We start from the raw sequence: 56541 nt of genomic DNA, 5'->3' as shown, positions 1-56541 counted from the left end.
TGAACCATGTCCGCCTTTTTCGCCGAACGTGCACTGCTGCCTGATGGCTGGGCCAACCATGTACGCCTTGAAGTCAGCGCTAACGGCCAACTGACACAGATCCAGGCCAACGCCAGCGCAGACGGCGCGGAACGGCTCAAGGGCCCGCTGCTGCCGGGCATGCCCAACCTGCACTCCCATGCATTCCAGCGGGCCATGGCCGGGCTGGCGGAAGTGGCCGGCAACCCCAATGACAGCTTCTGGACCTGGCGCGACCTGATGTACCGCCTGGTGGGCAAGATCAATCCCGAGCAGTTGGAAGTCATCGCCCGGCAGCTGTATATCGAAATGCTCAAGGCCGGCTACACCTCGGTAGCTGAATTCCACTACGTGCATCACGACAGCGACGGCAAGCCCTACGCCGACCCCACCGAACTGTCCCGACGCATCAGCCAGGCCGCCGCCGGCAGCGGTATCGGCCTGACCCTGCTGCCAGTGCTCTACAGCCACGCAGGCTTTGGTGGCCAGGCACCGAATGACGGCCAGCGCCGCTTCATCAACAGCACGGAAAACTACCTCAAGCTGCAACAGCACTTGCAGCCGCTGCTGGCGCAGCAGGCCAACCAGCAACTGGGCCTGTGCTTTCACTCGTTGCGAGCGGTCACGCCACAGCAGATCAGCGAAGTGCTGGCTGCCAGTGATCGCCATTGCCCGGTGCATATCCACATCGCCGAGCAGCAGAAGGAAGTCGACGACTGCCTGAGCTGGAGCGGCCGGCGTCCATTGCAGTGGCTGTATGAAAACGTCGCGGTGGATCAGCGCTGGTGCCTGGTCCACGCCACCCACGCCAACCCCGAGGAAGTCAGCCTCATGGCCAGCAGCCGGGCCATCGCCGGCCTGTGCCTGACCACCGAGGCCAACCTGGGCGACGGTATTTTCCCGGCGGTGGACTTCCTGGCCCAGGGCGGGCGCCTGGGCATCGGCTCCGACAGCCATGTGTCCTTGAGCGTGGTGGAAGAACTGCGCTGGCTGGAGTACGGCCAGCGCCTGCGGGACCAGCGCCGCAACCGCCTGTACCGCGCCGACCAGCCCATGGTCGGCCGGACCCTGTACGACGCCGCGCTGGATGGCGGGGCCCAGGCCCTGGGACAAGGCATTGGCGCCCTGGCCGTGGGTACCCGCGCCGACTGGCTGGTGCTGGATGGCAACGACCCCTACCTGGCCACCGCCGACGGCGACGGGATTCTCAACCGCTGGCTGTTCGCCGGCGGCGACCGTCAGGTGCGCGATGTGATGGTGGGTGGGCAGTGGGTCGTGCGCGACGGGCGTCACGCCGCCGAAGAAGACAGCAGCCGGGCCTTCACCCAGGTCCTGCGTGACCTGCTCAACTAACCCCGACCTGTAGGAGCCGGCTGGCCGGCGAAAGCATTCTCACGAGCGCCTTCGCCGGCCAGCCGGCTCCTGCGGATGAGCTTATTTCGAGGTCTTGGCCATGGCCGAGTCCGACACCCGCCAGATCAGCCGCGTGGTGTCATACCCCTGCTGGCGAGCCTTGCTCAGCAGTTCCTCGCGCACCGTTTCGTTGACCTCCTTGGTCCGCGACAGCAGCCACAGGTAACGGCGGTTCGGGTTGCCGACAATCGCGGTCTTGTAGTCATCACTGACGTACAACACCCAGTAGTCGCCCTTGGTAGCGCCCGGCAGCAGCCGCGAGAACCAGTTATCGAACTCCACCCACAGCTTGTCGGTCTTGCCCGGCACTTGAGGCGTGGCCGTACCACGGGCCTCTTCCCATTTCCATTCCGGCGTCAGGCAGCGATTGAGCACCGCCACGTTGCCCTCCGGCAGCAGGGTATAGCGAGCCTCGGATTGCGCACAGTTGCGCTGGAAGTACATGGGCAACCGCGCCAGCTCGTACCAGGTGCCCTGATAACGCTTGAGATCGACGTGGTTGACGGTCTTGGGCGCCAGCGAATCGTCCCGGGACGTGGCGCAGCCGGCCAAGAGCAGGCCGACAAGAAGAGTGACAGCAAAACGCATCATTATTTTTCTCCCGTGGGCCCGAAGCCCCGGTTTTTTTTACTTCAGGCCTTGCCCGGAAAACATCAGAACCTTGTCACCGGCGTACTGCACGCTGATAAAGCTGTTCTTGTCACCCCAGGTGCAGCTGGACATGCCCAGCGCGCCCGAACAGTCAGTCGGCTTGCCCAGGAGTTGTTCGACCTCGGCCTTGGGCATACCCGCCGACAGCTTGGAATAGTTTTCCTGATTGACCTTGCTGCACGCGGCCAGCAGCACGCAGAACGACAACAGAGCGAGAGAACGCAGGGACATGGTGAACTCCTGAACAAAAGGGGGAAGGCCTGTCAGCCAACCAGAAGCTTAGAAGAGAAAACCCCCTTCTGGTTCCCCGGGGAGACGGGTATTTCTTGCCTGGCAAACCGGGCAATTGCCTCGTAAATCAAGGACCTTTTTGCCGCACCTGACAGTTCGTCGGCTTTGTGCATCTGCCCCTCATTTTCAGTGGTGGCCAGTCGACATAAGATGCAGCGCAAAGCCCTCCACTGTGGCAAATTGACGCCCCTCGTTGACCAGCCCCTCGCGGTAGTTCATTTAATGACCAGAAATATGAAGTTCAGCCACAAGATCCTGCTCGCCGCCGCCCTTGTGGTTGCCGTTGCGTTCGCCTGTTTTATTCTGTTCAACGACTATCGACAGCGAGAGGCCCTGCGCAGCAGCACCGAAGCCTCGATGCAGGAACTGGGCAGCCTGACCACCAGCAACATCCAGACCTGGCTGGAGAGCCGCATCCAGCTCCTGCAATCCCTGGCCCAGCAGATCGCCGTGGACGGCAGCGGCGCCGATAGCCTGAAACGCAGCGTCGGCCTGCCCGCCTACACCGGCAACTTCCAGCTCAGCTACTTCGGGGGCCAGGACGGCGTGATGTTCTCGGTACCGGCCGGCAACCGCGCCGCCGATTACGACCCCCGTGCCCGCGGCTGGTACAAGGCAGCCACCGGCGCCCAGCGGACCATCGTCACCGAACCCTACATCGCCGCCTCGTCGGGCAAGCTGGTGATCACCGTCGCCACCCCGGTACAGCACCAGAACCAGATGATCGGCGTGGCCGGTGCCGACATCGACCTGTCGAGCGTCAGCGCCATCATCAACTCACTGAACTTCGGCGGCCACGGCCATGCCTTCATCGTCAGTGCCGAGGGCAAGATCCTCATCCACCCTGACAGCAAGCTGGTGCTCAAGAACCTGAGCGAGGCCTACCCCAACGCAGCGCCGAACGTCAGCCCGGGCCTGAAAGAAGTACAGCAGGGCGGCAAGACCCAGTTCATTTCCTTCACCCACGTCAATGGCGTGCCCTCGGCCGACTGGTACGTGGCCCTGGTCCTGGACCAGGACACCGCCTTCGCCATGCTCAGCGAGTTCCGCACCTCGGCCATCATCGCCATGGCCATTGCCGTGGTGATCATCATCAGCCTGCTGGGCATGCTGATCCGCATGCTGATGCAGCCCCTGCACCTGATGGGCCGGGCCATGCACGATATCGCCGAAGGTGAAGGCGACCTGACCAAACGCCTGGTGATCCACGGCCACGACGAATTCGGCACCCTGGGAGTGTCGTTCAACCGTTTCGTCGAACGCATCCACAGCTCGATCCGCGAAGTGTCCTCGGCCACCGGCCAGGTCAACGAAGTGGCCCTGCGGGTCGTGGCTGCCTCCAATTCGTCGATGTTCAACTCCGACCAGCAGGCCTCGCGCACCAGCAGCGTGGCCGCAGCCATCAACCAGCTGGGCGCCGCCGCCCAGGAAATCGCCCAGAACGCAGCCCTGGCCTCGCAGCACTCCAGCGACGCCCGCAGCCTGGCGGAAGACGGCCAGCAGGTAGTGGACAAGACCATCGCCGCGATGCACCAGCTGTCGGCCAAGATCAGCAGTTCCTGCGACAACATCGAAACCCTCAACAGCAGCACGGTGAACATCGGGCAGATTCTGGAAGTGATCACCAGCATCTCCCAGCAGACCAACCTGCTGGCCCTCAACGCCGCCATCGAAGCCGCCCGCGCCGGTGAAGCCGGGCGCGGCTTCGCAGTGGTAGCGGACGAGGTGCGCAACCTCGCCCACCGCACCCAGGATTCGGCGCAGCAAGTGCAGAAGATGATCGAGGAACTGCAGGTAGGCGCCCGTGAAGCGGTGGGCACCATGACCGAAAGCCAGCGCGAGAGCGAGAACAGCGTGGGCATTGCCAACCAGGCCGGCGAGCGCCTGGGCAGCGTGACCCAGCGCATCGGCGAGATCGACGGCATGAACCAGTCGGTGGCCACCGCCACCGAGGAGCAGACTGCCGTGGTGGAGTCGATCAACGTCGACATCACCGAGATCAACACCCTCAACCAGGAAGGCGTGGAAAACCTCCAGGCCACCTTGCGCGCCTGCGCCGACCTGGAGCAGCAGGCCAAGCGCCTGCAGCATCTGGTGGGCAGTTTCCGTATTTAAAGGAACAGCTTCGCCGGCTTGCCGGCGAAAGCGCTCTTAAAAACGCGAACCGGGCTCGCGCAGGAAAGCCAGTTCCTCGGCCGTGGATTCGCGGCCCAGGATGGCATTGCGATGGGGGAAGCGCCCAAAGCGGGCAATGACTTTCTGGTGCCGTTCGGCGTAGTCCAGGTTGTCGGCAAACACTGCACGCTCGTCCGCTGGCTGTTCATCGTGCAGGGCGGTAAAGCGTGAAACGCTCTCGTTCTGCACCGCCAGGTTTTCGCAGTGCTCGAACACCAGGTAGATGAAGCAGCGCTGCATGGCCGGCAGGCGCCGGTCAAAATCCGCGGCGATACCCTGGGCCACCAGTGCCTGGGCACGCAGGTCACCGGCAAATGCCTTGGGAGTGTCGCGATAGATCATCCGTGGCAGTTGGTCGAGCAACAGCACCATGGCCAGCCAACCTTGGGGGCTTTGCGCCCATTCGGTCAAACCGCCAGCCAGGGCCTGCTCCACCAGGCCGGCGAAACGCTGACGCGCTTCGAGGTCCTGGCTGTCGCGCTTGCCGAACCACAACCGGCCCTTGGCAGCGACAATCTCCGCCGGCTTTTCGGCTGAACCGAACCACCAATCAAGCAGAGGCTGCCAGGGCGCGCTCATGATTTATTCCTTGTGGTAGCCGGTCACGCGGGCCACTTCTTCCTTCGAGCCGAGGAACACCGCCACACGCTGGTGCAGGCCTTCAGGCTGAATGTCGAGAATGCGCTTGTGACCATCGGTGGACGCGCCGCCGGCCTGTTCCACCAGGAACGACATCGGGTTGGCTTCGTACATCAGGCGCAGCTTGCCCGGTTTTTCCGGCTCGCGGCTGTCACGTGGGTACATGAACAGGCCGCCACGGGTCAGGATACGGTGCACGTCAGCCACCATCGCCGCGACCCAGCGCATGTTGTAGTTCTTTTTCAGCGGGCCGGTGTCGCCCGCCAGCAGTTCTTCCACGTAGCGCTTGACCGGGGCTTCCCAGTGACGCTCGTTGGACATGTTGATGGCGAATTCCTGGGTGGATTCCGGAATCTTGATGTCTTCGTGGGTCAGGACGAAGCTGCCCATTTCGCGGTCCAGGGTGAAGCCTTTGACGCCGTCGCCCAGGGTCAGCACCAGCATGGTCTGCGGGCCGTAGATGGCGTAACCGGCGGCGACCTGCTGGGTGCCCGGCTGCAGGAAGGCCTTTTCATTCAGGGCTTCGTTCTGGCTCAGGTACTCGTTCGGGCAGCGCAGTACCGAGAAAATGGTGCCGACCGGTGCGTTGATATCGATGTTCGAGGAGCCGTCCAGCGGGTCGAATACCAGCAGGTAGGCGCCTTTGGGGTACTTGCCCGGGATCTGGTAGGCATTGTCCATTTCCTCGGACGCCATGCCGGCCAGGTGGCCGCCCCATTCGTTGGCTTCAAGCAGGATCTCGTTGGAGATCACGTCGAGCTTCTTCTGCACTTCGCCCTGCACGTTTTCCGTGCCCATGCTGCCCAGGACACCGCCCAGGGCGCCCTTGGAAACGGCGTGGCTGATCTCCTTGCAAGCACGCGCCACCACTTCGATCAGGAAGCGCAGATCGGCAGGAGTGTTGTTGCTGCGGGTCTGCTCAATCAAATAGCGACTCAGGGTAACGCGGGACATGGAAGGCTCCGGAGGAATGGGGGGCTAAAAACCCGCGCAGTTTAACGCGAGTCGAGGCGCATTTCCTCCTCTCAGACAGGGAACCGCCAGTTAGAGTTCAGGCGCCGGTTTCAGCGTAGTCAAAAACCCCAGGCACGATGGACCTTGGTGGCGAGGGAGCTTGGTCCCTCGCCACACCTGCCCGCCTCAGGCCGCGGGTTTGCGCAACATGCTGAAGGCCATGCCGGCCAGGGCCAGCACCCCGAGAAGCAATACGGCCCACAGGCCGATCTTCTTCCAGTCCGGCCCGCCTGCCGCCACGGCAGCGGCAGCGGCAGGAGCGACAGTGGCCGAGGCCAGCTGCGCCGCACCCTCGACCTTGGCCTGGCCCAACTGCTTGAGGCGTTGCGCACTGTAGTCGGGGATCAGGGTCGCCAGCGGCAGGTTGGCCGCGCTCGCGGTGGGGTTGCCCAGGGCCAGGGTGTAAGGGCCGGCTCCCCGAGCCAGGAACACCAGTTGGGTGCCACGCACGGCGAACTCCAGGCTCGGGGCCTCGGCGCCCAGGCCGCCACCACGTTCATCCACCACCAGCCTGAGTTGCTGCACGGTCTGCCCCGGCAGTTGCAGTTCGTTCTGCTGCACGTCCTGGCCATTCTGGGTCAGGCGGTACAGCAGGCCATTGCCCAGTGGCTGCCACGGCAGGCTGCTTTCTCGGCGCCCATAAAGCGTGGCCGGAGCCAGGCTGTTGGCCTGGGTCAGGGCAATGCGCACCCGTTCCAGGTTCAAACCCATGGGCAGCTGCCAGGTGTACTCGCCGGCCTTGGCACTGCTGCCCTTCAGGGGCTGCGACCACACCAGCGGCGATGGCAGGCTGCTGGTGGTACTGCTTTGCAATTGCGCCGAAGTCAGCACCGGCGCCGTTTGCGGGGTGTTCCACAAGAGGCGCAGGTAGCGCGCCGTCTGCCCGGGCAAGGCCACTTCATGCTGTTCGACCCGCTCGTCGGCGAACGACAGGCGCGCCACCTGGCCTTCGCCCCAGGGCTGCCAGTGTTGCAGGTCGTCGCTGGCTTCGATGCTGAACCGCTGGAAGCCATCGCGTTCGCTGGTCCAGTCCAGCACCAGTTGCTGCAACGGTGCCTTGATTGCGCTGGCATCCAGCAACCAGCCACGCAGGACCTCCTCGCCGGCCTCCAGTTGAGTGGAGGGCTGAACCTCCACCAGCGTGCCATTGGTGGTGGATTGCACCCGCACGCTGGGGGTGCTGTCGGCGGCATCTGCCGAGCTGTACAACGGGAACCACTTCACATCGCTGAGCGTGTGCTGCTCGGTGGTCTGCGCCTGCTGGCGCGCCAGGGCATAGGCCTGGGGCTCACCGGCAGCGTTGAACACACGGATATCCCGCAGGTCGGTCTGGCTGGCGTGCAGTTGCACCGCCAACGGCAGTTCCAGGCGATACCAGGGCCCCTCGCCGCTCAGGCTCAGGGGTGCCAGGGACTTGAAGTCCCCCGGTTTGTCCTGGGCCACGGCGGACAACGCCACACACAGGCCCACAGCCCCCAACCAGCCCAGGCTCAGCTTCACACTCACGATGACACTCCTTCATTCAACGGTTTGCCGGGCTCGGCTTGCGCCTCGGCGCGCTTGGGCGGCAATGGGGCGAAATAGCCCACCACCAGCAGCAATACTCCCACCCCGATGAACGAGACGATCCGCGCCAGCCCGCCACGGTTGCTCAACTCCACCAGGAACAGCTTGGCCACCACCACGGCAATCAGCACTGCGCCGATCAGCCAGACTTCACGGCGATGACGCAGGTGGCCGCCGATCATCAGGCTCAGGGCAATCAGGGTCCAGACGATGGACAGCCCGGCCTGGACCATCATCGATTCCAGCAACGCATCCGCCTGGAACGGCACGCCGCTCCAATGGTGGGCCGCCCGCATCACCAGCACGGTGAAGAAGGCGAACAGCGACAGCCCCGCCACCAGTTGCGTGGCACGCTCGGCGTAGTCGGCACGGATCGCCAGTTCCCGCACCGCGCTGCGCGACCAGACATAGACGCCGAACAGCGCGAACAGCAGCCCCAGTTCCAGCGGGTTGAGCAGCGGCAGGTAAGGCAGTGGTTCGGCCCGGCCATCGCTGAAGATATTCGCCAGCCAGAACCAGCCGAGCATCAGCACCGCCAGGGGCAGCGCGGCATACAGGCGGTACTCGCGGGAGTGGGCAGAAACCGGCCACGGCCAGGCGCGCGGCGCGGCCATCGCCACCAGGTACAGGCTCGGCAGGATCGCCCAGCCCAGCCAGCGCCAGGCGTTGTACTGCTCGGACAACAGCAGCAGGCCATAACGCAGCTCCAGCGCCAGCACGCCGATCAGCAACCAGCAGCCCAGCACATGGGCGATGCTCGCCACCCGTGCCGGCAGCTGCGACGCCAGGCGCCGCTGGCTGAAGAAGTGCACGGCGAACAACAGGGTCCAGGCCAGCCAGCCGAAATCCGCCGCCGGGTGATAGCGCGGAGCCCAGGAAGCCAGGAGCACCAGACCCGCGGCTGGTATCAACAGGCTGCACAACAGGCCCAGGGACGACCATTTCAAACGTACCGCCAGCAGCGCCCAGAGCAACACGCTAGCCGCGCTGATCAGCAACAGCAGGCTGGCCTGCCAATGGGCCGGGGCGAAGCGCAGCACTTCCTTGAGCCAGGTAAAGGCCCACCAGCAGGCGCCCCAGGCCAGCAACAGATCGGACAGATGGCCCAGGCTCAAGGTATCGAAGGCCGAACCATGGTTGCCCCGCTGCAGGCGCCAGGCGCCCACCAGGGCCGCCAGGGCCAGGACCATCGGCGTCCAGAAATCGCCATTGGCCAGAGGCCGCGCAGCGTCCGCCGCCACGAAATACCAACCCGAACCGGCCAGCAGGAAAGTGCTGCCGCCAATCACCTGGAGCACCAGGCCGAAGACAAAGCTGGCCCGCTGCTGCAGATACAGGCTGAGCCAGATGATCAGCAGGCCACTGGCGGCCCAGACGCCACTGGCCGTGCTCCAGGGCAGGACGAACAGCACCGCCAGGTTGATCATCATCAGGCCGGCCAGCAGTACCAGGGACAAGCCCCGCAGCAGCCGCGGATCGCTGCGCACCATGTCATTGCGGGCTGCCATGAGCATGCCGCCGATCAGCGCCAGGCCAATCAGCGAAGCGCTCATCAGCCCGCTCCAGCCGGCGTTGAACACCGCACCGGCATCGCCGTCCGCACCTTGCAGGCGCATCAGGAACAGCGCACCGCCCAACAGCTGCACGGCGAAGGCGGTGAACAGGAACGTCCGCGATTGCAGGCGCAGGCCGACAAACAGCGTCGCCAACCCGGCCACCGCCCAGCTGATGGCGGTGCCCTGGGTGAACAGGAACAACGGCGCCAGCAGGTACAGGAAAGCCAGCCCGGCCACCGCCAGGATCGGCGCAATGCCCTGCTCCCAGCTCGCTACCTGGGTCTTCCGCGCCCGCCGCAACTGGTCGAAGCTGAACAGCAGCGCGACGCCCAGCAGCAACGCCCCCAGCGGCGCGCCGTCCAGCAGGCTGGTAGCGCCAGGCTGCAGCTTACTGAGGAAGGCCAGGGCCGACCCCAGTTGCAGCAGCAGGGCGAACGCCCGGGCCAGCGGCCGTTGCTGGCGCAGGCCGAGCCAGAAGATTCCCGCCCCTTCCACGGCCCAGGCGGCGCAGGTCCAGCGCGCATCCAGGCCTAGAGGGATCGCCAGGCTGGCGAAGATCACGCCCAGGGCCAGGCAGGTTTCACCCAGCAACAGGGCGCGGCCGCCCATCAGTAGCCGGGCCAGGACCATGTAGGTCAGGCCCAGGGCCAGGGCACTGAAGGAAGCGGCGAACTCCAGGTGCTGGACCAGCGCCAGTTGCAGGCCGAAGCCCACCAGGGGCGGGCCGAAGAGCATGCTGCCGTCGACGTAGTCAGCCTTGCGCGCAGACCAGTGCAGCAGCGCCTGGCGGCTGTCATCCGCCGGTGCGTCGGGCATTTCCAGCAGCTTGCGCCGGGTGAACAGCAGGCCGATGGCCAGGTACATGACAAAGAACAGGATCAGGAAGGGCTCGGTGCTCCACAGCAGCTCCGGCGTGTAGGAGCGCAGGCCCCAGGCAAAGCCGATACCGAAGGTGCCGACAAAGCCGATCAGGTTCAGCAGGCGCCAGGCCTTGAACCAGGCAATGGCCAGGATGCCGGCATTGAGCAGGGCGAAGTAACTGAACAGTGCCACATGGCTGCCGGCGCCGGTGGACGTCAGGATCGGTGCGGCAAAGCCGCCCAGGGCTGCAGCGGCCGCCAGACTGAGGGCGTCCTGGGTAATGGCCAGGATCGCCGAAAACACCGTGACCGCCACCAACAGGCCAAGGGCCGCGGAAGGGTCGAGCAACGGATGCAGGCGCATCGCCGCGAACACCGTCAGGTACAGCACGGCGATACCGGTGCCCTGGAGCATCAGGGCGTAGTTGCTGTTGCGCCGCCGCAACCACCAGCCCAGGCCCAACAGGCCCAGGGAGCAGGCCGCAACCCCGGCGTAGCGCAGCTCCAGCGGCACCACCATGCCTTCGGTGGCGTAGCGCAGAAGGAAAGCCAGGCCAAGGAACAACAGCACCACGCCGACCCGCAGCACAGTGTTGCCGCCAAACAGCCAGTTGCGCGCGCCGCTCAGGGCGCGCTCGATCAGGTTGGGTTCCCGAGGCGCAGCTACGGACTCACGGGCCGGCGCCTGGGGCTGGGGTTGCCACACCGACTCCGGCACCGGCTGGCTGGCCTCCACGGAGGCGGCAGGGCTCGCTGCCGCGGGCAACTCCCAGACCAGCTCGGGGGCAGCCGGCGCCGGCTCCACGGGCTGGACTTCCTCAAGAATGAATTCGGGAAGGTCTGCAAGTTCCGGCGCGGCGCTCATGCCGCTGCCTGCCTCGGCCAGCGGGGCGCTGGCCTGGGGTTCTGAGGCGGGCTCGGCAGCGGGGCCGCCGGTACTTTCCAGCAGGGCAAGGCGCTGGCCCAGGGTAGCGAGGGCCTTCTTTGCCTTCTCCAGCTCACGATGCTGGTCGACAACTTGTCGATGCAAGGCGTCGGAACGAATCGCCAGGCCGATGGCCAAGCCCGAGACCGCGCCAATCAGGGCGTCGCTGAAGGACTCGTCAAGGAGCCAGCCCAGTCCCCCTCCCAGCAGCATGAATATCCATTGCATGTGTCGATATCCCTAAGCAGTCCATTGACGGACGGGTGCAACCGTATGGGTGCCCGCGCCGGTAAACCGGTAAAGGCCCCTCCCCGCTTGGAAGCCGGACACCAGACAAAAGACACCGCCGGGGAGGCAAAACGCTGCCCAGTATATCGGCAAGGCCCAACAAACGCTGGGCCTTGTACACACTTCTAGAATTTTCTCAGGGGCCTCATTCCAGGGCCTTCCAGATCTCCGTAGCGTATTCACGGATGGTCCGGTCCGAAGAGAACCAGCCCATGCGCGCAGTGTTGAGCACCGCCGAACGCCACCATTCCTTGGAGTCGTGCCAGCGCTCCTCGACCCGAGCCTGGGCGTTCCAGTAAGCGTCGAAATCGGCGCAGACCAGGAACCGGTCGTAATCGATCAGCGAATCGATCAGCGCGGTATAGCGCGACGGATCGTCCGGGGAGAACACCCCGCCGCGAATCGCCTGCAGCACGTCGTTCAGCCGATGGGAGGCGGCGATGTCCGGCACCGCGCTGAACTCGCCATTGCGTTTGCGCGCCTCCACCTGCTGGGCACTGAGGCCGAAGATGAACATGTGCTCCGCGCCGACCTGCTCGCACATCTCGACGTTGGCGCCGTCCAGGGTGCCGATGGTCAACGCGCCATTGAGGCCGAACTTCATGTTGCTGGTGCCCGAGGCCTCGAACCCGGCGGTGGAGATCTGCTCCGACAGGTCGGCGGCAGGAATGATGCTTTCCGCCAGGCTGACGTTGTAGTTGGGCAGGAACACCACCTTGAGCAAACCGCGCACCGTGGGGTCATTGTTCACCGTACGGGCGATGTCGTTGGTCAGCTTGATGATCAGCTTGGCCTGGTGATAGCTGGCGGCAGCCTTGCCGGCGAAGATCTTCACCCGGGGTACCCAGTCGGTTTCCGGCTCGGCGCGGATCGCCTGGTACAACGCCACGGTGTGCAACAGGTTGAGCAACTGGCGCTTGTATTCGTGGATGCGCTTGACCTGCACATCGAACATTGCCGCCGGGTTGATCGCGATTCCCAGGCGCTCATGGATGATCGCCGCGAGGGCGCGCTTGCTGTGCAGGCGCTGCTCGGCGAACTGTTTGCGAAAGGCCGGTTTCTCGGCAAAGGGTTCGAGCCCCCTGAGCAGTTCCTCGGGGCTGTCCAGCAGCTCGGGGCCCAGGGCCTCCACCAGCATTTCAGTGAGTTGCGGGTTGGCCTGGTACAGCCAGCGGCGGAAGGTGATGCCGTTGGTCTTGTTGTTGATGCGCTCGGGGTACAGCTTGTGCAGCTCGGAGAACACCGTGCTGCGCATCAGCTGGGTGTGCAGCCCGGACACGCCGTTGACGCTGTGGGAGCCGAGAAACGCCAGGTTGCCCATGCGCACCCGGCGGCCGTTGTCTTCCTCGATCAGCGACACCGCCCGCAGCACGTCGAAATCGTGCAGGCCCTTGGCCCGCAGCGAGTCGATGTGCTGGGCGTTGATCAGGTAGATGATCTGCATGTGCCGCGGCAGCATGCGCTCCATCAGGCCCACCGGCCAGGTTTCCAGGGCCTCGGGCAGCAAGGTGTGGTTGGTGTAGGAGAGGGTTTCCACGGTGATCTGCCACGCCGCGTCCCAGGCGATGCCGTGCAGGTCGACCAGTTGGCGCATCAGCTCGGCCACGGCGATCGACGGGTGGGTGTCATTGAGCTGGATCGCCGCGTGCTCGCCGAGGCTGAGCACCGAGTCGTGCATGTTCTTGTGGCGGCGCAGCAGGTCCTGCAGCGACGCCGAGACGAAGAAATATTCCTGGCGCAGGCGCAGCTCCTGGCCGGCCTCGGTGCTGTCGGCCGGGTACAGCACCCGGGAAATGCTCTCGGCCCGGGCCACTTCGGCTACCGCGCCCAGGTGGTCACCGGCATTGAAGCGCTCCAGGTGCAGGTCTTCCATGGCCCGTGCCCGCCACAGGCGCAAGGTGTTGACGCTGGCCCCGCGCCAGCCCACCACCGGGGTGTCGTAGGCCACCGCGCGCACCGTTTCCGCCGGCCACCAGACCTGCCGGGTGTTGCCCGCCTCGTCGGTCACGGTGTCGACACTGCCACCAAAGCCGATGGAGTAGATCACCTCGGGGCGCTCGAACTCCCAGGGGTTGCCGAAATCCAGCCAGTGCTCGGTCTGCTCCTGCTGCCAGCCATCGACGATGGCCTGGCGGAACAGCCCGTGTTCGTAGCGGATGCCGTAGCCGTGGCCGGCGATGCCCAGGGTCGACATGCTTTCCATGAAGCATGCCGCCAGGCGCCCCAGGCCACCGTTGCCCAAGGCCGCATCGGGCTCCAGCAGGCGGATGCGCTCCAGGTCCACCCCCAGGTCGGTGAGGGCCTCGCGGGCCACCTCCAACAGCCCGAGGTTGCTCAGGCTGTCGAACAGCAGGCGGCCGATAAGGAACTCCAGGGACAGGTAGTACACCCGCTTCTGGCCCTTGCGGTAGATCTGCCGCGTGTGATCCATCCAGTGGTCGACCATGTGGTCCCGCGCGGCCAGGGCAATGGCTTCGAACCAGTCGTGGTCGAAGGCGTGATCCGGGTCTTTGCCTACCGCGTAGGTGAGTTTGGTCAAGACGGCTTCGCGAAAAGCGGCCACCTCAGCGTCGCGAACAAGGGGTTCCTGAGTCATCGATACGACCTCTGACGAGATACACAGTGAGCATGGAATTGTCTGAGCCTAGTCGGTCTGACACGAGGCGAAGGCTCTGGTTCGGCGCTATTTCAAATGGCTCGGCTAAACAGGGAGTCTTCTGCGCCAGCGGGAGAAAAGGATGCAGTTGCCGTGCCGCCAGGTATTGTTCGGCGCCACATGAAGAAAAATCCGACCTAAAGTCGTTCAAAAATCCACCAGTCCCGGTATGATCGCGCGCCCTGGAACACCTGCCGGAAATGACCTTGATGAAGTCCAACCTGATCGCCGCCGCGGAAATCGATCGTCTCGATACCTGGGCCAAGTACACCGCCCCCATGTGCGGCTCCTGCATGTCCAGCTGCTGCACACTGCCGGTGGAAGTGAAGATCAAGGACCTGATCCGCATCGGCATCGTCGATGAATTCGAACGCGGCGAGCCGGCGAAGAACATCGCCAAGCGCCTGCAGAAGGAAGGCATCGTCGAGCGCTACAACCAGAAGTCGGAAATCTTCACCCTGCAGCGCATGAGCAACAACGACTGCCTGTATCTGGATCGTAAAAGCCGCCTGTGCACCATTTATGACAAGCGCCCGGACACCTGCCGCAACCATCCGAAGATCGGCCCGCGCCCCGGTTACTGCGCCTACAAGCCCAAGCCTCAGGTGCGCCCGACCAATACCAGCAGCCGGACCCTGGAACGCTTCTGAGCCCCGGCCTGCGCCTGCAACCCCGTTCCCCATGTAACCCTGCCGCCCTGTAGCCGCTGCCGAGCCTTGGCGAGGCTGCGAACGGCTGCAAAGCCGCCGCAGTACGGGCCACTGCAGAGTTTCAGATACACCGTTTTACGACCGCTACGCGGTCGATCGCAGCCTCGCAGGCTAGGCAGCGGCTACAGGACCCGAGCTTTTTCACAGATCAAAAAAAACGCCCCCGGCCGCAAGGCCGGGGGCGTTTTCATTCAGCCGGAACTAAAGACTCAGTTCTTGGCTTTCTTGGCAGCGCGAGTACGCTCGCCTTCGTCCAGGATCTTCTTGCGAAGACGGATGGACTTAGGCGTCACTTCACACAGCTCGTCGTCCTGGATGAATTCCAGAGCCTGTTCCAGGGTGAAACGGACCGGTGGAACCAGGGCGATGGTTTCGTCCTTGCCCGAAGCACGCATGTTGTCGAGCTTCTTGCCTTTGGTTGGGTTCACACCCAGGTCGTTGTCACGGCTGTTCAGACCAACGATCTGACCGTTGTAGATTTCCTGGCCGTGCTCGACGAACAGCTTGCCGCGCGCCTGCAGGGTTTCCAGGGAGTAGGTCAGGGCCTTGCCGGTTTCTACCGATACCAGTACGCCGTTCTGACGGCCGGACATGTGGCCGGACTTCATCGGAGCGTAGCGATCGAAGATCGAGGTCAGGATGCCTGCACCGTTGGTCAGGGTCAGGAACTGGTTACGGAAACCGATCAGACCACGGGCTGGAATGTTGTATTCCAGGCGTACACGGCCCTTGCCATCCGGAACCATGTTGCTCAGGTCGCCCTTACGCAGGCCCATTTCTTCCATGACCTTGCCCTGGGAATCTTCAGGGATGTCGATGGTGACGTTTTCGAACGGTTCCTGCTTCACGCCGTCAACTTCACGGATGATCACTTCAGGACGGCCAACGCCCATTTCGAAACCTTCGCGACGCATGGTTTCGATCAGTACCGACAGGTGCAGCTCACCACGGCCGGAAACCTTGAACTTGTCGGCCGAGTCGCCTTCTTCGACACGCAGAGCAACGTTGTACAGCAGCTCCTTGTCCAGACGCTCCTTGATGTTACGGGAGGTCACGAACTTGCCTTCTTTACCGCAGAATGGCGAGTCGTTGACCTGGAAGGTCATGGAAACGGTTGGCTCGTCGACGGTCAGCGGCTTCATCGCTTCAACAGCGGTCGGGTCGCACAGGGTGTCGGAGATGAACAGCTCGTCGAAACCGCTGATGCAGACGATGTCGCCGGCAGCGGCTTCTTCAACGTCTACGCGGTGCAGACCGTGGTGGCCCATCAGCTTGAGGATACGACCGTTGCGGCGCTTGCCGTCGACGTCGATGGCCACTACCGGGGTGTTGGGCTTGACGCGACCGCGAGCGATACGGCCAACGCCGATCACACCCAGGAAGCTGTTGTAGTCCAGAGCGGAGATCTGCATCTGGAACGGACCGTCACGGTCAACGCTTGGCGCTGGCACGTTGTCGACGATCGACTGGTACAGCGGGGTCATGTCTTCGGCCATTTCGGTGTGGTCCAGACCGGCGATGCCGTTCAGGGCCGAGGCGTAGACGACTTTGAAGTCCAGCTGTTCTTCGGTGGCGCCCAGGTTGTCGAACAGGTCGAAGATCTGGTCCAGAACCCAGTCAGGACGCGCGCCCGGACGGTCGACCTTGTTGATCACCACGATTGGACGCAGGCCGGCTTCGAAAGCCTTCTTGGTCACGAAACGGGTTTGCGGCATAGGGCCGTCTTGAGCGTCGACCAGCAGCAGCACGGAGTCGACCATGGACATTACGCGCTCAACTTCGCCGCCGAAGTCGGCGTGGCCCGGGGTGTCCACGATGTTGATGTGGTAGCCGTTCCAGTTGATGGCGGTGTTTTTCGCCAGGATGGTAATGCCGCGCTCTTTTTCCTGGTCGTTGGAGTCCATCACGCGCTCGTCGTTGAGCTCGTTGCGTTCCAGGGTGCCGGATTGACGCAGGAGTTTGTCTACCAGGGTGGTCTTACCATGGTCAACGTGGGCAATGATGGCGATGTTGCGTAGATTTTCGATCACTTGTGTATCTCGATCAGAGGATTCGGTGTGCTGACAAATGCTGGCAGCGATTAACAATAGATTCAGGCCTGGCCGTTACAGCTGGACGGCGGCGTCGGGGGGCCGGTGACGCAAGCCACAGGCGAACATCCCCGGGCACTTAGCTCGGTCTATAAACGCGCACATTGGCATGTCCCTCACTGAGCAGATGGTGAGCATGCAGGCGACTCATGACGCCTTTGTCGCAATACAGCAGGTACTGGCGCGTAGGGTCCAGTTCCTTGAAGCGGGCGTTCAATGCATAGAACGGCAGCGCTTTTACTTCGATGCCTGCGAGCTCCAGCGGCTGGTCTTCCTCGGCATCCGGATGACGGATGTCGATGACGATCTGACCGGCCAGCGCCTCACTGACTTCTTCAATCTGTACATCCTGGCCCAACTCGTCGATCACCCGATCGATCGGCACCAGTTTGGCCCGCTCGATCGCACGCTCGAGCACCGCCATATCGAATTCTTTCTCTTCATGCTCGACGCGATGGCGCTTGGCATGGGTCTTGGGGTTCACCGAAATGACCCCGCAGTACTCCGGCATGTGCTTGGCGAAGTCGGCCGTGCCGATCTCCACGGCCAGGTCGATGATGTCCTGCTTGTGGCTGGCGATCAGGGGGCGCAGTACCAGTTTCTCGGTCACGCAGTCGATCACCGACAGGTTCGGCAGGGTCTGGCTGGACACCTGGGAAATCGCCTCGCCGGTCACCAGCGCATCGATGTGCAGGCGGTCGGCGATGCTCGACGCGGCACGCAACATCATACGCTTCAAAATGACGCCCATATGACTGTTGTCGACTTTGCCGAGGATTTCCCCGAGCACTTCCTCGAACGGCACGCTGACGAACAGCACGCGCTGGGAGCTGCCGTACTTCTTCCATATATAGTGCGCGACTTCCATCACGCCCAGTTCATGGGCACGCCCGCCCAGGTTGAAGAAGCAGAAATGCCCCATCAGGCCGCGGCGCATGATCTGGTAGGCCGCGACGGTGGAATCGAAACCGCCGGACATCAGCACCAGGGTCTGTTCCAGGGCGCCCAGCGGGTAGCCGCCGATGCCGTTGTGCTGGCTGTGGATCACAAACAACCGTTGGTCGCGAATTTCCATCCGCACTTCGATTTCAGGCTCTTTCAGGGAAATTCCGGCGGCGCCGCACTGCCGACGCAGTTGGCTGCCGACGTATTTTTCCACGTCCATGGAGCTGAATTCATGCTTGCCGGCACGCTTGCAGCGCACGGCAAAAACCTTCCCCGGGAGGGCTTCGCCAAAGTGCTGCTTGCACTTGGCGACGATGTCGTCGAAGTCGCCCAGAGGGTACTCGTCGACCTGCAGGAAATGCGCGATGCCGGGCATGCAGCTCAGGCGCTCGGTCATGTCCTTCAGGGCCTTGGGCTCGCTGACGGCGGTTTCCAGCTCGAGGTTGTCCCACACACCATTGACCACCACGGCCGGGTCCAGGTCGCGGAGCACGGCACGGATGTTCTTCGCCAACTGACGGATGAAACGCGTCCGAACCGGGCGGCTCTTGATGGTGATTTCCGGGAAAACTTTAACGATTAGTTTCATGAAAACAGCGCGCGCTGGGCCAGCCGAAAAAGGGGGGCGCGGATTATAGCGGAAATTGCTCAAGGTTTAACCAGTTTATGTGCAGAAGGTTTTCGATGCACCAAAACGGGTCATTTATTGGCAAAGACGCTACATTGCAGTGCGCCGAATGCCGGCATTCAACCCAATACGTCGCAGAAAGCGTGATTTTGGGGCAGAAAACCCATCTCGGGGCACTGGCATGCAATTTGCTCCCTTGTGAGGCAGGTTGCCATGGCAGAGTATTCGCGCCGGCATCACCCACATTCTAAGGGCACTCCAACACCAAGCCCGAAGCCACCCGGAGGACACTATGTCGAAGTCGGTTCAACTCATCAAAGATCATGACGTCAAATGGATTGATCTGCGCTTCACTGACACCAAGGGCACTCAACATCACGTGACCATGCCGGCTCGTGATGCGCTGGATGAAGACTTCTTCGAAGCTGGCAAGATGTTCGACGGCTCCTCCATCGCTGGCTGGAAAGGCATCGAAGCCTCCGACATGATCCTGATGCCGGACGACGAAACCGCCGTACTGGACCCGTTCACCGAAGAACCGACCCTGATCCTGGTGTGCGACATCATCGAGCCTTCGAGCATGCAGGGTTACGATCGTGACCCACGTGCCATCGCCAAGCGCGCCGAAGAGCACCTGAAAGCCACCGGTATCGGCGACACCGTATTCGCCGGCCCAGAGCCAGAGTTCTTCATCTTCGACCAGGTGAAATTCAAGTCCGACATCTCCGGCTCCATGTTCAAGATCTACTCCGAACAAGGTTCGTGGATGTCCGACCAGGACATCGAAGGCGGTAACAAGGGCCACCGTCCAGGCGTCAAGGGCGGCTACTTCCCGGTTCCACCGTTCGACCACGACCACGAAATCCGTACCTCCATGTGCAACGCACTGGAAGAAATGGGCCTGACCGTCGAAGTTCACCACCACGAAGTGGCGACTGCCGGCCAGAACGAAATCGGCGTCAAGTTCAACACCCTGGTGAAGAAGGCCGACGAAACCCAGACCCTGAAGTACGTGGTGCACAACGTGGCTGACGCCTACGGCCGCACTGCCACCTTCATGCCCAAGCCTCTGTACGGCGACAACGGCTCGGGCATGCACGTCCACATGTCGATCTGGAAAGACGGCAAGAACACCTTCGCAGGTGAAGGCTATGCCGGCCTGTCCGATACCGCCCTGTACTTCATCGGCGGCATCATCAAGCACGGTAAGGCCCTGAACGGCTTCACCAACCCGGCGACCAACTCCTACAAGCGTCTGGTGCCAGGCTTCGAAGCCCCGGTCATGCTGGCCTACTCGGCGCGCAACCGTTCCGCTTCGATCCGTATTCCTTACGTGTCGAGCCCTAAGGCCCGCCGTATCGAAGCCCGTTTCCCGGACCCGGCTGCCAACCCGTACCTGGCCTTCGCTGCCCTGCTGATGGCCGGCCTGGACGGTATCCAGAACAAGATCCACCCTGGCGACGCTGCTGACAAAAACCTGTACGACCTGCCGCCTGAAGAGGCCAAAGAGATCCCACAAGTTTGCGGCAGCCTGAAGGAAGCCCTGGAAGAGCTGGACAAAGGTCGTGCGTTCCTGACCAAAGGCGGCGTTTTCAGCGACGACTTCATCGACGCCTACATCGCCCTGAAAAGCGAAGAAGAAATCAAGGTACGTACCTTCGTACACCCACTGGAATACGAGCTGTACTACAGCTGCTGATCCGGTAACGCCGGCGCAAGCCGCGTGATCAAGAGGCCTCCTTCGGGAGGCCTTTTTTTATGCCCGCGCATTTGCCCTGCCCGGGGTGGTTGCGTGCATCATGGGCGCCGTCTCCCCATCAGCAGCCGAGCCCGCCCATGACTTCGCGCCTCAACCTGTGCCTCGCCCTGACTTGCAGCCTGTTCGCCACCGCCGCCTGCGCCAGTGACGCCCCGCCCGCCCTCGCCCCGCTGCTGCAGAGCATCGGCGAACGCCTGGCGATTGCCGATCAGGTGGCCCTGAGCAAATGGGACAGCCACAAGGCCGTGGAAGACCGCCCGCGGGAACAACAGGTGATCGCCGGGGCAACCGCCCAGGCCGCAACCTATCACTTGAGCGAAGAAACGGTTGGGCAGTTCTTCACCGCCCAGATCGAAGCCAACAAGCTGGTGCAATACGCCCGACTCTCGGCCTGGCACTTGCAAGGCCGGGCACCGGACACTCCGCGCCAGGACCTGGCCGGGCAGATACGCCCCCAACTTGATCAGTTACAAAAACGCCTGCTGCAGCAACTGGCCGACTTCAGCCCGCAGCGCACCGACCGCCAATGCCCGCAATGGCTGGCCCGGGCCAATCAGGCCAGCAGCAGCGACCCACTGCGACGACTGGCGATGGTTCGTGCCACGGCAGAGTTATGTGTGTTCAAAGGTTAACGGCGCCTGCGCCACGCGCAGCAGCACCTTATGCTGGAGCCTTTCAGGCACCCGCCAGGATCTGCGAGATGCGCCTCGTCATTGCTTGCCTGCTGTGGATCAGCGCATTGCCAGCCGGCGCGCAGATCTACCAGTACACCGATTCGGCCGGTAATCGCGCCTATAGCGACCAGCCGCCGGGAACATCGTACCGGCAGATTGAAACGCCCGCGCCGAATCGCCTCCCCAGCCCGGCCACACCGGCGCCACATACGCCGGCAGCACAACCTGCCAGCACCCTTCAGGCCTACGAACGCCTGCAACTGAGCGGCGTACCGGAGCACGGTGCCTTGCGCGCCAACAACGGCAGTTTCAGCGTGCAGGTGGAGTTGCAGCCCAGCCTGCGGCCCGGCCACCGTCTGCGCCTGCTGCTGGATGGCCGGCCCTATGGCCAGGCCGGCCAGGGGCCCGAGCTGCAACTGGTGAATATCGACCGTGGCCAGCACCGGTTGGCGGTGCAGGTGCTGGCTGGCGACAAGGTCCTGCAACAGAGCCCGGCCATCAGCTTCACTCTGCTGCGGGCCCGCCGCCCCTGAGCCTCAACCGTGCACCACGCCGCTGGCCAGCAGTGCGGCGATGGTCGGTTCATCCAGGCCCAGCCCCTGCAATACCGCCCGGGTGTCCTGCCCCAGGCTCGGCGGCGCCGTACGGTAGCTGGCCGGCGTGCGCGACAACTTCACCGGCGAACCTATGCCCCGGTAGCCATCGAGTTCCACCAGCAGCCCGCGATGCCGGGTGTGGGGATGAGCCACCACCTGGTCGACGGTGGCGATCGAACCACAAGGCACCCCCAGGCCGATCAGCCGCGGGGCCAGCAACGCGCCGTCGTGTGCCGACAGGTAATGCTCCAGTTGCTGCTTCAAGGCCTCGCGGTTGACCGAGCGCTGGCCGTTGTCGGTAAAGCGCGGGTCCTCCAGCAACGCGCCGGCCCCCAGTTCCTGGCACAGCCGGGTGAACTGGCGGTCGTTGCCCACCGCCAGGAAAATCGGCTCGCCAGCGGTGCGGTAGCTGTCGTAGGGAGCAATGTTGGGATGGGCGTTGCCCGTGCGTTTGGGCGTCTGGCCGGCGGCGAAGTAGTTCGGCAGGTGCGGGTGCAGCAGGGACACGCCGCAGTCGTACAGGGAGATGTCCAGTGACTGCCCGAGGCCGCTGCGCTGGCGCTCGTTGAGGGCCAGGAGAATCCCCGCCAGGGCATTCAGGCCGGTGACCATATCGACAATCGGCAGGCCGATGCGCAACGGCCCGCCGTCGCCTTCGCCGTTGACGCTCATCAGCCCGGCCATGGCCTGGATCACCGCGTCGTAACCCGGTAGCCCGCCCAGCGGGCCATCGGCGCCAAAGCCGGAAATCCCGCAGTGGATCAACGCCGGAAAACGCTGGCTCAGCACCTCCTGGTAACCGATGCCCCAACGCTGCAGGGTGCCCGGCTTGAAGTTCTCGATCAGCACGTCGGCGCCTTCCAGCAACTGCATCAGCAGGGCCAGGCCTTCGGGGCGCGACAGGTCGACGGCGATCCCCTGCTTGTTACGGTTGATGCCGCGAAAATACGCCGCGTCATCACCTTCGAAAGGCGGCCCCCAGCCCCGGGTCTCATCGCCGCTCAAAGGTTCCAGCTTGATCACCTCGGCGCCGTGGTCGGCCAGGGCCTGGGAACAGTAGGGGCCGCCCAGCACACGGCTGAGATCGATGATTTTCACGCCCGCCAGGGCGCCTTGGGCAAACGTCATGGATGTACTCCGGCAGATCGGACAAGGACGGCCATTCAGGCCGGCAGCAATTGCATGGCCTGGGCCTGGGACAGCGGGCTTTCATTGGCCAGGCGCACCAGCAGCTCGGCATCGATCACCGGCTCCAGGCCCAACGGATCGCGCGGCAACACCTTGTGCACCAGCACCAGGTGAGCCAGGGCCAGGCGCCGATGGTCCGAACCCTGGCGCGCGGCCTCCCAGGCCATGAAGATGGCGCTGGCCAGGTGATAGAGAACGCTGCCCACCTGCCGCACCTGCTCGTCCCGGCGCTGCTGCGCCACGGCATGGAAGCCGGTCACGGTGCGCAACAGGGCCGAATCGAACAGCCGGCGGCTCGCCGGTGGCAAATCGGCCTCGGCCAGCAGCCCGGCCAGATAGCCCTGCAACGGCTCCAGCGCCTGCTCCCGAGTCACCGCCCGGGCAATGTCCAGGGCGACGATGTTGCTGGTGCCCTCCCAGATCGACCCCAGGTGCGCATCGCGCACCAGCCGGGCATCGCTCCACTCCTCGATATAGCCAACCCCGCCGCGCACTTCCATGGCATCGCCGGTCACCCGGCGGGCATCACGGCAGGCGCGGAACTTGATCAGCGGCGTAAGGATCCGCACGCACTTGCGCGCCGTCTCATCGCCGCCATCGGCCCGGGGCAGCAAGCTGGCGATCTGCATGAACATCGAGCGCGCCTGTTCGGCGGGCAGCATCATCTTCAGCAACTGGCGCTGCATCAGCGGCATTTCGATCAGGTGCTTGCCGAAGGCCCGGCGCTGGCGGGCGATGTACAACGCCTCGCTCAGCCCCCGGCGCATCAGCCCCGCCGCGCGCACGCCATTGGACAGGCGCGACATGTTGATCATGTCGGCCATCTGCTGAAAACCGCGGCCGACCTCACCGATCAGGTAGGCCGTGGCGCCTTCCAGGGTGATCTCGCCACTGGCCATCGAGCGGCTGCCCAGCTTGTCCTTCAGGCGCTGGATCCGGTAGTGGTTGCGCGAGCCGTCGGGCAGCACCTTGGGCAACAGGAACAGGGTCACCCCGGCCATGCCCGGTGGTGCGTCTTCCGGGCGCGCCAGGACCATGGCCAGGTCGGCATCCGGGTTGGAGCAGAACCACTTCTCACCGAACAGGCGCCATTGGCCATCTTCCAGCCGGGCCCGGGTTTCGGTGCGCGAAACGTCGGAACCGGCGGCCTGTTCGGTCATGAACATCGCCCCCTGGAACAGCGTCTCGAAATCCTGGGACTGCAACTGCGGCAGGTAGCGCGCCACCAGTTCCGGCGTACCGAACTTGCACAGGGTGCGGGTCAGGGAGTCGGTCATGCTCACCGGGCAGCACAGGCCGAACTCGGCCTGGACGAACAGGTAGGTCAGGGCGTACTTGATCAGCGGCGGCGGGCCTCCGGGCTGGTGGCTCATGGCAGCCAGCCCCAGTTCGGCAAAGGCCACCCGTTCCAGGGTGACGTAGTCCGGATGCTTGGCAATGCTTTGCAGGTTCTCGCCGCGGCGGGTGCGCAGTTGCAGCACCGGGGGATTCTTGTCGGCGCTCAGGGCCAGCACATCCAGCTCGCCACCGGCCCGGGCGCCCAGGTGCTGCAAGGTGGGCAACCACTGCTGGTAGACCGCCGAGGGCAGGTAGACCTGGAGCAGCGCGGCCAGGCCGGCGTCGCACTCGAACAGGTTGATGCCGCGGCTGTCGGGGATGTTGAGGCTGTCTTCAATGGGGCGGGGCTCGGCGGTCATGGCGCGTCTCCTGTTTTTTGTAGGCCGAGACTAGAGCCGCCATCGATAAGTATCTAATACAAAATCAATCAACTACGATAAGAAATCCATATCGTAGAACCGGAGTCGCCATGGACCTCAAACAGTTGCGCTACTTCGTCGCGGTAGCCGAAGAACTGCATTTCGGGCGGGCCGCGAACCGTCTGTGCATTTCCCAGCCGGCCCTGAGTTTCGACATCAAGAAGCTTGAGGGGCAACTGGAAGTCCAACTGCTCAATCGCAACAACAAGTCCGTGAGCCTGACCAACGCCGGCCAGGTTCTGCTGGACGAGGCCCGCTACCTGCTGCTGCGTGCCGACCAGGCGCGGCACCTGACCCAGCGCTCGGCGGAAGGCTTTGCCGGGCGCCTGAGCCTGGGTTTCGTCAATTCGATCCTGCACCGCGGGCTGCCCGAGGCGGTCAAGGCCTTCGAACAGCAATACCCGGAAACCGAAGTGGTGCTGATGGAAATGAACAGTGCCGACCAGACCCAGGCCCTGCAACGCGGCCAGATCGACATCGGTTTCGTCCATGGCAGCACCTTTGCCGCCGGCATCCACAGCGAACCGCTGCTGGCCGAGCCGTTCCTCTGCTGCCTGCCCCAGAGCCACTCGCTGGCCACCCAGGCGCGGATCGACCTGGCGCAACTGGCCAATGACGATTTCATCCTGTTTCCGCGGGCGGTCTCGCCGCACTACCACGACCTGATCATTTCCCGCTGCGTGGCGGCCGGGTTCAGCCCGCGCATTCGCCACGAGACGCGGCTATGGCAAACGGTGGTGGCAATGGTGGCCCACGAGATGGGCGTGGCGCTGGTGCCCCAGACCCTGGCCATGCTCGGCCAGCCGGGCGTGCATTACGGCGAGCTCGAAGGCTCCGGCGCGCCTTCGCAGATCCAGGCGATCCGCCTGGAGGACAAGCCTTCGGCGGCGGCCGAAAGCTTTCTCGGGCTGCTCAAGTCCCTGATCAAACCGGCCGCCGGAGGGCGCTGAGCGTTGGGGCGCGATACGCAATCACGTATCAAACCATAAGATTTAATCATTATATTTTTCGATTCCTGCCTGTATAGGCTCCCAGCGGTCGGACCTTGCCAGAGGTCCATGCGCCCGATCAGGGGCGCATATAACAATAAAAACGCAGGAATTGAACATGAACGCTGCCCAGGATGCCGCTGCCCACAAGAAAGCCCGCAAGGCGGGTATCGCCTCATTCATCGGCACCACCATCGAGTGGTATGACTTCTACGCCTACGGCATCGCCGCCGCCCTGGTGTTCGGCAAGGTGTTCTTTCCCGCCGACCTGCCCCCCGGCACGGCCACCCTGCTGTCCTTCCTGACCCTGTGGGCCGGGTTCATCGCCCGCCCCGTCGGCGGCATCATCTTCGGCCACATGGGCGACAAGATCGGCCGCAAGACCACCCTGGTGATCACCCTGATCATGATGGGCCTGGCCACCACCTGCATCGGCCTGCTGCCCAGCTACCTGCAGATCGGCGTCTGGGCCCCCATTGCCCTGGTGACCCTGCGCATCATCCAGGGCATCGCGGTGGGCGGCGAATGGGGCGGGGCGATCCTCATCGCCAGCGAAAGCGCGCCCAAGGGCAAGGGCATTCTCTATGCCGCCTTCGCCCAGCAGGGTTCGCCGGCCGGCAACCTGCTGGCAACCCTGGTGTTCTTCGGCCTCAGCGCCCTGCCGACTCCGGACTTTCTGCTCTGGGGCTGGCGCATTCCGTTCCTGCTGTCGGCGGTGCTGGTGATCATCGGCATGGTCATCCGCCTCAAGCTGGAAGAATCCGATGACATGAAGCGCCTGATGGAGCAGAAAAAGACCGTCAAGCTGCCGATTCTCGAAGTCCTGCGCGACCACTGGCGCCTGGTACTGCTGGGGGCCGGGGTGCTGCCGATCATCCACGTCACCTATTTCAAGAGCACCTTCGCCCTGTCCTGGGCCACCAAGGAGCTGGGCTACAGCCAGGGCAGCTTCCTCAGCGTGATCGTCATCGCCCTGGTGGTGCAGTTCATCACCCAGCCCCTGGGTGCGGTGCTGGTTTCACGCATGGACATGCGCAAGGCCATGGTGCTGATGGTGGTGCCCGAGCTGCTGCTGATGCCGGCGATGTTCTTCGCCGTGGAGACCGGTCACTACTGGATCGCGGTGCTGGGCATGTGCCTGGCCACGGTGCCGCACTCGATGTTCTATGGCGCGGTGGGCGGCATCCTGGCGCGGGCGTTTCCGACCCGGGTGCGCTACAGCGGGCTGTCGATCTCCTATCAGCTGTGTTCACTGCTGGTGGGCGGCGCCACGCCGGTGCTGGCCCAGAGCATCCTCAATGGCACCGGCAGCATCATCGGCGTGGCCATCGCCTCGGCCTGCTACGCCCTGGTCTCGCTGGCATGCATGCTGGCCCTGCTCAAGCGCATCGGCCATAACGCCGCCGAACTGTCCACGGCGGAACAGGCGGATGCCGACGAACTGGCGCGCCAGACTGGCGCCCAGCCACCTGTGGACAAGGTTTCCCGGCCCGACCCGGTGCCAGGCAGCGAGCTACAGCCCGCTCGCTGATGCACCCTGCAAGTGGTGCAGGCGCCGCTCATGCTCCAGCAACCAGCGCTTGCGCCACAGACCACCGCCATAGCCGATCAGGGAGCCATCGGCGCCAATCACCCGGTGGCAGGCAATGACAATGGAAATCTGGTTCGCGGCATTGGCCCGGGCCACCGCGCGCACCGCTGAGGGCGAGCCGACCTGCCGCGCCACCTCGGCGTAGCTGCAGGTGGTACCCAGGGGAATGGCCCGCAGCGCCTGCCAGACGGTACGGGTAAAGGGCGAGGCGCTCATCGCCAGCGGTGTGGCGAAGTGCACCGCCTCGCCGGCGAAGTAACGCTGCAGTTCGGCCTCGATCTGGTCGATGGGGGCAAAACGCCCGAAACCTATGCTCGAACCGCTGCTCTTCTGCAGGTTCTGCAACTCATTGGCCAGTGCCGGGCGGTCGAAGAATTCCAGCAGATGCAGGACCTGGGCGTCGGCCACCGCCAGCATCACGCCGATCGGGGTCTGCAACCAATCGACCTTGAGCAGTTCCCGCCCCCGCAGGTTCGACGGCGGCTGGCCCGCCAGGCGGCTGAAGGCGTGGCGAAAGCCGCTGTCGGAGTCGAAGCCGGCGCTGATCTGCGCCTCGATCACCGGCTCTCCCGAGGCCAGTTGCTGCATGCCCTGGCCCATGCGACGCAGGCGCGCCATTTCCAGGAAGGTGACGCCGAAATAGCGCTTGAACGCACGGCGCACGGTGGATGGGTCCAGCCCCTGGGCGACCAGGTCGTCCTCGTACCAACGGCGTTCCGGGTCGCGGCCCAACTGCTCGAGCAAGGTCTGCACCCAGGGCTCCTGGACCCCGGCCCGCTCCAGCGGACGACAGCGCAGGCAGGCGCGGAACCCTGCTTCGACACAACCCTTGATGGAGCCGAAGAACACCGTGTTCTCGCGCTTGGGCTTGCGTGCAGCGCAGGTCAGGCGGCAGAACACGCCGGTGCTCTTCACCCCGACAAAGGCAAAGCCTTCATAGGCCGGGTCCCGTGCCAGCAGCGCCTGGTACAGGGTGTCGTCATCGGGAAGCTGGAACAGCAGAGGGGCATTTTCCATGGCCGCATCCTAAACCTTGAAGCATCGGGTTCGAGCACTCTAAACCCGCCCTTTGCCCCGCGCCGCTGAAAAACGGGCGTTGATTCTTCTATCAAGGCGCGCCCATCGAGCGCCGCTCAGATTCATGCACTATATTGGTGCAATGCCTTGCACTCAGGTGCCAATACCAGCCCATTTTGGTTCGAAAATACCCGCCAGAGCTGGCAAAACGCCACAGAATCAGGCTTCAAACGCCTGTTTCAGGGCATGCGCGCTTCTTTTCGGAGCCTTGGTTTGGTTTTTGCATTTTCTCCACCACAGCGCCTTAGCCGCGCGCGCACTTCGGGACCGGCCCCGGATTGTCTTGCTTCAAAAGAGGTCACCATCTACCCATGACCATCAGCGACCCACTGCACCGCCTGCTTCTGGACAACCTGACCACCGCCACCATCCTGCTCAATGCCGACCTGCGCCTTGAGTACATGAACCCGGCGGCGGAAATGCTCCTGGCCATCAGCGGCCAGCGCAGCCATGGGCAATTCATCAGCGAGCTGTTCACCGAATCCGCCGAGGCCCTGAGCTCCCTGCGCCAGGCGGTGGAGCAGGCGCACCCCTTCACCAAGCGCGAAGCCATGCTCACCGCACTGACCGGCCAGACCCTGACCGTCGACTACGCGGTGACGCCGATCCTCAGCAACGGCGACACCTTGCTGCTGCTGGAAGTCCACCCCCGGGACCGGCTGCTGCGGATCACCAAGGAAGAGGCCCAGTTGTCCAAGCAGGAAACCAGCAAGATGCTGGTGCGCGGCCTGGCCCATGAAATCAAGAACCCCTTGGGGGGCATTCGCGGCGCCGCACAGTTGCTGGCCCGGGAGCTGCCCGAGGAAAGCCTCAAGGACTACACCAACGTCATCATCGAAGAAGCCGACCGCCTGAGGAACCTGGTGGACCGCATGCTCGGCTCGAACAAGCTGCCATCCCTGGCCCTGACCAACATCCATGAAGTGCTGGAGCGGGTCAGCAGCCTGGTGGAAGCCGAAAGCCAGGGCTGTATCACCCTGGTGCGCGATTACGACCCGAGCATTCCCGACGTGCTGATCGACCGCGAACAGATGATCCAGGCGGTGCTCAACATCGTGCGCAACGCCATGCAGGCCATCAGCAGCCAGAATGAAATGCGCCTGGGGCGCATCACCCTGCGCAGCCGCACCATGCGCCAGTTCACCATCGGCCACGTGCGCCATCGCCTGGTGAGCAAGATCGAGATCATCGACAACGGCCCGGGCATCCCCGCGGAACTGCAGGACACCCTCTTCTTCCCCATGGTCAGCGGCCGCCCGGACGGTACCGGGCTGGGCCTGGCCATCACCCAGAACATCATCAGCCAGCACCAGGGTCTGATCGAATGTGACAGCCATCCCGGCCACACCACGTTCTCGATCTTTCTGCCACTGGAACAAGGAGCCCCATCGACATGAGCCGTAGTGAAACCGTGTGGATCGTCGATGACGACCGTTCTATCCGTTGGGTCCTGGAAAAAGCCTTGCAGCAGGAAGGGATGACCACCCAGAGCTTCGACAGCGCCGACGGGGTGATGAGCCGCCTGGCCCGCCAGGCCCCGGACGTGATCATTTCCGACATTCGCATGCCCGGCGCCAGTGGCCTGGACCTGCTGGCACGGATTCGCGAGCAGCACCCGCGCCTGCCGGTGATCATCATGACCGCGCATTCGGACCTGGATAGCGCTGTCGCCTCCTACCAGGGCGGTGCCTTCGAATACCTGCCCAAGCCGTTCGATGTCGATGAAGCGGTGTCGCTGGTCAAGCGCGCCAATCAGCACGCCCAGGAACAGCAAGGCCTGGAAGTGGCCCCGACCCTGGCTCGCACCCCGGAGATCATCGGCGAAGCGCCGGCGATGCAGGAGGTGTTCCGCGCCATCGGGCGCCTGAGCCACTCCAACATCACAGTGCTGATCAACGGCGAGTCCGGCACCGGCAAGGAGCTGGTAGCCCATGCCCTGCATCGCCACAGCCCGCGGGCGGCTTCGCCGTTCATCGCCCTGAACATGGCGGCGATCCCCAAGGACCTGATGGAATCCGAGCTGTTCGGCCATGAAAAGGGCGCGTTCACCGGCGCGGCCAACCTGCGGCGCGGGCGCTTCGAGCAGGCCGACGGCGGCACCCTGTTCCTCGACGAGATCGGCGACATGCCAGCCGACACTCAGACCCGCCTACTGCGGGTTCTGGCCGATGGCGAGTTCTATCGGGTCGGTGGCCATACCCCGGTCAAGGTCGATGTACGCATCATCGCCGCGACCCACCAGAACCTGGAAACCCTGGTGCACGCCGGCAAGTTCCGTGAGGACCTGTTCCACCGCCTCAACGTGATCCGCATCCATATCCCGCGCCTGTCGGACCGTCGTGAAGACATCCCGACCCTGGCCAGGCACTTCCTCAGCCGCGCCGCCCAGGAGCTGGCGGTGGAACCCAAGTTGCTGAAAAACGAAACCGAGGAATACCTGAAGAACCTGCCGTGGCCGGGCAACGTGCGCCAGCTGGAGAACACCTGCCGCTGGATCACCGTCATGGCCTCGGGTCGCGAGGTGCATATCAGCGACCTGCCACCGGAGTTGCTGAGCCTGCCCCAGGATTCAGCGCCGGTCACCAACTGGGAACAGGCCCTGCGCCAATGGGCCGACCAGGCCCTGGCCCGCGGGCAATCGAACCTGCTGGACAGCGCGGTACCGAGTTTCGAGCGGATCATGATCGAGACCGCCCTCAAGCACACCGCCGGCCGCCGCCGCGATGCCGCGGTCCTGTTGGGCTGGGGGCGCAATACCCTGACCCGCAAGATCAAGGAGCTGGGGATGAAGGTCGACGGTGGCGACGAGGATGAAGGCGAGGAAGGCTGAAGCCCCGGCGCGGCATGTAGGAGCTGGCTTGCCAGCGAAGAGGCCCTTGAACCTTGCAGTGCGCCCACAGGCGCTTTCGCCGGCAAGCCGGCTCCTACGATGAGGATGTGCGTGCACCAGGATGGGGTGCATGCACTGCCCGAAGGCGCGCTGCAGTGCCATCCAGCCCGGGTACAACCCGGGCCTCAGCTCTGAAAAGCCCTCCGTCGAAAACGCAAAAGCCCCGGATTACGGGGCTTTCGGCTTTTTATCCCAGCAATCAACGCCTCTGCAGCCAAAACTGGCACGCCACCTGCAATAACCCAGTCACTACCCAGTTTCGGGGACCTTGGTACAGGCAGGCCGGGGATTCCCCTCTTTAACACCAGGCTCGGCACGCATATCGCGACGGCCAAAGGTTTCGGGAACCCCAGTACAGGCAGGCTGGGACTTCCCTCTTTAACACCAGGCCCACCCCGCTCACAGCGACGGGCCAGGCTTTCGGGAACCCCGGTACAGGCAGGCCGGGACTTCCCTCTTTAACACCAGGCCCATCCCGCGCATCGCGACGGGCCACGCTTTTGGGGACCCTGGTACAGGCAGGCCGGGAATCCCCTTCTTTACACCGGGACTCATCGCCCTCGTGGCGCTCAGCCCCTCCCGCTTTTGGGGGCCTTGGTACAGGCAGGCCGGGGTTTCCCTCTTTTATTCCTCCCGCAGGTGGATCGCCAGGCGCCAGCGCCCCTCCACCTCGCTCCCGTCCCACTGGCCCCGCAGCGGCCGCGCGGCCACCAGGTTCAGCAGCAGGCCCTGGTCCGCCCGGCGCACCCGCCAGTTCACATTGCGCTGATTGACCTGCAACTGGCCCTTCTGTGCCTGCCCCTGGGCATCGAACAGCAGCGCCACGGTGCCATCGATGTGTTCCCCATGGAGCTTGGGCTCATGGTTGAACCACAGCACCAGCCCATCGGGCGCCACCTCGACCTGCTGCAACGCCACCGGATCAGGCTGGGTGAGGCGGCCGATCATCAGCCCTACCATCACCCCGACAATCGCCAGGGAGCCGAACACCCGCAGCATTAGCTTCGGTCGCGAGTACGCTTCAGGCGTAGAATGCAGCCTGTCTTTCTCTTCGGAGCCGTGCATGTTTCACGTCATCCTCTTTCAACCAGAAATTCCGCCGAATACCGGCAACGTTATCAGGCTGTGCGCCAACAGCGGCTGCCACCTGCATTTGATCGAGCCGCTGGGTTTCGAAATGGACGACAAGCGCCTGCGCCGCGCCGGCCTCGACTATCACGAATACGCCACCCTGCAACGCCATGCCGACCTTGCCAGTTGCCTGGAAAGCCTCGGCCACCCGCGCCTGTTCGCCTTCACCACCAAGGGCTCGCGCCCCTTCCATGACGCAAGCTTCCAGGAGGGCGACGCCTTCCTGTTCGGCCCCGAGAGCCGGGGCCTGCCGGCGGACGTGCTGGACGCCCTGCCCGGCGAACAGCGCCTGCGCCTGCCCATGCGCGAAGGCTGCCGCAGCCTGAACCTGTCCAACACCGTGGCCGTGGCGGTCTATGAAGGCTGGAGACAGTTGGGGTTCAAGTAGAGCCGGGGGTTCGCGGGCAAGCCCGCTCCTACAGGTTTTGCCCGAGCATGAAAAAAGCGCCGTTACAGGCGCTTTTTTCGTACCGCAACCCGCACTTACTGAACGGTGTTTTCGCCAGCGGACTGCAGGCGTTGCAGCTCTTGGGCGTACAGCGCATCGAAGTTCACCGGGGCCAGCATCAGCGCCGGGAACGAACCGCGGGTCACCAGGCTGTCCAGCGCTTCACGAGCGTAAGGGAACAGGATGTTCGGGCAGAAAGCACCCAGGGTGTGGCTCATGGAAGCCTCATCCAGGTTCTTGATCAGGAAGATACCGGCCTGCTGGACTTCAGCGATGAAGGCCACTTCGTCGCCGTTCTTCACGGTCACGGACAGGGTCAGCACCACTTCGTGGAAGTCGGCTTCCAACGCTGTCTGGCGGGTATTGAGGTCCAGGCCGACGCTAGGTTCCCACTGCTGACGGAAGATCGCCGGGCTTTTCGGCGCTTCGAAGGACAGGTCACGCACGTAGATACGCTGCAGGGAGAATTGCGGTGCGCTTTCGTCGTCGGCAACGGTGTTCTGTTGGTCAGTCATCTCAGAGTCCTTCTTGATCTTGGGTCTATAGGGTTGGGAATTTCAGGCCGCTAGCAGCGCGTCGAGCTTGCCGGCACGCTCCAGGGCGAACAAATCATCACAGCCACCTACGTGGGTGGCGCCGATCCAGATCTGCGGCACGGACGTACGCCCGGCCTTCTGGGCCATCTCGGCGCGTACCTGGGGCTTGCCATCGACCTTGATCTCTTCGAAGGCTACGCCTTTGCTCGCCAGCAGATGCTTGGCGCGCGAGCAGTAAGGGCAGTAATCACTGGAGTAGACGATGACCTTGGACATTACTTCACCAATGGCAGGTTATCGGCCTTCCAGCTGGCCACGCCGCCGGACAGCTTGGCCGCGGTGAAACCGGACTTGAGCAGCTCGCGGGCGTGGGTGCCGGCGTGCTGACCCTGAGCGTCCACCAGGATGATGGTCTTGGACTTGTGCTTCTCCAGCTCGCCGACACGGGCGGCCAGCTTGTCCTGGGGAATGTTCAGTGCACCGACGATATGGCCGGCGGCATAGTCCTTGGATGGACGGATATCGATCACGACGCCCTGCTCGCTGTTGACCAGCGCGGTCAGTTCACGGGTGCTGAGGCTGCGGCCACCGCGGCTCAATTCATGAGCGATCAACAGAGCCAGCAGGATGGCGAAGGCGCCGACGAGCAAGTAGTGTTCAGTGGCGAATTGAATCAGGTGAGCAACCATCTAAGGAGGTTCCAGGGCGTTAAAATGTCGGCCAGTATACACAGCCCTCCGGGTCGACCAAACCCCGCCCGGCGGTGACTCCACCGGAACTTCGCTTTAAACTGCCACTCCCTTTTTCAACACCTCCCTTTCATCTCTTTCCTATCCAGCCACGAGTGGACGCCATGACTACCACGCCTAAACCTTTGGTCCTGATGATTCTGGATGGCTTCGGTCACAGCGAAAGCCACGAATCCAACGCCGTCTATGCGGCCAAGAAGCCGGTCCTGGACCGCTTGTGTGCCAGCATGCCCAACGGCCTGATCTCGGGTTCGGGCATGGATGTCGGCCTGCCGGACGGGCAGATGGGCAACTCCGAAGTCGGCCACATGAACCTCGGCGCCGGCCGCGTGGTGTACCAGGACTTCACCCGGGTGACCAAGGCCATCCGTGACGGTGAGTTCTTCGAGAACCCGACCATTTGCGCGGCCGTGGACAAGGCCGTGGATGCCGGCAAGGCGGTGCACATCCTCGGCCTGCTGTCCGACGGCGGCGTACACAGCCACCAGGACCACCTGATCGCCATGGCCGAACTGGCCTTCAAGCGCGGCGCCGAGAAGATCTACCTGCATGCCTTCCTCGATGGCCGCGACACCCCGCCCAAAAGCGCCCAGTCGTCCATCGAACTGCTGGACGAAACCTTCAAGACCCTGGGCAAGGGCCGCATCGCCAGCCTGATCGGCCGTTACTTCGCCATGGACCGCGACAACCGCTGGGACCGTGTGGCCCAGGCCTACAACCTGATCGTCGACGGCCAGGGCCAGTTCAACGCCGCCACCGCCCAGGAAGGCCTGCAAGCCGCCTACGCACGTGAAGAGAGCGACGAATTCGTCAAGGCCACCACCATCGGCGAACCGGTCAAGGTCGAGGACGGCGATGCCGTGGTGTTCATGAACTTCCGCGCCGACCGTGCACGGGAGCTGACCCGGGTCTTCGTCGAAGACGGCTTCAAGGACTTCGAACGCCCACGCCAGCCTAAGCTGGCCGGCTTCGTCATGCTCACCCAGTACGCCGCCAGCATCCCCGCGCCATCGGCCTTTGCCCCGGGCAGCCTGGAGAACGTGCTGGGCGACTATTTGGCGAAAAACGGCAAGACCCAACTGCGCATCGCCGAGACCGAGAAGTATGCCCACGTCACCTTCTTCTTCTCCGGTGGCCGCGAAGAGCCGTTCCCGGGCGAGGAGCGCATCCTGATCCCGTCGCCGAAAGTCGCCACCTACGACCTGCAGCCGGAAATGAGTGCCCCGGAAGTCACCGACAAGATCGTCGACGCCATCGAGCACCAGCGTTATGACGTGATCATCGTCAACTACGCCAACGGCGACATGGTCGGTCACAGCGGCGTGTTCGAGGCGGCGGTCAAAGCCGTGGAATGCCTGGACCTGTGCGTCGGACGTATCGTCGACGCCCTGGAAAAGGTCGGCGGCGAAGCCCTGATCACCGCCGACCACGGCAACGTCGAGCAGATGTCCGACGAATCCACCGGCCAGGCCCACACCGCCCACACCACCGAGCCGGTGCCATTCATCTATGTCGGCAAACGCGCCTTGAAAGTCCGTGAAGGTGGGGTTCTGGCGGACGTGGCGCCCACCATGCTCAAGTTGCTGGGCCTGCCCAAGCCCACGGAAATGACCGGCACGTCGATCCTGGTGGACCCGGCGCACTGATCCCTCCAGCTCGCCATTGCAGGCAAAAACGCCCGATGCAACCGTCGGGCGTTTTTCATGGTGGCCTTGCACAGGGCGAATCAGGGCCATGGAAGTAAAAGCAGACAAGCGCCGGGCACTTATTGAATAATGATTATCGTTATCAATAACAGCAGAGAGAATCTCCATGAACAAGACGGCTACGCTGCTTCTGGCCTCCCTCCTGTCAGGCTGTGCAAGCCAGATTCCTGCTCAACAGCCGGTGGATGCCAGTGCCCTCGCACAGCAACACAGCCCGGTGGAAATGGATGCTCAGACCGCCGATAAATTGAAAGCACTGCTGAAGATCCAGCCTCCTCGGGGCTCTACCGACATAGGCCAGATGAACGACCTGATTTCCCGGGAGTTCCTGCACACGCCTTACGCGGCGAACCGGCTGCACGGCTCCGCAACCCTGGCCGAGAAGCTGGTGGTCGACTTCAGGGGCCTGGACTGCTTCACCTACCTGGATTACGTCGAGGCCTTGCGCCAGTCCAGCGACGAGGCCGGCTTCATCAACAACCTGGTGCAGATTCGCTACGTAAACGGCGATATCAACTTCCTCAACCGCCGCCACTTCTTCACCGATTGGGCCCATGCCGGGCAACCCATGGCCGAGGATGTGACCGCCCAGCTGAGTGCGAACGCGGTGACCGTGGCCAAGCGCCTCAATCAAAAGGCCGATGGCGGCCGCTACCTGCCCGGCCTGCCCGTGGCCGAACGCGACATCACCTACATTCCCAGCGCATTGATTGACCAGCATCTGCTCAGCCACCTGCGAACCGGCGACTACATCGGCATCTATACCCACCTCTCGGGCCTGGACGTCACCCATACCGGGCTGTTCATCCAGACGGCCCAGGGCCCGGTCCTGCGCAACGCCTCCTCGAAAAAGGACCAGGGCGCGGTGATCGACTCGCCCTTCATGGAGTACGTTCACAACGTCCCGGGAATCGTGGTCCTGCGGGCCCGGCAAGACAGCCAGGCCGGCCAGGATGCCTCGGCCGCGAAGGCCGGCACCCAGGCACTGCAGCATCAGGCTCGTTCGCCCGCACAAGGTTGATCGGCGCCGCCGCCCCAGGCCACGGCGGCGGCACGCTGATAGCAAATGGCCCAATAACGGTCCGGAAACGGCTTTTTATGACGAACGCCTCAAAGCAGTTGGCTTTGAGGCGTTTTTTTTGCAGCGATGGGCGGGCATACTAGGCCGTCCCTTTCCCTGGTGTCGCCCGCCTCTATGCTTCGCGCCCTGATTACCCTTGCTCTGATCTGCCTGCTCCAACCGGCTTTCGCCGACGAGCGCGCGCAAACCCAACAACAGTTGGACGCCACGCGTCAGGACATTGCCGAGCTGAAAAAGCTGCTGGGCAAGCTGCAGGAAGAGAAGTCCGGGGTGCAGAAAGAACTGCGCGGCACCGAAACCGAGATGGGCAAGCTGGAAAAGCAGGTCGAAGCCCTGCAAAAAGAGCTGAAGAAAAGCGAATCCGAGCTGCAGCGACTCGATGAGGAGAAAAAAAAACTCCAGAGCGCGCGCACTGAACAGCAACGACTGATCGCCATCCAGGCCCGCGCGGCCTACCAGAACGGGCGCCAGGAATACCTCAAGCTGCTGCTCAACCAGCAGAACCCGGAAAAATTCGCCCGCACCCTGACCTATTACGACTACCTGAGCCAGGCACGCCTGGAGCAGTTGAAGAATTTCAACGAGACCCTGCGCCAGCTGGCCAATGTGGAAAAGGACATCTCCCTGCAACAGGCCCAGTTGCTGGTGCAGAAGAGCAGCCTCGACACCCAGCGCGAAGAACTCGACAAGGTGCGCAAGGAGCGCCAGCTGGCCCTGGCCAAGCTGAACAACGATGTGAAGGCCCGTGACGACAAGCTCAAGGCCCGTGAACAGGACCAGGCCGACCTGGCCAAGGTCCTGAAAACCATCGAGGAAACCCTGGCCCGCCAGGCCCGCGAGGCAGAAGAAGCGCGCCAGAAAGCGCTGATCGCCCAGCAGGAAGCCGAAAAAAAGCGCTTGCGTGAGGCTCAGGCCGACGCCAGCGATGAACCGCGCAAACCCGCAAGATCAAGCCCTGGAGCCCTGGTTTCCAGCGCTGGCCCTTCCTATGGCGGGGCATTTGCTTCAGCCCGGGGAAAACTTCCATGGCCCGTTGATGGTCGACTACTGGCACGCTTTGGTGAAACCCGTGGCGACGACTCCCGCTCCAAGTGGGACGGCGTGATGATCAGCGCCGCCGCCGGCAGCCAGGTGCACGCCGTGCACGGTGGCCGGGTAGTGTTCGCCGACTGGCTGCGCGGCGCCGGCCTGCTGGTGATCCTCGATCACGGCAACGGTTACCTGAGCCTCTACGGACACAACCAGACGCTGCTCAAGGAAGCCGGCGACGTGGTCAAGGCCGGAGAGTCCATCTCCACCGTCGGTAATAGTGGCGGACAGGACACTCCTGCGCTGTACTTTGCAATTCGTCAGCAGGGCCGCCCCAGCGACCCGGCACAGTGGTGCCACGCGCAAGGATAAGCGCTGCATCTAAATTAGGAGTTCGTTCGACATGCTGCATTTGTCCCGCCTTACCTCGCTGGCCCTGACGATCGCCCTGGTGATCGGAGCGCCTCAGGCGTTTGCCGCCGAAACCGCTCAAGCAGCAACCGCCGCGACCACCAAGGCGCCCTTGCCGCTGGAAGAGCTGCGCACCTTCGCCGAGGTCATGGACCGCATCAAGGCAGCGTATGTCGAACCCGTAGACGACAAGACCCTGCTGGAGAATGCCATCAAGGGCATGCTCAGCAACCTCGACCCGCACTCTGCCTATCTGGGCCCGGAAGACTTCGCCGAACTGCAGGAAAGCACCAGCGGCGAATTCGGCGGCCTGGGCATCGAAGTCGGCGCCGAGGACGGCTTCATCAAGGTGGTCTCGCCCATCGACGACACCCCGGCATCCAAGGCCGGGATCCAGGCCGGCGACCTGATCGTCAAGATCAACGGCCAGCCGACCCGTGGCCAGACCATGACCGAAGCCGTGGACAAGATGCGCGGCAAGATCGGCCAGAAGATCACCCTGACCCTGGTGCGCGACGGCGGCACGCCGTTCGACGTGACCCTGGCCCGCGCCACCATCCAGGTGAAAAGCGTGAAGAGCCAGCTGCTGGAGTCGGGCTACGGCTACATCCGCATCACCCAGTTCCAGGTCAAGACCGGCGAGGAAGTCTCCAAGGCCCTGGCCAAGCTGCGCAAGGACAACGGCAAGAAGCTCAACGGCATCATCCTCGACCTGCGCAACAACCCGGGCGGCGTGCTGCAAGCCGCGGTGGAGGTGGTCGACCACTTCATCACCAAGGGCCTGATCGTCTACACCAAGGGCCGCATCGCCAACTCCGAGCTGCGCTTCTCCGCCACCGGCAAGGACGAGAGCGAAGCCGTGCCGATGGTGGTGCTGATCAACGGCGGCAGCGCCTCGGCTTCGGAAATCGTCGCCGGCGCCCTGCAGGACCAGAAACGCGCGGTGCTGATGGGCACCACCAGCTTCGGCAAGGGCTCGGTGCAGACCGTGCTGCCGCTGAACAACGACCGTGCGCTGAAGATCACCACCGCCCTGTACTTCACCCCCAACGGTCGCTCGATCCAGGCCCAGGGCATCGTTCCGGACATCGAAGTGCGCCGCGCCAAGATCACCAGCGAGGCCCAGGACGGCGAGTACTTCAAGGAAGCCGACCTGCAGGGCCACCTGGGCAACGGCAACGGTGGTGCCGACAAGCCAAGCGGCTCGTCGAGCAAGGCCAAGCCGATGCCGCAGGATGACGACTACCAACTGGCCCAGGCGCTGAGCCTGCTCAAGGGGCTGAGCATCACTCGCGGCAAGTGATTGAACCCTTCGCCGGCAAGCCGGCTCCAACAGGAGCTGGCTTGTGTAGGAGCTGGCTCGCCAGCGAAGCGCCCGCCAGGGCGCCCATTCCCCTAAAGGCCTGATTCCTATCCCCATGATTTCCCGCTGCTCACTGCTGTTGCGCTCGCTCCAGGCCCCGCTGCTCACCCTGCTGTGCCTCTTGCCCCTTGCGACCCAAGCCGCCGAACCCACAGCCGCTGCGCCCAAGGCCTACCTGAGCCTGATCATCGACGACCTCGGCCAGAACCTGCCCCGTGACCGCCGCGTACTGGCCCTGCCCGGCCCGGTCACCACGGCGATCATGCCTGACACGCCCCACGCCGCCGAATTTGCCCGCGAGGCCCATCGCGCCGGCAAGATCGTCATCCTGCACATGCCCATGGACCCGGCCACCGGGCCGTTCGCCTGGCACCCCGAGCTGCCCATCGAAGAGCTGCAAAAACGCCTGGAAGCCGCCTTCCAGGCCGTGCCCTACACCAGCGGCATCAACAATCACATGGGCAGCCGCATGACCGCCCAACCCCAGGCCATGGCCTGGCTGATGGCCGACTTGCAGCGGCGACACAAATTCTTCGTCGACAGCCGCACCAGCGCCCAGACGGTGGCCGCCGCCGAAGCGCAGAAGATCGGTCTGGCCAGTGTTTCCCGGGATGTGTTCCTGGATGACGAACGTACCGAAGCGGCGATCAGCCAACAGTTGCAGACCGCGATCAAACTGGCGCGCAAACAGGGTTCGGCGGTGATGATCGGCCACCCTTATCCACAGACCCTGGCAGTGCTCGAACGTGAGCTGCCCAGGCTCAAGGCCCAGGGCATCGAGTGGATCGATATCAAGTCGATGATCAGCCTGCGCAGTAACAAGGCCATGGCCGGGCATGGCAAGAACGGGGTTTATCGCTAGAGGCCTTCGCCACAGGAGCTGGCTTGCCAGCGAAGCGCCTACAGGTAACGCCCCATGATCTCTTCCACCAGCCCCTCTTGGCGCATCTGGTCCAGGGCCGCCTGGAGCTTGGCCACCACCTCATCGGAGACATCCTTGTTCAGGGCCAGGTACAGCTCGGCGCTGTTGAAGCGCAGCACGGTCTTGAGGCCGCTGATGCCCTCCTGCTTGGCCAGGTAGCGCCCGGCCGGGTCGCCGGTGGCCCAGAGGTCGATCTGCCCCGCCACCAGCTTCTTGGCATTGTCCTGGTCCCGCAGCACCACCTGGGGTGCCAGGCCCTGCTTGGTCAGGGTCTCGGCAATGGCATCGCCCTTGTAGGCGCCGATCTTGTACTTGCGCGCCTGCTCCAGGGATTCGAGGGTGATCTTGCTGCCGGCCTTGGCCAGCATGATCCAGTCATCCGGGCCAATGGGGCCGACCCACTTGAACAGCGGCTCGCGGTCCGGCAGGCGCGCCATGACGAACACACCATAGCCCGGCTGTTCCAGCGCCATCTTGTAGATACGCTCCCAGGGGAAACGCAGGGTCAGGCTGTAATTGATTCCGGCACGCTTGAACATTTCGCGGACGATATCCACGGCGATGCCGTCGATATTCTCGCCCTGGGCGAAGTTCTTGCCGTTCTTGGCCATGTTGTAGGGAGGGAAGTTTTCCGTCAGCAACACCAGGGAGGTGTCGGCGGGTTCATCAGCGCGGGCGAGGCCGCAAAGAACAAGCGAAGCGCTGGCGACAACCACTAGAAGACGTTTGAACATGACGGGCTACCGGAATCCATGGCGTGCTCAAGAGTGCCGTGAGCACGCCATGCTGTCCAGTGGCTACCGCACAACAATCCCGCGCTGAGCCATATAGGCCTTGGCCTCGGGAACCGTGTATTCGCCGAAGTGGAAAATGCTCGCCGCCAGCACTGCGCTGGCATGGCCTTCAATGATGCCGTCGGCCAGGTGCTGGAGGTTGCCGACACCGCCGGAGGCGATCACCGGAATCCCCAGGGCATCGCTGATGGCCCGGGTCACGCCCAGGTCGAAGCCGTTTTTCATGCCGTCCTGATCCATGCTGGTGAGCAGGATCTCGCCGGCACCCAGGCCTTCCATCTTCTTCGCCCACTCCACCGCGTCCAGCCCGGTGGGCTTGCGCCCGCCATGGGTGAAGATTTCCCAGCGCGGGGTTTCACCCGGGCCGGAGACCTTCTTGGCGTCGATGGCGACCACGATGCACTGGGAGCCGAAGTGCTGCGCCGCTTCGCCGACGAACTCCGGGTTGAACACTGCTGCGGTGTTGATCGAAACCTTGTCCGCGCCGGCATTGAGCAGGTTACGGATGTCCTGCACGGTGCGCACGCCACCGCCCACGGTCAGCGGGATGAACACCTGGCTGGCCATGCGCTCGACGGTATGCAGGGTGGTATCACGCCCATCGACGCTGGCGGTGATGTCGAGGAAAGTGATTTCGTCGGCACCCTGCTCGTCGTAGCGACGGGCGATTTCCACCGGGTCACCGGCATCACGGATGTTCTCGAACTTGACGCCCTTGACCACCCGGCCGTTGTCCACGTCCAGGCAAGGGATGATGCGTTTGGCCAGTGCCATGGCGAATCCTCAGCCTTGGTACGAATCGCAGAAAGCCTGGGCTTCTGCAACATCGAGGGTGCCTTCATAGATCGCGCGGCCAGTAATGGCGCCGATGATTCCTGGCGCCTTGGCATCCAGCAGGGCCTTGATGTCGCCCAGGTTGTGGATACCGCCGGAAGCGATCACCGGGATCTTGGTGGCCGCCGCCAGGGCTGCGGTGAACGGCACGTTGCAGCCCTGCATCATGCCGTCTTTGGCGATGTCGGTATAAACGATGGCGGATACGCCGTCGGCTTCGAAACGCTTGGCCAGGTCGATCACTTGCACGCTGCTGACTTCAGCCCAGCCGTCGGTGGCGACGAAGCCATCCTTGGCGTCCAGGCCAACGATGACCTTGCCCGGAAAAGCGCGGCAAGCCTGGGCAACGAACTCCGGCTCCTTGACCGCCTTGGTGCCGATGATCACGTAGCTCACGCCAGCCTTGACGTAGTGCTCGATGGTTTCCAGGGAACGGATGCCGCCGCCGATCTGGATCGGCAGGTTCGGGTAGCGCTTGGCGATTGCGGTGACCACCTCGCCGTTGACCGGCTGGCCTTCGAAGGCACCGTTCAGGTCCACCAGATGCAAGCGCCGGCAACCCCCTTCAACCCATTTGGCGGCCATGCTCACCGGGTCATCGGAGAACACCGTGGAGTCTTCCATGCGGCCTTGGCGCAGACGCACACAAGCGCCGTCCTTGAGATCGATAGCGGGAATAATCAGCATCTGGCAAACCTTCAAGTTCGATTGTTCAGCTTCACTCGGAAATCAGTTTTTCTCGAGCGCCCACAGGTCGCTTTCGATGCTTTCGAACCTCTCCTTGAGGTGCGCCTGCACATCGAAAATCGCCCGGTTGTAATAGTGCGGAGCAATTTCGCGGGTAAACAGTTCAAGAACCTCCGCCGCTTCGAACGAGCCCAGCTCGAGCTCGAACCGATCCTCCAGGAAACGCTTGATCTTGTGCGTCGCCTCGCTCTCCTGTTCGGCAGTGAGGCTCAGGATCGGCGGCTTGGGTTTCTTGATCGCCATTTACCAGCGACCGTCCCAGGCGGCGAAATTCTGCAGCAGCTGCAGGCCGTGGGTATGGCTTTTCTCCGGGTGGAACTGCACGGCGAAACGCGAGCCGTCGGCCAGCGCCGCGGCGAAATCCACGCCATAGTGACCGCTGCCCACCACCTGCCGCGCGCTACCGGCATTGATGTAGTAGCTGTGCACGAAGTAGAAGCGCGCCAGGTCCGCAATGTTGTGCCATAGCGGGTGGTCCACCGCCTGCTTCACTTCGTTCCAGCCCATGTGCGGCACCTTCAGGTGCTCGCCATCCTCGATCAGGCCCTTGCCGAAGAACTTCACCTGGCCGGGAAACAGGCCGATGCAGTCCACGCCTTCGTTCTCTTCACTGTGGTCGAGCAGCGCCTGCATGCCCACGCAGATACCGAGGAACGGACGGTCCTGGCTGACCTCGCGCACCAGGGCATCGAAGCCCAGGCGGCGGATCTCGGCCATGCAGTCACGGATCGCACCCACTCCGGGGAACACCACCCGGTCGGCTTCGCGAATCACGCTGGCATCGCTGGTGATCAGCACCTTGCCGGCGCCCACGTGCTCCAGGGCCTTGGCCACCGAGTGCAGGTTGCCCATGCCGTAGTCGATGACGGCGACGGTCTGCATTACAGCACGCCCTTGGTCGACGGCATCTGGCCGGCCATGCGCTCGTCCAGCTCCACCGCCATGCGCAGCGCGCGGCCGAAGGCCTTGAACACGGTCTCGATCTGGTGGTGAGTGTTGGTGCCGCGCAGGGTGTCGATGTGCAGGGTCACGTTGGCGTGGTTGACGAAGCCCTGGAAGAACTCCTGGAACAGGTCGACATCGAAACCACCGACGGTGGCGCGGGTGAACGGCACATGCATCTGCAGGCCGGGGCGGCCGGAGAAGTCGATCACCACGCGGGACAGGGCTTCATCCAGCGGCACATAGGCATGGCCGTAGCGACGGATGCCTTTCTTGTCGCCGATGGCCTTGCTGAACGCCTGGCCGAGGGTGATACCGACATCCTCCACGGTGTGGTGGTCGTCGATATGCAGGTCGCCCTTGCTTTCGATGTCCAGGTCGATCAGCCCGTGCCGGGCGATCTGGTCCAGCATGTGCTCAAGGAAGGGCACGCCGATATCGAATCGGGCCTTTCCGGTGCCATCCAGGTTGATCGAGGCTTTGATCTGGGTTTCCAGAGTGTCGCGCTCGACAGATGCCTTACGTTCGGCCATCACCAGCTCCGCAAAATCATTGGGCGAAAAAGGCGAATAGTATAGGCCCCACGGCGGCTAAACAGAAACACGATGGACAATATCCTGACGGGCGCCAGCCAATGGCTGCGGGGCTGTACCTGTCATGACAACTATAGAAAACGGCTTGCCGGTGAAGGCGCCAGGCCTGGCAGGCCCTGGCACCTTGTTCGCCGGCCAGCGGGCTCCTGCGCAGGAGCTGGCTGGCCGGCGAAGCCCTTAATGGAACAGCACCGCGGTCTTCTGCAGGGTGACCCACACGCCCCACGCCAGGGGAATGCCCACGGCCAGCCAGGCAGCGATCACCAGCGGCAGGCTGGCGGATGAGGCCTTCCATTCCAGCACGACGCTGTTGTCGGCGCCCTTGTCATGGCCCAGGGCCTGCTCGGCCGCCAGTTGCTCGTCGGTCATGAAGTACTTGTCGGCCACCGGGCGCACCAGCAGGTTGCACAAAAAGCCCAGCACCAGCAGGCCGGCGAGGATGTACAGGGTGATGTCGTAAGCCGCAGCGCGCTCGACGCCGATACTCAGCTGGTACTCGCGCAGGTAGTTCACCAGCACCGGGCCCAGCACGCCCGCCGCGGCCCAGGCGGTCAGCAGGCGACCATGGATAGCGCCCACCATCTGGGTGCCGAACAGGTCCGCCAGGTAGGCCGGCACCGTGGCGAAACCGCCGCCGTACATCGACAGGATGATGCAGAACGCCGCCACGAACAGGGCGATATTGCCCAGGTGGCCGAGGTTCGGGATCAGCGCATAAAGGGCAAAGCCCAGGGCAAAGAACACGAAATAGGTGTTCTTGCGGCCCAGGTAGTCGGAGAACGACGCCCAGAAGAACCGTCCGCCGATGTTGAACAGGCTCAGCAAACCGGTGAAGCCGGCGGCAATCGCGGCAATCTGCGCCAGCTGCCCGGCGTCCAGCTGGCTGAAGGTCAGGCCATTGCCCAGCAGCTTGCCGGCAAACACTTCCTGCAGCAGGGGCGAGGCCATGCCGAGGATGCCGATACCGGCCGAAACGTTGAGGCACAGCACCAGCCACACCAGGCGGAACTGCGGGGTCTTCCAGGCCACGTTCACGTGCACGTGGCGGTGGGTGATCATCGCATTGGCGGCTTTCTTCGCCGGTGCGGTCCAGCCCTCAGGCTTCCAGCCGGTAGGCGGAACCCGGTAGGCCAGGGCGCCACCGATCATGAACACGAAGTAGATGGCCGCCATCACCAGGAAGCTCTGCCACACGCCAACGCTGGTCGGCGTTGCAAAGTGGCCCATCAGGGCCGCCGCCAGGGGCGCACCGACCATGGCGCCGCCGCCAAAGCCCATGATCGCCATGCCGGTGGCCATGCCGCGCTTGTCCGGGAACCACTTGATCAGGGTCGACACCGGGGAGATATAGCCCAGGCCCAGGCCGATACCGCCGATGACCCCGGAGCCTATCCACATCAGCCAGATCTGGTGGGTGTAGATCCCCAGCGCCGAGATCAGCAGGCCGCCGCACCAGCACAGTGCCGAAACCACACCGGCCTTGCGCGGGCCGGCATGTTCCAGCCAGCCGCCCCAGATCGCCGCCGAGCACCCCAGGAAGATGAAGAACAGGGTGTAGATCCAGCCGAGCATGGAGATCGGCCAGTCACACTGGGACGAAAAGATCTGCGCGATAAAGCCCATGCCGGGCTCGCAAGCCACGGGCGCACTGACGCCCAGGGCCTTGGACAGCGGCAGCCAGAACACCGAAAAGCCATAGGCCATGCCGATGCACAGGTGGATGGCCAGAGCGGCCGGTGGAACCAGCCAGCGGTTGAAACCGGGCTTGGCGATGATGCGTTCTTTGGACAAGAACGCTGGCTGAGCGGACGGACTGGCCGCCGCGTTGCTAGTGCTCATGGATGTTTCCCCCAATTATTAGAATTGTTCATCGGCCACTCTTCTGCGACGACCTTGGCACACCGGCGCGGTCGTTTTATTGAGTAAAGCTCCATTTGGGCAGACGCGACATTAAGTCGCACAAGGGCGGACGAACCGCGAGAGGTTACCATTTGCGACAAACTAAAAAACCAAACTGACATCACCTTTTTTCCCGCAGCTGCTTTGCCCACAGGCCAGGCCGCTGGCCAAAAAAAACCGCTACAACGAAAAAACCTCTAACTGCAATGGGTGACCAGTCGTCAGGTTCAGAGCGCTATACTCCCCCGCTAAATTTTGAATTCGACATACAAGGACTCGCCCATGAAAGCGTTCGGCAAAATCCTGGGTCTGGTAATTCTCGGGCTGTTGCTGATCATCGTGGCTCTGGGCTTCGCCCTGACCCACCTGTTTGATCCCAACGACTACAAAGACGAGATTCGCCAGATTGCCCGCGACAAGGCCCACATCGAGCTGACGCTCAATGGCGACATCGGCTGGAGCCTGTTCCCCTGGCTGGGCCTGGAACTGCACGATGCCGGCGTCGCCACCCTGGCCAACCCGACCCAACCTTTCGCCGACCTGCAGATGCTCGGCCTGTCGGTCCGGGTGTTGCCGCTGCTGCGCCGCGAAGTGCAGATGAGCGATGTGCGTGTCGAAGGCCTGAACCTGCGCCTGACCCGCAACAAGGACGGCCACGGCAACTGGCAGGACATTGGCAAGGCCGCACCGACCGACAAGCAGGCCGAGACTCCGGCCGCCAGCACCGGCGAAGCCAGCCAACCACCAGCCGGCGCGGACAAACCCGCGCAGCCGATCCGCCTGGACATCGACAGCCTGACCGTGAACAACGCCCGGGTTGAGTACAACGATGAACAGACCGACAAGCAGTTCACCGCCGAAAGCATCCAGCTGAGTACCGGGCCGATTCACGAAGCCACCAACACCCCGGTCAAGCTCACGGCCTTCCTCGCCAGCAGCCAACCCGCAGTGCGCGTGCGCACCGAACTCAATGGCGAACTGCGCTTCGACCGCGCCCTGAAGCGCTACCAGTTCGAAGACATGCGCCTGTCCGGCGAAGCCGCCGGCGACCCGTTGCAAGGCAAGACCCTGACCTTCGCAGCCCAGGGCCAGCTGCTGCTGGACCAGGCCGCCAACGTTGCCCAGTGGACCGGCCTGAAGGTCTCCCTCAATCAGTTGCGCGCCCTGGGTGAGCTCAAGGTCAACGACCTGGACAAGACCCCGCAGATCAGCGGCGGCATCTCCATTGCCCAGTTCGACCTGGCGAGATTCGTCGACAGCATCGGCCAGACCCTGCCCGCCATGGGTGAAGGCAGCCTGAGCAAGGTCGAGCTGGTCAGCCGCCTGCAAGGCACGCCCAGCAGCCTGGCCCTGGAAGACCTGAACCTGAAGCTCGACGACAGCACCTTCAGCGGCCGCCTGGCCATCGAGGACTTCGACAAGCAATCCCTGCGCGCCCAGCTCAAGGCCGACACCTTCAATGTCGACCGCTACCTGCCGCCCAAGTCCGCCGAAGCCAACAGCGCGGCATCGGCCCGCAAGGCCGAAGTGCAGAGCAGCGAAGCCGATGCCATGGCCGGAGCCGGCAGCACCCCGCTGCCCAACGCACCGACCAAGGGCGCCTGGAGCACTGACCGCCTGCTGCCGGTGGAGCGCCTGAGCAAACTCGACGTCGATGCCGACCTGAACTTCGGCCAACTGACCCTGGACAAGCTGCCGATCCAGAATGCCGCACTCAAGGCCTCCGGCCAGGGTGGCCTGCTCAAGCTTTCCAGCCTGCGCGGCGAGCTGTACAACGGCAGCTTCGATGCCAGCGGCAACCTCGATGTGCGCCAGAGCACACCGCAGTTGAGCTTGCAGACCAAGATCAACCGGGTGCCGGTGGAACGCATCCTCGAAAGCCAGGGCCAGAATCCTCCGGTCAAGGGCCTGGTGACTCTGAACAGCAACCTCAGCGGCAGCGGCAACAGCCAGAAGGCATTGATCGACAGCCTCAACGGCACCGCCAGCTTCGTCATCAACAACGGCGTGCTGCTCAACGCCAATATCGAACAGCAGCTGTGCCAGGGCATCGCCGTGCTCAACCGCAAGAACCTCAGCAGCACGCCACGGGGCAAGGACACGCCCTTCCAGGAGCTCAAGGGCAACCTGACGCTGCGCAATGGCGTGGCCAGCAACCCGGACCTGAAAGTGCGCATCCCCGGCATGACGGTGAACGGCAACGGCGACATCGACCTGCGAGTGCTGGGCATGGACTACCGGGTCGGCATCATTGTCGAAGGCGACCTGCGGGATAACCCGGACCCGGCCTGCCAGGTGGGCGAGCGCTTTACCGGCATCGAGCTGCCGCTGCGCTGCCGCGGCCCGCTGGAGCTGGGGGCCAAGGCCTGCCGCCTGGACAAGGACGGCCTGGGCCAGGTAGCAGCCAAGCTGGCCGGTGACCGCCTGCAGCAAAAGATCGACGAGAAACTGGGGGACAAGGTCAGCCCGGAACTGAAGAACGCGCTCAAGGGGCTGTTCAAGCGATGAGAGCCGAGGCGTTTTCAACGGCGGTGCTGGACTGGTACGACCGCCACGGCCGCCATGACCTGCCCTGGCAGCAGGACATCAACCCGTATCGGGTGTGGGTCTCGGAGATCATGCTGCAACAGACCCAGGTCAGCACCGTGCTCAACTACTTCGACCGCTTCATGGCCTCGCTGCCCACGGTGCAGGCCCTGGCCGAAGCCCCGGAAGACGAAGTGCTGCACCTGTGGACCGGCCTGGGCTACTACACCCGGGCGCGCAACCTGCAGAAGACCGCGAAGATCGTCATGGCCGAATACGGCGGCGAGTTCCCCCGGGACGTGGAAAAGCTCACCGAGCTGCCGGGCATCGGCCTGTCCACCGCCGGCGCCATCGCCAGCATCAGCATGGGCCTGCGGGCGCCGATCCTCGACGGCAACGTCAAGCGGGTGCTGGCGCGCTTCACGGCCCAGGAGGGCTACCCCGGGGAGCCCAAGGTGGCCAGGCAGTTGTGGGCCGCCGCCGAGCGCTTCACCCCCCATAGCCGGGTCAACCACTACACCCAGGCGATGATGGACCTGGGGGCGACGCTCTGCACCCGGAGCAAGCCCAGCTGCCTGTTGTGCCCCCTGGAGCGCGGCTGCGAAGCCCACATGCTCGGCCTGGAAACCCGCTACCCGATCCCCAAGCCACGCAAGGAAGTGCCTCAGAAGCGCACCCTGATGCCGATGCTGGCCAACCGCGAAGGCGCCATCCTACTTTACCGGCGGCCCTCCAGCGGCCTCTGGGGCGGGTTGTGGAGCCTGCCGGAGCTGGATGGCCTGGACGACATCCAGCACCTGGCCCTGCAGCACTCCCTGGAACTGGGCCAGCAACAGCAGATGCCGGGGCTGGTGCACACCTTCAGCCACTTCCAGCTGGCCATCGAACCCTGGCTGATCCGGGTCGAAGAGTCGGCCCTGCACGTCGCCGAGGCCGACTGGCTCTGGTATAACCTCGCCACCCCGCCGCGCCTGGGCCTTGCCGCCCCGGTGAAAACACTGCTCAAACGCGCGGCCGAAGTCTTGAATGCAGGAGAGTCGTCATGACCCGCACCGTAATGTGCCGCAAGTACCAGGAAGAACTGCCGGGCCTGGAGCGCCCTCCCTACCCGGGGGCCAAGGGCCAGGATATTTTCGATCACGTCTCGGCCAAGGCCTGGGCCGACTGGCAGAAACACCAGACCCTGCTGATCAACGAAAAGCGCCTGAACATGATGAATGCCGACGATCGCAAATATCTGCAGGGCGAGATGGACAAGTTTTTCTCCGGCGAGGAATACGCCAAGGCCGACGGCTACGTGCCGCCGGCTGAGTAAAGCTGTTGAAAATCGGGGGTGGAACGTAAGCGACGGTAATAATTAAACATTTTTTCAAAACTTGCTTGACGCCCCCCTGAAAAACCCGTTTAATGCGCCCCGTTGCCCAGATAGCTCAGTCGGTAGAGCAGGGGATTGAAAATCCCCGTGTCGGCGGTTCGATTCCGTCTCTGGGCACCACCTTCAGCTTTCAGGTGGTGTATGCATCACGTGAAAGCAACCAAGAAACCCGCCTAGTGCGGGTTTTTTGTTGCCTGAGATTTGGCCCTTCCCCGTATAACCTGCACCGCCAAGAGTGTTGCACCCCGGCAGAAATACCCCGCCCCCCATGACCCGACTCAAGTCGTGGCTTGCCGGCACTCTCTCAGTTTGCCAATCCTTCAGGCTGCCCCCCCCCTGTGGGGACTTAAGGGCTGCGTCAGGCCAGTTTGAAGGCAGCCCGAATCCTATCGATCCTGGCTGCCTTCACTCATTATCTGCCTGCGCCGATCAGCGGCCCCGTCTACAGCCTCCATCGCCTGCCCCTGGGCCACATCGAGCAAGGCCACGCCATCACCGAGCAGCAACGAGGCGATGTCGGCGATCTGGAACAGATCGCTGGCGTCGGCAGCTTGCGCGGTCATGCAGGACAGGCTGTTCACCAGCTTGTGGAGGACGCGTATGCGCTGATCGGCGCAGGCCAGAAGATCGAACAGCGGCACGCGGGGTAGGAAACGGTCACAAGATCCGGCCACGCCGAAGCGTGCCCGCGTACAGCTGCCATAACGCATAGACAGCAAACAACACCCAAAGCGCTGGGTGCTTCTTATGATCAGGTTCCTACACCCGGCCGCTGATTTGGCAGCGACCCGCAAAAACCCTGAATCACTCGATTCAGGGCTTTTCATGCGTGCAATTGGCCATTGCCCAGACTCAGCACCGGGCAACATTCCAGCCCTCTCTCAGTAACCGTTATTCCAGTGGATGTTGAGATCGCGCATAGCCGCCACTTTCATGTCGACCATGCTGCGCTGTTCCAGCCCTTTGCGGGTGGTGATGACCTGGTATCTGCCGGCCGGCAACTGCACAAAGACGATCGGGCCCACTCCGCTCAGGCTCAACAGCTGATGCCCTTGCGGGTTCTGGATCAGCACATCGACATCCGAGGTGTATTCATTCCCTGAGCCGACGGAAAAGGTCATGTGCAGGTTGTAACCCTTGGCCTGCTGAATGGCCCGCGACTCGTCCAGGCCGATGCCGCCGCTGACATAGGAAATACCGTTCTGTTGCAGCGGCTCTAATTGCACGCCAGCCGGGTCGATCGGCTCATTGCTGGTGGAGGCGGAGCGCACGCTCACTGGTGCGGCCAATAGCAGCACCGCGATAACACCTGACAGGACACTCATAGAAAAGGACTTCATGATGACCACTCCCGGGTTCGTCTCGAACCACTGAATGGGACGCCACCGTCAGGCCTCTAGCCCCGGGACGGCAGCGCCCGGGTCTCCCCTGCTTCATCTTGAATGGCCAGGCCATGTCTCAGGCCAGAAGCCGAATGAAAACCCTCGCTCGCCTTGTGCAACCAGGCTCGCCCATAGCTCCTGCTATTGAGTGTAAAACCTGACACAGGGCGGTTTAGATCGATTCGGCGTGAGGCCTTTAACCAAAGGTACCTAGGCTAGGGGACCAGCCCCTCGGCTCGGAGCCTGCGCCGCCTGCCAATGCTTCATCTCCTCGGCGATGAAGTGCTGCACCAGATCGCTGTACATCTTCTCGATGGCATCCGGGTTCAGGCCTTCGGCCGCCGCCCAATCGCGACGAGTGGCCAACATGGCTTTGAAACGCTCCTCGGCGCGCACGGTGGCCGCCGAGGTCTTGAATTTCGATGCCGCCAGTACGTACTGGAAGCGCGCGCCGAGCAAGGCGATGACCGCTCGATCCAGGACATCGATTTCCCGGCGGATATCGTCCATGCCCTGGCATTGTTCCGGGCTCATCTGGTTCTTCACTTCCATGCTCAAGGCTCCATCGACGAATAGGGATACCCGGGCTCGACCGGGCCCGGATTATTCCCATGGGCCCGCCTGGGAGTAAAGTTGCAGGCATCCGCCCATCCGGGCGCAAAGGAACTGCTCTCGTGAACCAGAAGCGAACCCGAGTCCGCCTGCCCCACCCCCAGCCCGGCAAGACCCGCAGCGGGGCCTGGTTTTTTTTGCTGATCGGCAGCGTGCTGCTGGCACTGACTGCGCTGCTGGGCTGGACCCTGGTAAGCGCGCTGCTGGACGGGCAGATCGTCACCAGCAACCGTGCCGGGCCGAAGCTCGCCTACAGCCAGGCGTTGCAGCCCACCAAGTTTTATATCGAGCTGCTCTGGCAGGGCACCAGCACCCTGTTGCTGGGTGCCCTGGCAGTTGCCGCGCTGTGGATCGCCCGGGTATTAATGGGCGCACAAAAAAATCGTCGCTGAACGCCAGGGGTCGCTCCTGCCCGTTACAGCCGCCAAGGAACAACCGCCCATGTCCCTGCTGTCCTCGCCCGACCTGCCGGCCGCCGGCCCCGCCACTGCCGAGCCGGCGCCCGGCCCCAGTGAACGCTTCAGCGAAGTGGCGGCGGACGGTTTCCGTCTTGGCGGCTTCAGCTGGCGCCACGCGCAAGCCGATCCGGCGCGCGCAGTGGTGATCATCAACGCCGCGACCTCGGTGCGCTGCCGCTATTACTTTCGCTTCGCCGACTACCTGTTCGCCAACGGCTTCGACGTGATGACCTACGACTACCGCGGCATCGGCGAGTCGCGCCCGGCCTCGCTCAAGGGGCTCAAGGCATCCTGGTCGGATTGGGGCGCTCTGGATTTCGAAGCCATGCTGCAACGCGCCCGGCGCGAGTTTCCCGGGCAACCGATCGACGTGGTGGGCCACAGTTTCGGCGGCTGCGCCCTGGGCCTGGCGGCCTCCGCCGGGGTGATCCGCCGCGCGGCCACCATGGGCGCGCAGTTCGCCTACTGGCGCGACTACGTGCCCGCCCAGCGCTGGCGCATGCTGGGCAAGTGGCATGTGCTGATGCCCCTGCTGACCCGCCTGTACGGCTACTTCCCCGGTAAGCGCCTGGGCTGGATGGAAGACACCCCCGCCGGGGTGGTCCGCGACTGGGCCACCCCGCACCCACGCTACGAAGGCCGCCCCAGCGGCCGCAGGCTGGCCGCAGAGCGCAGTGGGCAGCCCTTCGCCCAGGTCAGCGCCCCGATCCTCGCCATCAGCGTCAGCGACGACCCCTTCGGCACCGTGGCAGCCATCGAGCGGCTACTGGGCTACTTCGACAACAGCACGCGCACCCATTGGCGCATTCGCCCCGAGGACATCGGTGAGGTCGAGATCGGCCACTTCGCCTTCTTCCACAGCCGCTTCGAAAGCCGGCTCTGGCCGCTGCTGCTGCACTGGCTGCAGCACGCAAGCCCGGCCCCGAACAGCCCAGGGCAAGAGCTGACGCCGGGGCGCTGATCAGGCAAAGGCGTTGATGAACCAGGTGATCAGCGGGATCGCCACGATGTCGATCAATACCGCACCGCACAGCGGCACGATGATGAAGGCCTTGTAGGAAAAGACCTTGTAGTGATCACAGATCGCGCCCATGTTGGCCACCGCATTGGGCGTGGCCCCCAGGCCGTGGCCCATGAAGCCGGCACACAACACCGCCGCGTCGTAGTTGCCGCCAAACAGGCGGAACAGCAGGAACACGCACAGCAGCACCATCACCAGCACCTGCACCACCAGGATCACCAGCAGCGGCAGGCCGAGCTGTTCCAGTTCCCAGAACTTCAGGCTCATCATGGCCATGGTCAGGAACACCCCCAGGCATACGTCGCCCAGGGTGCTCACGGCGCTGTCGGGGATGTCGATGATCCGCGCCCGGTCATTGAGATTGCGCAGGATGATCGCCACGAACATCGCCCCCACGTAGCTTGGCAGGACGATGCCCAGGTGCTCGTTCAGCGCGCTGCCGATCCAGAAACCCAGCACCATGATCAGCAGAATGCAGGTCAGCAGGCGCAGCAGGGTCGGTGCATCCAAAGGCGCCACCGAACCCTGGGCAGCGCTTTCCAGGTGCTGCAGGGTACTGACCTGATCGGCCTGGATCTGCAGGCGGTTGCGCTCGATCAGCCAGCGCGCCAGCGGGCTGCCCAGCAAGCCGCCGGCAACCATGCCGAAGGTGGCCGAGGCCAGGGCCGCCGTGGTGGCCCCCACCGCCCCGAGGTTTTCCGCGATCGGGCCAAAGGCCGCCGCCGCGCCAAAGCCACCCTCCAGGGACACCGCACCGGCCATGATGCCCAGCAGCGGGTCGATGCCCAGCGCCTTGGCGGCACCGACCCCCACCAGGTTCTGCAGCAGCGCCAGGGACCAGCAGGCCCCCAGATAGACGAACAGGATCTTGCCGCCACGACGCAGCAGGCCGAGGCTGCCCCCCAGGCCCACGGTGGTGAAGAACGCCACCATCAAGGGCGTCTGGATCGCGGTGTCGAGCTTGATCGCCAGCAGTTGCTGATCGCGCAGCAGCCAGACGATCAGGGCAAAGCCGAAACCGCCGATCACCGGCGCCGGGACACAGAGCTGGGTCAGCCAGCGGCTGCGTTTCTTCAGCTGGGCTCCCACCCCCAGCAGGATCAGGGCCAGCGCCAGGGTGGTCAGCGCGTCCAATTCAAAAGTCGGCATGGCAAACATCTCTTCTTGTCATTGTGGTGTTGCGCGGCGAGGGGCATGCCCCTCAGTGAATCAGGCTGGCCAGCAGACGCGCGGCCACGCGGGCGGTGCGTTGGTCCTGGTCGAGCCCGGGATTGAGTTCGGCAATGTCGGCCACGCGCAATTTGCCGCTGGCCCGAGCACGGCGTACCAGGTGCTCGACCACCTGCACATCCACCCCGTAGGCCGAGGGCGCGCTGACGCCGGGAGCCTGGCTGGCTGGCAGCACATCCAGGCACAGGGTCATGTAGAGCACGTCGATACCGTCGAGAAAAGCGTCCAGGCAGGCCTCGACTGCCGGCAGGTTCCAGCCTTGCATCTGCCGGTCCAGCAGGTAGCGCACATCGAGCTCCCGGGCTTGCTCGAACAGCGCCTGGGTGTTGCTCAACTCGCTGACCCCCAGGCAGCAATACTCGAAAGGCATGCCGGCCTGCCGGCAGTACTCGGCGATCTGCCGGAACGGCGTACCGGAGCTGCTTTGCGGCGCATGGCGCAGATCGAAGTGGGCATCGAAATTGAGAATGCCGATGCGCGGGCAGGGCTGTTGGCGGCGCAGGTGATCGGCCAGGCCACTGAAGCTGGCAAAGGCGATTTCATGACCACCGCCCAGCCCCAGGGCCAGGTGCCCCTGTTCGAGCAACAGGCCGAGGCGCTCGGCGTAGCGCTGCTGGGCGCTTTCCAGGTGGTGGTCGGTGCAGGTCACGTCCCCTGCGTCGTACAGCGGGCCGGTGCCGTGCCAGGCCAGGTTGGCCAGGGCCGCGCGCAAGGCTGCCGGGCCCTGGCTGGCACCGGTGCGCCCCTGGTTGCGCTTGACCCCCTCGTCACAGGCCAGCCCGAGCAAGGCGATACCCGCCGGCTGCTGTTCGGCCCAGGGCTGCACCCACTGGTGCCAGCGCCGGGCGGCAAGGCCTTCGGCCAGGTCGATACGACCCTGCCACAGGTGCATGGGGGCGTTGCTGATCATGGTCTTGCTCCAGTCAATTCAATCCAGTCGGGCGCTCAGGCGCTGGGCCGCTTCGCGGGTCCAGCGGATCAGCCGCTCACTGCGCTGTTCGGCGCGGAACGCCGGGGCCATGAGGCTGATGGCGCCTTGCAAGCGGTCACGGCTGTCCAGCAAGGGCGCGCTGACACCCCAGATGCCCAGATCGATCTCGCTCAGGCTCACCGCATGCCCGGCGGCGCGAATGGCCCCGTAGCTGTCCAGGTGCGCGGCGAAATCCGCCTCCTCGACGCCCTGCTGGCGCAGGATCGACAAGCACAGCTCAGGCTCCATGTAGGCCAGCAACACCTTGGCCGAGGCGCCCAGCAGCAGCGGCTGCGCCAGGCCCTTCTGGTAGCAGCAGCGCAAGGGCTGAGGGCTGTCCACCAGCTCGATGCAGATCGCCTGCCCGTTGCTTGGCACCATCAGCGCGACGCTTTCCTGGCTGAGTTCGGCCAGACGGTTGAGCTCCGGCTTGGCCAGGGTCACCAGCAGGCCTTCGCGGTCGAACTTCTTCGCCAGTTGCAGGCAAGCAGGCCCGGGCAGGTAACGGCCCTGGCCATTGTCCTGGGCCAGCCCCCAGCGCAGCAGGGTCTTGAGGTGGCGATAGGTGCTGCTCAGGGGCTGCTGCAGGTTCAGCGACAGCTCCTTGGCAGACATGGCCTCCGGGGATTGCCCCAGGGCCACGAGTATTTGCAGCAGACGGTCAGTGGGCGTGTGGTAGTGCATAGCGGCCTCTTGCAGCCATGGTGCATGGAGTTTCCCGGCAAATGAAATCAGATTCCCAGGCAGTGGGAAAAGGCTGCAAAAAACCTTTGGCACAGGTGCTGCGCCGCAATGGACCTCGGCCCATGCAGGATCGTCGGTACCCGCCTTGAGGC

General features: G+C 63.8%; 50 protein-coding genes and 1 tRNA gene. 22 read left to right on the top strand and 29 right to left on the bottom strand.

The window, feature by feature from the left end; translation table 11 throughout:
- Positions 1-6: 6 nt before the first annotated feature.
- Complete coding sequence (locus tag BM382_RS21380; RefSeq protein ID WP_072443853.1) at positions 7-1371, top strand: formimidoylglutamate deiminase; 1365 nt, start codon at positions 7-9, stop codon at positions 1369-1371.
- 81 nt (positions 1372-1452) lie between these two features.
- Here the strand turns inward: BM382_RS21380 and BM382_RS21375 are convergent, their stop codons facing one another.
- Together BM382_RS21375 and BM382_RS21370 are read right to left on the bottom strand one after the other, a co-directional pair.
- Complete coding sequence (locus BM382_RS21375) at positions 1453-2022, bottom strand: lipocalin family protein (protein WP_011058772.1); 570 nt, start codon at positions 2020-2022, stop codon at positions 1453-1455.
- A gap of 36 nt (positions 2023-2058) precedes the next feature.
- The gene (locus BM382_RS21370; RefSeq protein ID WP_011058771.1) at positions 2059-2313 is read right to left on the bottom strand and encodes a hypothetical protein; all 255 of its coding nucleotides are present in this window, start codon (positions 2311-2313) and stop codon (positions 2059-2061) included.
- Positions 2314-2595: 282 nt separating this feature from the next.
- Between BM382_RS21370 and BM382_RS21365 the strand changes: the two genes are divergently transcribed.
- On the top strand, positions 2596-4488 hold the full coding sequence (locus tag BM382_RS21365; RefSeq protein ID WP_026022877.1) for a methyl-accepting chemotaxis protein: 1893 nt from the start codon (positions 2596-2598) through the stop codon (positions 4486-4488).
- A 36-nt stretch (positions 4489-4524) separates the two neighbouring features.
- Here the strand turns inward: BM382_RS21365 and BM382_RS21360 are convergent, their stop codons facing one another.
- The 5 genes from BM382_RS21360 to BM382_RS21340 all read right to left on the bottom strand — a co-directional run bounded on the left by BM382_RS21360 (position 4525) and on the right by BM382_RS21340 (position 13992).
- Positions 4525-5127 carry a DUF924 family protein gene (locus tag BM382_RS21360; protein ID WP_011058769.1) on the bottom strand — a complete coding sequence of 201 codons (603 nt, stop codon included), beginning with the start codon at positions 5125-5127 and terminating at the stop codon, positions 4525-4527.
- A 3-nt stretch (positions 5128-5130) separates the two neighbouring features.
- Positions 5131-6141 carry a class 1 fructose-bisphosphatase gene (locus BM382_RS21355; RefSeq protein ID WP_011058768.1) on the bottom strand — a complete coding sequence of 337 codons (1011 nt, stop codon included), beginning with the start codon at positions 6139-6141 and terminating at the stop codon, positions 5131-5133.
- Between the two features lie 186 nt (positions 6142-6327).
- On the bottom strand, positions 6328-7707 hold the full coding sequence (locus tag BM382_RS21350) for a DUF3999 domain-containing protein (protein ID WP_072443841.1): 1380 nt from the start codon (positions 7705-7707) through the stop codon (positions 6328-6330).
- Positions 7704-11336, bottom strand: coding sequence for a DUF2339 domain-containing protein (locus tag BM382_RS21345; protein ID WP_072443839.1), 3633 nt, complete (start codon positions 11334-11336; stop codon positions 7704-7706). Before BM382_RS21345 ends, BM382_RS21350 begins: the two co-directional genes overlap by 4 nt.
- A gap of 205 nt (positions 11337-11541) precedes the next feature.
- Positions 11542-13992: a glycogen/starch/alpha-glucan phosphorylase gene (locus tag BM382_RS21340; protein ID WP_041115300.1), complete on the bottom strand. Its 2451-nt coding sequence runs from the start codon at positions 13990-13992 to the stop codon at positions 11542-11544.
- 269 nt (positions 13993-14261) lie between these two features.
- On the opposite strand from BM382_RS21340, the gene BM382_RS21335 reads away from it, so the two are divergent.
- Positions 14262-14702 carry a YkgJ family cysteine cluster protein gene (locus BM382_RS21335; RefSeq protein WP_026020056.1) on the top strand — a complete coding sequence of 147 codons (441 nt, stop codon included), beginning with the start codon at positions 14262-14264 and terminating at the stop codon, positions 14700-14702.
- Positions 14703-14971: 269 nt separating this feature from the next.
- Here the strand turns inward: BM382_RS21335 and typA are convergent, their stop codons facing one another.
- Entirely contained in the window at positions 14972-16792 is a 1821-nt protein-coding gene (gene typA / locus BM382_RS21330) for a translational GTPase TypA (RefSeq protein ID WP_019093868.1), read from the bottom strand.
- Positions 16793-16931: 139 nt separating this feature from the next.
- Positions 16932-18386 (bottom strand): tRNA uracil 4-sulfurtransferase ThiI, encoded by a 1455-nt coding sequence (gene thiI / locus BM382_RS21325; protein WP_011058762.1) that lies wholly within the window; start codon positions 18384-18386, stop codon positions 16932-16934.
- Positions 18387-18717: 331 nt separating this feature from the next.
- On the opposite strand from thiI, the gene glnA reads away from it, so the two are divergent.
- The 3 genes from glnA (at position 18718) to BM382_RS21305 (ending at position 21391) form a co-directional block, all read left to right on the top strand.
- Entirely contained in the window at positions 18718-20124 is a 1407-nt protein-coding gene (gene glnA / locus BM382_RS21315) for a glutamate--ammonia ligase (protein ID WP_011058761.1), read from the top strand.
- Between the two features lie 137 nt (positions 20125-20261).
- Positions 20262-20816, top strand: a complete 555-nt coding sequence (locus BM382_RS21310) for a chorismate mutase (RefSeq protein WP_072443835.1) — start codon at positions 20262-20264, stop codon at positions 20814-20816.
- Between the two features lie 68 nt (positions 20817-20884).
- Positions 20885-21391, top strand: a complete 507-nt coding sequence (locus tag BM382_RS21305) for a DUF4124 domain-containing protein (protein ID WP_072443833.1) — start codon at positions 20885-20887, stop codon at positions 21389-21391.
- Between the two features lie 3 nt (positions 21392-21394).
- Here the strand turns inward: BM382_RS21305 and BM382_RS21300 are convergent, their stop codons facing one another.
- Together BM382_RS21300 and BM382_RS21295 are read right to left on the bottom strand one after the other, a co-directional pair.
- Positions 21395-22582 (bottom strand): CaiB/BaiF CoA transferase family protein, encoded by a 1188-nt coding sequence (locus BM382_RS21300; protein WP_072443832.1) that lies wholly within the window; start codon positions 22580-22582, stop codon positions 21395-21397.
- Positions 22583-22617: 35 nt separating this feature from the next.
- Complete coding sequence (locus BM382_RS21295; RefSeq protein WP_072443830.1) at positions 22618-24339, bottom strand: acyl-CoA dehydrogenase family protein; 1722 nt, start codon at positions 24337-24339, stop codon at positions 22618-22620.
- Between the two features lie 110 nt (positions 24340-24449).
- Between BM382_RS21295 and BM382_RS21290 the strand changes: the two genes are divergently transcribed.
- Together BM382_RS21290 and BM382_RS21285 are read left to right on the top strand one after the other, a co-directional pair.
- On the top strand, positions 24450-25349 hold the full coding sequence (locus BM382_RS21290) for a LysR family transcriptional regulator (protein WP_011058756.1): 900 nt from the start codon (positions 24450-24452) through the stop codon (positions 25347-25349).
- A 157-nt stretch (positions 25350-25506) separates the two neighbouring features.
- Positions 25507-26919, top strand: coding sequence for an MFS transporter (locus tag BM382_RS21285; protein WP_015633834.1), 1413 nt, complete (start codon positions 25507-25509; stop codon positions 26917-26919).
- On the opposite strand, the gene BM382_RS21280 is transcribed toward BM382_RS21285, so the two are convergent.
- Positions 26902-27996 (bottom strand): bifunctional transcriptional activator/DNA repair enzyme AdaA, encoded by a 1095-nt coding sequence (locus BM382_RS21280; protein ID WP_072443829.1) that lies wholly within the window; start codon positions 27994-27996, stop codon positions 26902-26904. The genes BM382_RS21285 and BM382_RS21280 overlap by 18 nt on opposite strands.
- Positions 27997-28367: 371 nt before the next feature.
- On the opposite strand from BM382_RS21280, the gene glnL reads away from it, so the two are divergent.
- Complete coding sequence (gene glnL / locus BM382_RS21275; RefSeq protein ID WP_011058753.1) at positions 28368-29453, top strand: nitrogen regulation protein NR(II); 1086 nt, start codon at positions 28368-28370, stop codon at positions 29451-29453.
- Positions 29450-30886: a nitrogen regulation protein NR(I) gene (gene ntrC, locus BM382_RS21270; RefSeq protein WP_011058752.1), complete on the top strand. Its 1437-nt coding sequence runs from the start codon at positions 29450-29452 to the stop codon at positions 30884-30886. Before glnL ends, ntrC begins: the two co-directional genes overlap by 4 nt.
- A 684-nt stretch (positions 30887-31570) precedes the next feature.
- On the opposite strand, the gene BM382_RS21265 is transcribed toward ntrC, so the two are convergent.
- Positions 31571-32011 (bottom strand): hypothetical protein, encoded by a 441-nt coding sequence (locus tag BM382_RS21265; RefSeq protein WP_011058751.1) that lies wholly within the window; start codon positions 32009-32011, stop codon positions 31571-31573.
- Between BM382_RS21265 and trmL the strand changes: the two genes are divergently transcribed.
- The gene (trmL, locus tag BM382_RS21260) at positions 32010-32465 is read left to right on the top strand and encodes a tRNA (uridine(34)/cytosine(34)/5-carboxymethylaminomethyluridine(34)-2'-O)-methyltransferase TrmL (RefSeq protein ID WP_011058750.1); all 456 of its coding nucleotides are present in this window, start codon (positions 32010-32012) and stop codon (positions 32463-32465) included. The genes BM382_RS21265 and trmL overlap by 2 nt on opposite strands.
- A 95-nt stretch (positions 32466-32560) precedes the next feature.
- Here trmL and secB read toward each other — a convergent pair whose 3' ends face one another.
- From secB to BM382_RS21245, 3 genes are read right to left on the bottom strand one after another with little or no spacing between them, the layout of a single operon-like run.
- The gene (gene secB / locus BM382_RS21255; RefSeq protein WP_011058749.1) at positions 32561-33040 is read right to left on the bottom strand and encodes a protein-export chaperone SecB; all 480 of its coding nucleotides are present in this window, start codon (positions 33038-33040) and stop codon (positions 32561-32563) included.
- A 42-nt stretch (positions 33041-33082) separates the two neighbouring features.
- Positions 33083-33337 carry a glutaredoxin 3 gene (gene grxC / locus BM382_RS21250; RefSeq protein ID WP_011058748.1) on the bottom strand — a complete coding sequence of 85 codons (255 nt, stop codon included), beginning with the start codon at positions 33335-33337 and terminating at the stop codon, positions 33083-33085.
- Complete coding sequence (locus BM382_RS21245) at positions 33337-33750, bottom strand: rhodanese-like domain-containing protein (RefSeq protein ID WP_011058747.1); 414 nt, start codon at positions 33748-33750, stop codon at positions 33337-33339. The genes grxC and BM382_RS21245 overlap by 1 nt, the downstream gene beginning before the upstream one ends.
- Before the next feature lie 164 nt (positions 33751-33914).
- Between BM382_RS21245 and gpmI the strand changes: the two genes are divergently transcribed.
- The 5 genes from gpmI to BM382_RS21220 all read left to right on the top strand — a co-directional run bounded on the left by gpmI (position 33915) and on the right by BM382_RS21220 (position 40262).
- On the top strand, positions 33915-35456 hold the full coding sequence (gene gpmI, locus BM382_RS21240; protein WP_072443827.1) for a 2,3-bisphosphoglycerate-independent phosphoglycerate mutase: 1542 nt from the start codon (positions 33915-33917) through the stop codon (positions 35454-35456).
- A gap of 166 nt (positions 35457-35622) precedes the next feature.
- Positions 35623-36537 carry a DUF1460 domain-containing protein gene (locus tag BM382_RS21235; RefSeq protein WP_015633831.1) on the top strand — a complete coding sequence of 305 codons (915 nt, stop codon included), beginning with the start codon at positions 35623-35625 and terminating at the stop codon, positions 36535-36537.
- A 174-nt stretch (positions 36538-36711) separates the two neighbouring features.
- Positions 36712-37998, top strand: coding sequence for a murein hydrolase activator EnvC family protein (locus BM382_RS21230; RefSeq protein ID WP_019093876.1), 1287 nt, complete (start codon positions 36712-36714; stop codon positions 37996-37998).
- A 31-nt stretch (positions 37999-38029) separates the two neighbouring features.
- Positions 38030-39340: a S41 family peptidase gene (locus tag BM382_RS21225; RefSeq protein WP_072443825.1), complete on the top strand. Its 1311-nt coding sequence runs from the start codon at positions 38030-38032 to the stop codon at positions 39338-39340.
- A 115-nt stretch (positions 39341-39455) separates the two neighbouring features.
- Positions 39456-40262 (top strand): divergent polysaccharide deacetylase family protein, encoded by an 807-nt coding sequence (locus BM382_RS21220; protein WP_011058742.1) that lies wholly within the window; start codon positions 39456-39458, stop codon positions 40260-40262.
- 38 nt (positions 40263-40300) lie between these two features.
- On the opposite strand, the gene BM382_RS21215 is transcribed toward BM382_RS21220, so the two are convergent.
- The 7 genes from BM382_RS21215 to BM382_RS21185 form a co-directional block, all read right to left on the bottom strand.
- A complete protein-coding gene (locus tag BM382_RS21215) occupies positions 40301-41056 on the bottom strand; it encodes a substrate-binding periplasmic protein (protein ID WP_015633828.1) in 756 nt (251 codons plus the stop codon).
- A gap of 63 nt (positions 41057-41119) precedes the next feature.
- Complete coding sequence (gene hisF / locus BM382_RS21210) at positions 41120-41890, bottom strand: imidazole glycerol phosphate synthase subunit HisF (RefSeq protein ID WP_015633827.1); 771 nt, start codon at positions 41888-41890, stop codon at positions 41120-41122.
- A 9-nt stretch (positions 41891-41899) separates the two neighbouring features.
- Positions 41900-42637, bottom strand: a complete 738-nt coding sequence (gene hisA, locus BM382_RS21205; protein ID WP_019093879.1) for a 1-(5-phosphoribosyl)-5-[(5-phosphoribosylamino)methylideneamino]imidazole-4-carboxamide isomerase — start codon at positions 42635-42637, stop codon at positions 41900-41902.
- A 42-nt stretch (positions 42638-42679) separates the two neighbouring features.
- The gene (locus BM382_RS21200; protein WP_011058738.1) at positions 42680-42940 is read right to left on the bottom strand and encodes a DUF2164 domain-containing protein; all 261 of its coding nucleotides are present in this window, start codon (positions 42938-42940) and stop codon (positions 42680-42682) included.
- Positions 42941-43579 carry an imidazole glycerol phosphate synthase subunit HisH gene (gene hisH / locus BM382_RS21195; protein ID WP_072443823.1) on the bottom strand — a complete coding sequence of 213 codons (639 nt, stop codon included), beginning with the start codon at positions 43577-43579 and terminating at the stop codon, positions 42941-42943. It abuts the gene before it with no gap.
- Positions 43579-44172, bottom strand: coding sequence for an imidazoleglycerol-phosphate dehydratase HisB (gene hisB, locus BM382_RS21190; protein ID WP_011058736.1), 594 nt, complete (start codon positions 44170-44172; stop codon positions 43579-43581). The genes hisH and hisB overlap by 1 nt, the downstream gene beginning before the upstream one ends.
- A gap of 237 nt (positions 44173-44409) precedes the next feature.
- Positions 44410-46071 carry an OFA family MFS transporter gene (locus BM382_RS21185; protein WP_011058735.1) on the bottom strand — a complete coding sequence of 554 codons (1662 nt, stop codon included), beginning with the start codon at positions 46069-46071 and terminating at the stop codon, positions 44410-44412.
- A 342-nt stretch (positions 46072-46413) separates the two neighbouring features.
- On the opposite strand from BM382_RS21185, the gene BM382_RS21180 reads away from it, so the two are divergent.
- The 4 genes from BM382_RS21180 to BM382_RS21165 all read left to right on the top strand — a co-directional run bounded on the left by BM382_RS21180 (position 46414) and on the right by BM382_RS21165 (position 50152).
- Complete coding sequence (locus BM382_RS21180) at positions 46414-48639, top strand: AsmA family protein (protein WP_072443821.1); 2226 nt, start codon at positions 46414-46416, stop codon at positions 48637-48639.
- Positions 48636-49703: an A/G-specific adenine glycosylase gene (gene mutY, locus BM382_RS21175; RefSeq protein ID WP_053148603.1), complete on the top strand. Its 1068-nt coding sequence runs from the start codon at positions 48636-48638 to the stop codon at positions 49701-49703. Before BM382_RS21180 ends, mutY begins: the two co-directional genes overlap by 4 nt.
- Positions 49700-49972: an oxidative damage protection protein gene (locus tag BM382_RS21170; RefSeq protein ID WP_011058732.1), complete on the top strand. Its 273-nt coding sequence runs from the start codon at positions 49700-49702 to the stop codon at positions 49970-49972. Before mutY ends, BM382_RS21170 begins: the two co-directional genes overlap by 4 nt.
- A 104-nt stretch (positions 49973-50076) precedes the next feature.
- Positions 50077-50152: transfer RNA gene (locus BM382_RS21165), tRNA-Phe, on the top strand.
- Positions 50153-50418: 266 nt separating this feature from the next.
- On the opposite strand, the gene BM382_RS32105 is transcribed toward BM382_RS21165, so the two are convergent.
- The 3 genes from BM382_RS32105 to BM382_RS21150 form a co-directional block, all read right to left on the bottom strand.
- Positions 50419-50901, bottom strand: coding sequence for a hypothetical protein (locus BM382_RS32105; RefSeq protein WP_239690416.1), 483 nt, complete (start codon positions 50899-50901; stop codon positions 50419-50421).
- A 12-nt stretch (positions 50902-50913) separates the two neighbouring features.
- Positions 50914-51372 carry a hypothetical protein gene (locus BM382_RS21155; RefSeq protein ID WP_053155983.1) on the bottom strand — a complete coding sequence of 153 codons (459 nt, stop codon included), beginning with the start codon at positions 51370-51372 and terminating at the stop codon, positions 50914-50916.
- A 252-nt stretch (positions 51373-51624) separates the two neighbouring features.
- Positions 51625-51966 carry an isochorismate lyase gene (locus BM382_RS21150; RefSeq protein ID WP_019093886.1) on the bottom strand — a complete coding sequence of 114 codons (342 nt, stop codon included), beginning with the start codon at positions 51964-51966 and terminating at the stop codon, positions 51625-51627.
- Positions 51967-52088: 122 nt separating this feature from the next.
- Between BM382_RS21150 and BM382_RS21145 the strand changes: the two genes are divergently transcribed.
- Both BM382_RS21145 and BM382_RS21140 read left to right on the top strand, forming a co-directional pair.
- Entirely contained in the window at positions 52089-52418 is a 330-nt protein-coding gene (locus BM382_RS21145; RefSeq protein ID WP_041751913.1) for a hypothetical protein, read from the top strand.
- A gap of 49 nt (positions 52419-52467) precedes the next feature.
- Complete coding sequence (locus tag BM382_RS21140) at positions 52468-53445, top strand: alpha/beta hydrolase family protein (RefSeq protein WP_072443820.1); 978 nt, start codon at positions 52468-52470, stop codon at positions 53443-53445.
- Here BM382_RS21140 and gltS read toward each other — a convergent pair whose 3' ends face one another.
- From gltS to BM382_RS21125, 3 genes are read right to left on the bottom strand one after another with little or no spacing between them, the layout of a single operon-like run.
- A complete protein-coding gene (gene gltS, locus BM382_RS21135) occupies positions 53446-54654 on the bottom strand; it encodes a sodium/glutamate symporter (protein ID WP_011058726.1) in 1209 nt (402 codons plus the stop codon).
- 52 nt (positions 54655-54706) lie between these two features.
- Positions 54707-55645, bottom strand: a complete 939-nt coding sequence (hutG, locus tag BM382_RS21130) for a formimidoylglutamase (protein WP_072443818.1) — start codon at positions 55643-55645, stop codon at positions 54707-54709.
- A gap of 18 nt (positions 55646-55663) precedes the next feature.
- Positions 55664-56389, bottom strand: a complete 726-nt coding sequence (locus tag BM382_RS21125) for an IclR family transcriptional regulator (protein ID WP_019093890.1) — start codon at positions 56387-56389, stop codon at positions 55664-55666.
- Positions 56390-56541: the final 152 nt, after the last annotated feature.

This window comes from Pseudomonas sp. NFPP25 (assembly GCF_900116505.1).
Taxonomy (GTDB): domain Bacteria; phylum Pseudomonadota; class Gammaproteobacteria; order Pseudomonadales; family Pseudomonadaceae; genus Aquipseudomonas; species Aquipseudomonas protegens.
The sequence above is the reverse complement of the archived record's forward strand: the minus strand, read 5'-3'. Positions and strand labels throughout refer to the sequence as shown.

Coding starts and splice junctions, on each gene's coding strand:
- BM382_RS21290 (WP_011058756.1), top strand. CDS start 24,450: ATGGACCTCAAACAGTTGCGCTACTTCGTCGCGGTAGCCGAAGAACTG.
- glnL (WP_011058753.1), top strand. CDS start 28,368: ATGACCATCAGCGACCCACTGCACCGCCTGCTTCTGGACAACCTGACC.
- BM382_RS21215 (WP_015633828.1), bottom strand. CDS start 41,056: ATGTTCAAACGTCTTCTAGTGGTTGTCGCCAGCGCTTCGCTTGTTCTT.
- grxC (WP_011058748.1), bottom strand. CDS start 33,337: ATGTCCAAGGTCATCGTCTACTCCAGTGATTACTGCCCTTACTGCTCG.
- gpmI (WP_072443827.1), top strand. CDS start 33,915: ATGACTACCACGCCTAAACCTTTGGTCCTGATGATTCTGGATGGCTTC.
- BM382_RS21355 (WP_011058768.1), bottom strand. CDS start 6,141: ATGTCCCGCGTTACCCTGAGTCGCTATTTGATTGAGCAGACCCGCAGC.
- BM382_RS21285 (WP_015633834.1), top strand. CDS start 25,507: ATGAACGCTGCCCAGGATGCCGCTGCCCACAAGAAAGCCCGCAAGGCG.
- BM382_RS21265 (WP_011058751.1), bottom strand. CDS start 32,011: ATGCACGGCTCCGAAGAGAAAGACAGGCTGCATTCTACGCCTGAAGCG.
- BM382_RS21360 (WP_011058769.1), bottom strand. CDS start 5,127: ATGAGCGCGCCCTGGCAGCCTCTGCTTGATTGGTGGTTCGGTTCAGCC.
- thiI (WP_011058762.1), bottom strand. CDS start 18,386: ATGAAACTAATCGTTAAAGTTTTCCCGGAAATCACCATCAAGAGCCGC.
- BM382_RS21230 (WP_019093876.1), top strand. CDS start 36,712: ATGCTTCGCGCCCTGATTACCCTTGCTCTGATCTGCCTGCTCCAACCG.
- BM382_RS21365 (WP_026022877.1), top strand. CDS start 2,596: ATGACCAGAAATATGAAGTTCAGCCACAAGATCCTGCTCGCCGCCGCC.
- hisA (WP_019093879.1), bottom strand. CDS start 42,637: ATGCTGATTATTCCCGCTATCGATCTCAAGGACGGCGCTTGTGTGCGT.
- ntrC (WP_011058752.1), top strand. CDS start 29,450: ATGAGCCGTAGTGAAACCGTGTGGATCGTCGATGACGACCGTTCTATC.
- BM382_RS21335 (WP_026020056.1), top strand. CDS start 14,262: ATGAAGTCCAACCTGATCGCCGCCGCGGAAATCGATCGTCTCGATACC.
- BM382_RS21245 (WP_011058747.1), bottom strand. CDS start 33,750: ATGGTTGCTCACCTGATTCAATTCGCCACTGAACACTACTTGCTCGTC.
- BM382_RS21375 (WP_011058772.1), bottom strand. CDS start 2,022: ATGATGCGTTTTGCTGTCACTCTTCTTGTCGGCCTGCTCTTGGCCGGC.
- hisH (WP_072443823.1), bottom strand. CDS start 43,579: ATGCAGACCGTCGCCGTCATCGACTACGGCATGGGCAACCTGCACTCG.
- BM382_RS21340 (WP_041115300.1), bottom strand. CDS start 13,992: ATGACTCAGGAACCCCTTGTTCGCGACGCTGAGGTGGCCGCTTTTCGC.
- BM382_RS21180 (WP_072443821.1), top strand. CDS start 46,414: ATGAAAGCGTTCGGCAAAATCCTGGGTCTGGTAATTCTCGGGCTGTTG.
- BM382_RS21305 (WP_072443833.1), top strand. CDS start 20,885: ATGCGCCTCGTCATTGCTTGCCTGCTGTGGATCAGCGCATTGCCAGCC.
- BM382_RS21295 (WP_072443830.1), bottom strand. CDS start 24,339: ATGACCGCCGAGCCCCGCCCCATTGAAGACAGCCTCAACATCCCCGAC.
- trmL (WP_011058750.1), top strand. CDS start 32,010: ATGTTTCACGTCATCCTCTTTCAACCAGAAATTCCGCCGAATACCGGC.
- BM382_RS21185 (WP_011058735.1), bottom strand. CDS start 46,071: ATGAGCACTAGCAACGCGGCGGCCAGTCCGTCCGCTCAGCCAGCGTTC.
- BM382_RS21235 (WP_015633831.1), top strand. CDS start 35,623: ATGAACAAGACGGCTACGCTGCTTCTGGCCTCCCTCCTGTCAGGCTGT.
- gltS (WP_011058726.1), bottom strand. CDS start 54,654: ATGCCGACTTTTGAATTGGACGCGCTGACCACCCTGGCGCTGGCCCTG.
- hutG (WP_072443818.1), bottom strand. CDS start 55,645: ATGATCAGCAACGCCCCCATGCACCTGTGGCAGGGTCGTATCGACCTG.
- BM382_RS32105 (WP_239690416.1), bottom strand. CDS start 50,901: ATGTTGCCCGGTGCTGAGTCTGGGCAATGGCCAATTGCACGCATGAAA.
- BM382_RS21220 (WP_011058742.1), top strand. CDS start 39,456: ATGATTTCCCGCTGCTCACTGCTGTTGCGCTCGCTCCAGGCCCCGCTG.
- BM382_RS21370 (WP_011058771.1), bottom strand. CDS start 2,313: ATGTCCCTGCGTTCTCTCGCTCTGTTGTCGTTCTGCGTGCTGCTGGCC.
- BM382_RS21150 (WP_019093886.1), bottom strand. CDS start 51,966: ATGGAAGTGAAGAACCAGATGAGCCCGGAACAATGCCAGGGCATGGAC.
- BM382_RS21300 (WP_072443832.1), bottom strand. CDS start 22,582: ATGACGTTTGCCCAAGGCGCCCTGGCGGGCGTGAAAATCATCGATCTC.
- hisB (WP_011058736.1), bottom strand. CDS start 44,172: ATGGCCGAACGTAAGGCATCTGTCGAGCGCGACACTCTGGAAACCCAG.
- secB (WP_011058749.1), bottom strand. CDS start 33,040: ATGACTGACCAACAGAACACCGTTGCCGACGACGAAAGCGCACCGCAA.
- BM382_RS21345 (WP_072443839.1), bottom strand. CDS start 11,336: ATGCAATGGATATTCATGCTGCTGGGAGGGGGACTGGGCTGGCTCCTT.
- BM382_RS21225 (WP_072443825.1), top strand. CDS start 38,030: ATGCTGCATTTGTCCCGCCTTACCTCGCTGGCCCTGACGATCGCCCTG.
- BM382_RS21155 (WP_053155983.1), bottom strand. CDS start 51,372: ATGAAGTCCTTTTCTATGAGTGTCCTGTCAGGTGTTATCGCGGTGCTG.
- BM382_RS21140 (WP_072443820.1), top strand. CDS start 52,468: ATGTCCCTGCTGTCCTCGCCCGACCTGCCGGCCGCCGGCCCCGCCACT.
- BM382_RS21170 (WP_011058732.1), top strand. CDS start 49,700: ATGACCCGCACCGTAATGTGCCGCAAGTACCAGGAAGAACTGCCGGGC.
- hisF (WP_015633827.1), bottom strand. CDS start 41,890: ATGGCACTGGCCAAACGCATCATCCCTTGCCTGGACGTGGACAACGGC.
- BM382_RS21200 (WP_011058738.1), bottom strand. CDS start 42,940: ATGGCGATCAAGAAACCCAAGCCGCCGATCCTGAGCCTCACTGCCGAA.
- BM382_RS21380 (WP_072443853.1), top strand. CDS start 7: ATGTCCGCCTTTTTCGCCGAACGTGCACTGCTGCCTGATGGCTGGGCC.
- glnA (WP_011058761.1), top strand. CDS start 18,718: ATGTCGAAGTCGGTTCAACTCATCAAAGATCATGACGTCAAATGGATT.
- BM382_RS21125 (WP_019093890.1), bottom strand. CDS start 56,389: ATGCACTACCACACGCCCACTGACCGTCTGCTGCAAATACTCGTGGCC.
- BM382_RS21280 (WP_072443829.1), bottom strand. CDS start 27,996: ATGGAAAATGCCCCTCTGCTGTTCCAGCTTCCCGATGACGACACCCTG.
- BM382_RS21310 (WP_072443835.1), top strand. CDS start 20,262: ATGACTTCGCGCCTCAACCTGTGCCTCGCCCTGACTTGCAGCCTGTTC.
- mutY (WP_053148603.1), top strand. CDS start 48,636: ATGAGAGCCGAGGCGTTTTCAACGGCGGTGCTGGACTGGTACGACCGC.